Source organism: Vibrio sp. YT-15 (assembly GCF_033337445.1).
Lineage (GTDB): Bacteria > Pseudomonadota > Gammaproteobacteria > Enterobacterales > Vibrionaceae > Vibrio > Vibrio alginolyticus.
On record NZ_JAWOQR010000005.1, the window covers coordinates 173015 to 230685 of the forward strand.

Annotated in this window: 50 protein-coding genes and 2 tRNA genes (1 of these 52 cut by a window edge); 15 read left to right on the top strand and 37 right to left on the bottom strand. The window is 44.9% G+C overall.

Features of this window, described 5'->3' with window-relative positions; genetic code table 11:
* Positions 1 to 48 precede the first annotated feature (48 nt).
* Positions 49 to 1428, bottom strand: a complete 1380-nt coding sequence (radA, locus tag R7D93_RS11930) for a DNA repair protein RadA (RefSeq protein WP_005386443.1) — start codon at positions 1426 to 1428, stop codon at positions 49 to 51.
* 136 nt (positions 1429 to 1564) lie between these two features.
* On the opposite strand from radA, the gene R7D93_RS11935 reads away from it, so the two are divergent.
* Positions 1565 to 3913, top strand: coding sequence for a PilZ domain-containing protein (locus R7D93_RS11935; RefSeq protein WP_062730463.1), 2349 nt, complete (start codon positions 1565 to 1567; stop codon positions 3911 to 3913).
* A 63-nt stretch (positions 3914 to 3976) separates the two neighbouring features.
* On the opposite strand, the gene serB is transcribed toward R7D93_RS11935, so the two are convergent.
* Entirely contained in the window at positions 3977 to 4957 is a 981-nt protein-coding gene (serB, locus tag R7D93_RS11940; protein WP_005386439.1) for a phosphoserine phosphatase, read from the bottom strand.
* Positions 4958 to 5048: 91 nt separating this feature from the next.
* Between serB and R7D93_RS11945 the strand changes: the two genes are divergently transcribed.
* Positions 5049 to 5654 (top strand): YtjB family periplasmic protein, encoded by a 606-nt coding sequence (locus tag R7D93_RS11945; RefSeq protein ID WP_005391677.1) that lies wholly within the window; start codon positions 5049 to 5051, stop codon positions 5652 to 5654.
* A gap of 95 nt (positions 5655 to 5749) precedes the next feature.
* Here the strand turns inward: R7D93_RS11945 and deoD are convergent, their stop codons facing one another.
* The 4 genes from deoD to deoC all read right to left on the bottom strand — a co-directional run bounded on the left by deoD (position 5750) and on the right by deoC (position 10104).
* Positions 5750 to 6469, bottom strand: a complete 720-nt coding sequence (deoD, locus tag R7D93_RS11950; RefSeq protein WP_005380140.1) for a purine-nucleoside phosphorylase — start codon at positions 6467 to 6469, stop codon at positions 5750 to 5752.
* A 143-nt stretch (positions 6470 to 6612) separates the two neighbouring features.
* Positions 6613 to 7833: a phosphopentomutase gene (locus tag R7D93_RS11955; protein ID WP_005386434.1), complete on the bottom strand. Its 1221-nt coding sequence runs from the start codon at positions 7831 to 7833 to the stop codon at positions 6613 to 6615.
* 68 nt (positions 7834 to 7901) lie between these two features.
* Entirely contained in the window at positions 7902 to 9230 is a 1329-nt protein-coding gene (gene deoA / locus R7D93_RS11960) for a thymidine phosphorylase (protein ID WP_005380134.1), read from the bottom strand.
* A 97-nt stretch (positions 9231 to 9327) separates the two neighbouring features.
* A complete protein-coding gene (gene deoC / locus R7D93_RS11965) occupies positions 9328 to 10104 on the bottom strand; it encodes a deoxyribose-phosphate aldolase (protein WP_005380133.1) in 777 nt (258 codons plus the stop codon).
* 90 nt (positions 10105 to 10194) lie between these two features.
* On the opposite strand from deoC, the gene R7D93_RS11970 reads away from it, so the two are divergent.
* On the top strand, positions 10195 to 10329 hold the full coding sequence (locus tag R7D93_RS11970; protein WP_005391675.1) for a hypothetical protein: 135 nt from the start codon (positions 10195 to 10197) through the stop codon (positions 10327 to 10329).
* A gap of 358 nt (positions 10330 to 10687) precedes the next feature.
* Here the strand turns inward: R7D93_RS11970 and R7D93_RS11975 are convergent, their stop codons facing one another.
* From R7D93_RS11975 to R7D93_RS12000, 6 genes are all read right to left on the bottom strand, one after another.
* Positions 10688 to 11971, bottom strand: a complete 1284-nt coding sequence (locus R7D93_RS11975) for a NupC/NupG family nucleoside CNT transporter (protein ID WP_005380131.1) — start codon at positions 11969 to 11971, stop codon at positions 10688 to 10690.
* Between the two features lie 204 nt (positions 11972 to 12175).
* Positions 12176 to 12949 carry a TatD family hydrolase gene (locus tag R7D93_RS11980; protein WP_031781042.1) on the bottom strand — a complete coding sequence of 258 codons (774 nt, stop codon included), beginning with the start codon at positions 12947 to 12949 and terminating at the stop codon, positions 12176 to 12178.
* A complete protein-coding gene (locus R7D93_RS11985) occupies positions 12936 to 13133 on the bottom strand; it encodes a DUF5363 family protein (protein WP_031781041.1) in 198 nt (65 codons plus the stop codon). The genes R7D93_RS11980 and R7D93_RS11985 overlap by 14 nt, the downstream gene beginning before the upstream one ends.
* A gap of 94 nt (positions 13134 to 13227) precedes the next feature.
* Positions 13228 to 14817: a peptide chain release factor 3 gene (gene prfC, locus R7D93_RS11990; RefSeq protein WP_005380123.1), complete on the bottom strand. Its 1590-nt coding sequence runs from the start codon at positions 14815 to 14817 to the stop codon at positions 13228 to 13230.
* Positions 14818 to 15102: 285 nt separating this feature from the next.
* Complete coding sequence (gene rimI / locus R7D93_RS11995; protein WP_005386430.1) at positions 15103 to 15558, bottom strand: ribosomal protein S18-alanine N-acetyltransferase; 456 nt, start codon at positions 15556 to 15558, stop codon at positions 15103 to 15105.
* A 12-nt stretch (positions 15559 to 15570) separates the two neighbouring features.
* The gene (locus tag R7D93_RS12000; protein ID WP_005386429.1) at positions 15571 to 15969 is read right to left on the bottom strand and encodes a DNA polymerase III subunit psi; all 399 of its coding nucleotides are present in this window, start codon (positions 15967 to 15969) and stop codon (positions 15571 to 15573) included.
* 159 nt (positions 15970 to 16128) lie between these two features.
* Between R7D93_RS12000 and R7D93_RS12005 the strand changes: the two genes are divergently transcribed.
* A complete protein-coding gene (locus R7D93_RS12005) occupies positions 16129 to 16575 on the top strand; it encodes a hypothetical protein (protein WP_031781040.1) in 447 nt (148 codons plus the stop codon).
* A 62-nt stretch (positions 16576 to 16637) separates the two neighbouring features.
* Here the strand turns inward: R7D93_RS12005 and R7D93_RS12010 are convergent, their stop codons facing one another.
* A complete protein-coding gene (locus R7D93_RS12010) occupies positions 16638 to 17141 on the bottom strand; it encodes a GNAT family N-acetyltransferase (protein ID WP_115386271.1) in 504 nt (167 codons plus the stop codon).
* Positions 17125 to 17652 (bottom strand): ubiquinone anaerobic biosynthesis accessory factor UbiT, encoded by a 528-nt coding sequence (locus R7D93_RS12015; RefSeq protein ID WP_005394645.1) that lies wholly within the window; start codon positions 17650 to 17652, stop codon positions 17125 to 17127. The genes R7D93_RS12010 and R7D93_RS12015 overlap by 17 nt, the downstream gene beginning before the upstream one ends.
* Before the next feature lie 363 nt (positions 17653 to 18015).
* On the opposite strand from R7D93_RS12015, the gene R7D93_RS12020 reads away from it, so the two are divergent.
* The 3 genes from R7D93_RS12020 to R7D93_RS12030 all read left to right on the top strand — a co-directional run bounded on the left by R7D93_RS12020 (position 18016) and on the right by R7D93_RS12030 (position 22101).
* Complete coding sequence (locus R7D93_RS12020; protein ID WP_005380112.1) at positions 18016 to 20055, top strand: bifunctional diguanylate cyclase/phosphodiesterase; 2040 nt, start codon at positions 18016 to 18018, stop codon at positions 20053 to 20055.
* A 133-nt stretch (positions 20056 to 20188) separates the two neighbouring features.
* The gene (locus tag R7D93_RS12025; RefSeq protein WP_005380110.1) at positions 20189 to 21202 is read left to right on the top strand and encodes a ubiquinone anaerobic biosynthesis protein UbiU; all 1014 of its coding nucleotides are present in this window, start codon (positions 20189 to 20191) and stop codon (positions 21200 to 21202) included.
* Between the two features lie 20 nt (positions 21203 to 21222).
* Complete coding sequence (locus R7D93_RS12030; RefSeq protein ID WP_167415711.1) at positions 21223 to 22101, top strand: U32 family peptidase; 879 nt, start codon at positions 21223 to 21225, stop codon at positions 22099 to 22101.
* Between the two features lie 51 nt (positions 22102 to 22152).
* On the opposite strand, the gene R7D93_RS12035 is transcribed toward R7D93_RS12030, so the two are convergent.
* The 17 genes from R7D93_RS12035 to rlmE all read right to left on the bottom strand — a co-directional run bounded on the left by R7D93_RS12035 (position 22153) and on the right by rlmE (position 40232).
* Positions 22153 to 23499 carry an MATE family efflux transporter gene (locus R7D93_RS12035; RefSeq protein WP_213868662.1) on the bottom strand — a complete coding sequence of 449 codons (1347 nt, stop codon included), beginning with the start codon at positions 23497 to 23499 and terminating at the stop codon, positions 22153 to 22155.
* 124 nt (positions 23500 to 23623) lie between these two features.
* A complete protein-coding gene (locus R7D93_RS12040) occupies positions 23624 to 24046 on the bottom strand; it encodes a MarR family winged helix-turn-helix transcriptional regulator (RefSeq protein WP_005380103.1) in 423 nt (140 codons plus the stop codon).
* Between the two features lie 99 nt (positions 24047 to 24145).
* Positions 24146 to 25066 (bottom strand): lipoprotein NlpI, encoded by a 921-nt coding sequence (gene nlpI, locus R7D93_RS12045; protein WP_005380101.1) that lies wholly within the window; start codon positions 25064 to 25066, stop codon positions 24146 to 24148.
* 178 nt (positions 25067 to 25244) lie between these two features.
* Positions 25245 to 27380: a polyribonucleotide nucleotidyltransferase gene (gene pnp / locus R7D93_RS12050; protein ID WP_005380098.1), complete on the bottom strand. Its 2136-nt coding sequence runs from the start codon at positions 27378 to 27380 to the stop codon at positions 25245 to 25247.
* Between the two features lie 292 nt (positions 27381 to 27672).
* Positions 27673 to 27942, bottom strand: coding sequence for a 30S ribosomal protein S15 (rpsO, locus tag R7D93_RS12055; RefSeq protein ID WP_005380094.1), 270 nt, complete (start codon positions 27940 to 27942; stop codon positions 27673 to 27675).
* 141 nt (positions 27943 to 28083) lie between these two features.
* Positions 28084 to 29037: a tRNA pseudouridine(55) synthase TruB gene (gene truB, locus R7D93_RS12060; protein WP_005380088.1), complete on the bottom strand. Its 954-nt coding sequence runs from the start codon at positions 29035 to 29037 to the stop codon at positions 28084 to 28086.
* Entirely contained in the window at positions 29037 to 29432 is a 396-nt protein-coding gene (rbfA, locus tag R7D93_RS12065) for a 30S ribosome-binding factor RbfA (RefSeq protein ID WP_005380087.1), read from the bottom strand. The genes truB and rbfA overlap by 1 nt, the downstream gene beginning before the upstream one ends.
* A gap of 114 nt (positions 29433 to 29546) precedes the next feature.
* Complete coding sequence (gene infB / locus R7D93_RS12070) at positions 29547 to 32258, bottom strand: translation initiation factor IF-2 (RefSeq protein ID WP_005380086.1); 2712 nt, start codon at positions 32256 to 32258, stop codon at positions 29547 to 29549.
* A gap of 22 nt (positions 32259 to 32280) precedes the next feature.
* Positions 32281 to 33768, bottom strand: a complete 1488-nt coding sequence (gene nusA / locus R7D93_RS12075; protein ID WP_005380084.1) for a transcription termination factor NusA — start codon at positions 33766 to 33768, stop codon at positions 32281 to 32283.
* A gap of 36 nt (positions 33769 to 33804) precedes the next feature.
* A complete protein-coding gene (gene rimP, locus R7D93_RS12080) occupies positions 33805 to 34260 on the bottom strand; it encodes a ribosome maturation factor RimP (protein ID WP_005386424.1) in 456 nt (151 codons plus the stop codon).
* A gap of 225 nt (positions 34261 to 34485) precedes the next feature.
* Positions 34486 to 34562, bottom strand: a tRNA-Met gene (locus R7D93_RS12085).
* Positions 34563 to 34618: 56 nt separating this feature from the next.
* Positions 34619 to 34702, bottom strand: a tRNA-Leu gene (locus R7D93_RS12090).
* Positions 34703 to 34718: 16 nt separating this feature from the next.
* On the bottom strand, positions 34719 to 35057 hold the full coding sequence (secG, locus tag R7D93_RS12095) for a preprotein translocase subunit SecG (RefSeq protein WP_005380080.1): 339 nt from the start codon (positions 35055 to 35057) through the stop codon (positions 34719 to 34721).
* A 220-nt stretch (positions 35058 to 35277) separates the two neighbouring features.
* Complete coding sequence (gene glmM, locus R7D93_RS12100; protein WP_005388992.1) at positions 35278 to 36618, bottom strand: phosphoglucosamine mutase; 1341 nt, start codon at positions 36616 to 36618, stop codon at positions 35278 to 35280.
* A gap of 19 nt (positions 36619 to 36637) precedes the next feature.
* The gene (gene folP, locus R7D93_RS12105) at positions 36638 to 37468 is read right to left on the bottom strand and encodes a dihydropteroate synthase (protein ID WP_017820419.1); all 831 of its coding nucleotides are present in this window, start codon (positions 37466 to 37468) and stop codon (positions 36638 to 36640) included.
* A 52-nt stretch (positions 37469 to 37520) separates the two neighbouring features.
* A complete protein-coding gene (ftsH, locus tag R7D93_RS12110) occupies positions 37521 to 39494 on the bottom strand; it encodes an ATP-dependent zinc metalloprotease FtsH (protein ID WP_225496663.1) in 1974 nt (657 codons plus the stop codon).
* Positions 39495 to 39602: 108 nt separating this feature from the next.
* Positions 39603 to 40232: a 23S rRNA (uridine(2552)-2'-O)-methyltransferase RlmE gene (rlmE, locus tag R7D93_RS12115; RefSeq protein ID WP_005388985.1), complete on the bottom strand. Its 630-nt coding sequence runs from the start codon at positions 40230 to 40232 to the stop codon at positions 39603 to 39605.
* 138 nt (positions 40233 to 40370) lie between these two features.
* On the opposite strand from rlmE, the gene yhbY reads away from it, so the two are divergent.
* The gene (gene yhbY, locus R7D93_RS12120) at positions 40371 to 40667 is read left to right on the top strand and encodes a ribosome assembly RNA-binding protein YhbY (RefSeq protein ID WP_005380066.1); all 297 of its coding nucleotides are present in this window, start codon (positions 40371 to 40373) and stop codon (positions 40665 to 40667) included.
* A gap of 84 nt (positions 40668 to 40751) precedes the next feature.
* On the opposite strand, the gene greA is transcribed toward yhbY, so the two are convergent.
* Positions 40752 to 41225, bottom strand: a complete 474-nt coding sequence (gene greA / locus R7D93_RS12125; RefSeq protein WP_005380065.1) for a transcription elongation factor GreA — start codon at positions 41223 to 41225, stop codon at positions 40752 to 40754.
* A 545-nt stretch (positions 41226 to 41770) separates the two neighbouring features.
* Here greA and R7D93_RS12130 point away from each other — a divergent pair.
* Together R7D93_RS12130 and dacB are read left to right on the top strand one after the other, a co-directional pair.
* Positions 41771 to 42793, top strand: coding sequence for a porin (locus R7D93_RS12130; RefSeq protein ID WP_005380064.1), 1023 nt, complete (start codon positions 41771 to 41773; stop codon positions 42791 to 42793).
* 186 nt (positions 42794 to 42979) lie between these two features.
* On the top strand, positions 42980 to 44401 hold the full coding sequence (gene dacB, locus R7D93_RS12135; protein WP_225496665.1) for a serine-type D-Ala-D-Ala carboxypeptidase: 1422 nt from the start codon (positions 42980 to 42982) through the stop codon (positions 44399 to 44401).
* Here dacB and R7D93_RS12140 read toward each other — a convergent pair.
* Together R7D93_RS12140 and tyrS are read right to left on the bottom strand one after the other, a co-directional pair.
* Positions 44380 to 45225 carry a magnesium transporter gene (locus R7D93_RS12140; RefSeq protein WP_005380062.1) on the bottom strand — a complete coding sequence of 282 codons (846 nt, stop codon included), beginning with the start codon at positions 45223 to 45225 and terminating at the stop codon, positions 44380 to 44382. The genes dacB and R7D93_RS12140 overlap by 22 nt on opposite strands.
* Positions 45226 to 45643: 418 nt before the next feature.
* On the bottom strand, positions 45644 to 46831 hold the full coding sequence (gene tyrS, locus R7D93_RS12145) for a tyrosine--tRNA ligase (protein ID WP_017820416.1): 1188 nt from the start codon (positions 46829 to 46831) through the stop codon (positions 45644 to 45646).
* A gap of 130 nt (positions 46832 to 46961) precedes the next feature.
* On the opposite strand from tyrS, the gene R7D93_RS12150 reads away from it, so the two are divergent.
* Positions 46962 to 48254, top strand: a complete 1293-nt coding sequence (locus tag R7D93_RS12150) for a peptidoglycan DD-metalloendopeptidase family protein (protein WP_033905576.1) — start codon at positions 46962 to 46964, stop codon at positions 48252 to 48254.
* A gap of 65 nt (positions 48255 to 48319) precedes the next feature.
* Here R7D93_RS12150 and vmeK read toward each other — a convergent pair whose 3' ends face one another.
* The 3 genes from vmeK to erpA form a co-directional block, all read right to left on the bottom strand.
* Positions 48320 to 51424, bottom strand: a complete 3105-nt coding sequence (gene vmeK, locus R7D93_RS12155) for a multidrug efflux RND transporter permease subunit VmeK (RefSeq protein ID WP_213968971.1) — start codon at positions 51422 to 51424, stop codon at positions 48320 to 48322.
* A gap of 9 nt (positions 51425 to 51433) precedes the next feature.
* Positions 51434 to 52549: an efflux RND transporter periplasmic adaptor subunit gene (locus R7D93_RS12160; protein ID WP_005380030.1), complete on the bottom strand. Its 1116-nt coding sequence runs from the start codon at positions 52547 to 52549 to the stop codon at positions 51434 to 51436.
* A 105-nt stretch (positions 52550 to 52654) separates the two neighbouring features.
* Entirely contained in the window at positions 52655 to 52996 is a 342-nt protein-coding gene (erpA, locus tag R7D93_RS12165) for an iron-sulfur cluster insertion protein ErpA (RefSeq protein WP_005380031.1), read from the bottom strand.
* A 246-nt stretch (positions 52997 to 53242) separates the two neighbouring features.
* Between erpA and hemL the strand changes: the two genes are divergently transcribed.
* The 4 genes from hemL to R7D93_RS12185 all read left to right on the top strand — a co-directional run.
* Complete coding sequence (gene hemL, locus R7D93_RS12170; RefSeq protein ID WP_005380032.1) at positions 53243 to 54538, top strand: glutamate-1-semialdehyde 2,1-aminomutase; 1296 nt, start codon at positions 53243 to 53245, stop codon at positions 54536 to 54538.
* A 345-nt stretch (positions 54539 to 54883) separates the two neighbouring features.
* Positions 54884 to 55969 (top strand): AI-2E family transporter, encoded by a 1086-nt coding sequence (locus R7D93_RS12175; RefSeq protein ID WP_031779035.1) that lies wholly within the window; start codon positions 54884 to 54886, stop codon positions 55967 to 55969.
* A gap of 76 nt (positions 55970 to 56045) precedes the next feature.
* A complete protein-coding gene (gene rsmC / locus R7D93_RS12180; RefSeq protein ID WP_005380034.1) occupies positions 56046 to 57071 on the top strand; it encodes a 16S rRNA (guanine(1207)-N(2))-methyltransferase RsmC in 1026 nt (341 codons plus the stop codon).
* Positions 57072 to 57297: 226 nt separating this feature from the next.
* Positions 57298 to 57671, top strand: the 5' end (the start) of a protein-coding gene (locus tag R7D93_RS12185) for a response regulator (RefSeq protein WP_005380036.1). The gene runs 3013 nt beyond the window's last position; the window shows 374 of its 3387 coding nt (coding positions 1-374); it begins with the start codon at positions 57298 to 57300; its stop codon lies beyond the right edge, outside the window.

Genomic DNA, 57671 nt, shown 5'->3' on the forward strand with positions numbered 1-57671 from the left:
GGACGGATAGAACAGTTTGTGATTGCACAAATACCATTCTTATGAGCATTACAGCTCGTCAAAAGCCTCTATCGCTTCCGACAATTTCTTAACGCCGTGAATTTGCATGCCAGGGATGCCACCTTTCGGCATGTTGGCTGCTGGCACGATGGCTTTCTTGAAACCATGTTTGAACGCTTCATTCAAACGCTCTTGCCCACTTGGCACTGGACGGATTTCGCCCGCAAGCCCTACCTCACCAAAAATCACCACATCTTTAGGGAGTGGACGGTCACGAAAACTCGATAAAAGCGCCATAACTAAAGCAAGATCAGCGCTTGTCTCCGTCACCTTAACACCGCCAACCACATTAACAAAGACATCTTGGTCTGCCATTTGTAAGCCACCATGCTTATGCAACACAGCGAGCAAAAGTGATAGGCGGTTCTGCTCCAAGCCGACCGCAACACGACGAGGGTTGGCTAACTGCGAGTAATCCACCAGCGCTTGAATCTCTACTAGTAGAGGGCGCGTGCCTTCCCAAACCACCATGACTGAAGAGCCTGATGTTTCTTCTTCACCACGAGAAAGGAAGATCGCTGATGGGTTACTCACTTCCTTCAATCCTTGGCCTGTCATAGCAAAGACACCAAGCTCATTCACAGCACCAAAACGGTTTTTATGACTACGCAAAGTGCGGAATCGGCTATCCGTTCCACCATCGAGTAGTACCGAACAGTCGATAATGTGTTCAAGAACTTTGGGGCCCGCAAGGGTACCATCTTTTGTTACGTGACCAACAATAAATACCGCAACATTATTCTGTTTTGCGTATCGTGTCAGAGCCGTCGCAGATTCACGTACCTGAGCAACACTGCCAGGCGACGATTGAACATCAGAAACGTGCATCACCTGAATCGAGTCTATTACCATTATACGAGGCTGCTCTTTTTCGGCGATTTGGCAAATTTTGTCGACGTTCGTTTCCGATAGCATTTTTAAATGATCTTTCGGCAAGCCCAATCGGGAAGCACGCATTGCCACCTGCTGTAACGACTCTTCACCGGTTACGTAAAGCGTTGGCATTTGCGCAGATAAACTACACATGGTTTGCAACAGAAGGGTTGATTTACCTGCACCAGGGTTACCACCAATCAAAATTGCGGCACCTGGCACAACACCACCACCCAACACGCGGTCAAGCTCTTTAAACCCACTGGTGAAGCGAGGTACTTCTTGCAGATCAATTTCGGATAGCGTTTGAACCGTAGCTTCTGTTGCGGAACCAGCGTAGCCGCTTAAGCGTTCATTGCGAGCAACGGTTGGCGATGCAGCGATACGTACTTCTGTTATCGTATTCCATGCACCACATGCGTTACACTGCCCCTGCCAACGGGGAAAGTCCGCGCCACAATCATTACAAACATACGCTCGTTTTGCTTTCGCCATGATGCCTCAATTTTTTCTACAAATGTGACTAAGCACAGCCAAGTCAGACCTGAACTGAAATGAACTATTGATATACTTAAGTATTACTTCGCTTAGCCGATACAATTTAAAGTAACGACATACTCTAACAGAAATAATGCAGCAATCTGAAATTCTCTCGCTCGCAGAACGACTCATTCCCGTTTACGGTACGAATGACTTTGACTTTGTCCTTGGCCAACTGACCGAGGAAGAGCCGCCTTCGGCCAAAATTTTGGTTAAAATGGAACTTAACCGCTTAATGGCTCCATGCAAAAAAAGCATTGATTTGCGAGGTCGCGTTCAAGGCGAATGTCGCGAGTATATTTTGGATGGTATTCCACATTGGTTGGATGATGTTGCTTTCAACGCTTACCATAAAAACATCAAAAAGTTTGGCTGCTACACGGAAGGAATGTGGGAAGCATTGGTCAACACGCGAAATAACTTTCGCGTAATGAGCAAGCGCCTTACTCAGCAAAAAACGCAATCGTTAACGGATCCTAAAAGCCCGTTCTTAGCAGAACCCGTTCACCTAGGCTACGATTTAAAGCGCCAAGAAAAACGCTTGAAAGTCCAATCTCAAGTTGAAATTTGCCGTTCTAAAGGACAGCTTCTTCATGGATTAAGCATTGATTTATCTAGCTCTGGCGCAAAGTTCAAAGTCCCTAGCGCATTTAAATATAACCTTGGGGAAATTATTCAGGTCACGTTTACTGAATTTGCCAGCAAATCTAACGTTGCAGGTATAGAGAAACCGCTTGCATACCGCATACTCGCGGTTGATGACTGTTACGAAAATGATTCAGTTCGATACCTCAGAACCATACGCTTAACTGACACCAATGTCGTCACCCGAGTGATAGATGAAGCGCTCAACAGTGCTGCTAAAAGGGCTCGTCACGACAATCAAGACAAGATTATTCGAGCTCGAACTCGCGGTTATGAACATATCGCACTAAAGCACACCAGCAGCTTGCCTCTATTCTTTGATGGTAGTGACCTAAAATTAGCAATGTTAACGCCAAACAATCAAAAGCTTTGGCAATACTGGCACGATGAGAGAAACCAGCAAATGTTTGGTTCTTTATTCAACGAGCAACGCATCGCGTCACTCATTAAGCCTGGTGTTAAAGGAACAACCAATGTCCTTTATTCATTTACTCACGAGCACGAGAATCGAACCTATTTCTATTCGATGTTTCGCCCAGAAGCAACTCGCGAACAGCGCCAGCTATTTTGGCATTTAGGTGGCAAACGAGAGAGTTGGCGCGCCTTTAGAATTTCAATCTTTGAACTATCAGAGCAAGAGCAGGAAGACCTAGCAGCTTTCTCTCCAGAGTTGGCAGAAACGTCTCAATCACTGACTCATATTGGTATTTTGCAAGAAATTGCTGACGAAAAATCAGGGCAGGATTACCTGCTAACTGAAAAGCCGCGCTTACCCGCTAATACGTTAAACGCGTTTCGTCATCCGAGAAGAGTTATCGGCAATCCAAAGGGCATTTATTTTGATGCAAAGTCTCGTCGTAAAGAGCCTCGTTATCGTTTTAAAACACCTTTAGAGTTGTACTCAGGACAAACTAAAACAGGCGGCTGTACTGTTGACCTTTCCAAACGAGGACTCGGAATTAGGCTAAGTGAGCCCACGATGTTACGTTCTGGGCAAGAGGTAAGAATCAACTTTCGAGAATTACAACTCTACGATAAAAAATTGCCGTTAATGTCGGTGCCATATCGAGTAATTCGTGTAAGCCCAGATGGTTGTAGCGTGCAGCTAGTTATTGATGAAAGCAGCCAAACCATGAAGGTAATCGCTTTTTTCAACAGTATTATCGAGCACAATCAAGACAAGCTAATCCCGCAAAAAGAGACGCTACCAAGTAATGCTCTACTTGAAAGGCTGCACTGCATGTTGCTCTCGCGTACGCTGAGCACGCCCATTTTTATCAGTAAAAGTACGTCATCTTCAATAAAAACCCCCGTTATCGGGGTGAACTTGCCGCTACCTAAACACATTGAGCTTTTTGCCCGTCTTGGGCATGACCAACTGTTGTCACTTGAACCTATCTTTAAAGGCCGGACAAGCACATTAATCGCAGAGCCAATAAAACGTGTAGAAGGTGCTCAAGCCAGACATCAGGATATCTACATAAGCGCCGCAAAAGTAGGCAATAAAATTACAGGTATTGAGTCAAAGCTTCATCAAGAGTTCAACAGCGTAAAAGAGCGGATTCAATTTATAAAGAAAGCGCGAATGATGGGTGACTTTTACGTGCTTCGCCTTTCTACTGCGCCAATTTTCGATCCGATGACATCATTACTGCAACAAGATTTAAGTGACTTAACCCAATTTGGTGTACATCAAGCAAGCAAGTTAGAAAAAGAGTTGACGGCGCTCGTTGGTTACAGTGAATTTGAAGACATTACTGAAGAGGTTGTAATTAGATTGGAGTTAACCGAGTAAATTCAAAGTCATACCAAATTGAAAAAAAACACCGCCTTTCTGGCGGTGTTTTTGAATGGGTGGTTAAGGTTTAGCTTTCCAGCTGACCTTTTGCTGCTTCACCAATGCGCCAGATAAAATACAGAGCACACCGCCCAACCCTGCAAAGCGAATCGCAGATTGCGCTTGAGCTTCCACTTTTGGTTTTGCGTGATACGCAATCCCTAATCCAGCCACCGACATCATCACAAGATCATTAGCGCCATCACCGACAGCAACCGTGTTGTGCTGCTCAATTTCATATTCATCCGCCAATTCCACTAGAATGTCAGACTTCATCTGCGCCGTTACCACATCGCCAAGTACGTTACCCGTGAGTTTGCCGTCAATAATTTCTAATTGATTGGAACGAGCAAAATCTAGGTCGACTTTATCTTTGATGTAATCAGAGAAGTAAGTAAAACCACCGGAAGCAATCGCTGTTTTCCAGCCCAAGGCTTTCAACGTCGCAATTAGCGCTTCAAAGTCCGGCATGAATGGTAACTGGGAACGAACTTGTTCAAGAATTGATTCATCGGCACCTTTGAGCTTACCAACTCGCTGACGTAAACTTTGCTCAAAATCCAACTCACCTTGCATGGCACGTTCAGTGACTTCAGCGACCTCATCCCCTACTCCTGCCAGTTTCGCGATTTCATCAATACACTCTATCTGGATCGCCGTTGAATCCATATCAAATACAATCAACCCTTGGGTTGATAGATCGGGCACTTCATTAAGCGAGGCGTAATCTAGGTTGAGACTTTGTAAGATCGTTTCATGTTGAGGAGTTAATTCTCCGGCCATCAGGGCTACTTCATATTGGCCAACTTTCCACGTTTCTAGTATCGGGTTGTAAAAGCCGGTGAAGAAATCAATGTCTTCGAAGTGACTTGGCGAAAGGTACTCAGCAAATACGATCCAGTTTGCTTTTGCTTTATCTAATTGGGAGGCAAATCGAGTCTCGGGTAATCGTTTTAAAAGTGTCGTATGTTTTCTGATAGGCAAGCTTTTTGACGCGTCCATGTATATAATCCCTTATGACTTTGCTAAAACGTTACCTCAACAAACTAAAAAGGCAAGTCTTTGTTTTATTTTAAATGGATGAGTAAAGAGCATGAGTGAATCTTTGTTCTCAGTAAGGAATGCCCTAAGAATTCTGGCACTAATCCTACTGTGTGTGATGTTGTTTATCACAATAAAAAACAGTGTTGTGATCAGTAAGGGTAATGAGAAAATTCAAGCACAACAGCTTGAAACACTCACCAAAGTTTTGATTTCACAGGCGTCTCTTTCTGCCAGTGAGATGATTTTAACTAAAGATCAAGAACGATTACTTCAGCTAACAAACCAACTAGCACAAGACCGTTTAGTGTTTGATGCAACAATCTACGATGCACAGGGTGTACGTTTAGCGTCTAGTGAAGAGGCATTATCGGTACGCGAAGTTCTTGGCCTGGATACGCCTTTGGCAACAGCTTCCATTGGTCGCCAGCAGTTGGTTGAACCAGTTTTTGCAGATGGTGCGCTTATCGGTTTTGTTCGCGTGACTTTTGAGACGGGCCGGGTGACGGCTATTTCTGACCACCACTATCGCAAGAGCGATCGTTATATGTACATGATGGTCTTAATGAGCTTTGTCTGTGGCATGTTGTTCATCTTGATTTTACGTCGACAACCGATACGTCGTAAAAAAGCGCCAAACCTGCTGCTAACCAAGTAACTAGGTAGCGCTAACAACTCATATAAAAACAGCCCGCAATGTGCGGGCTGTTTTTTTAGCTCTTGAGAGCGAAAAATAGAATGACTCTTCGTCGCTTACTCTTCGTCACCAAGCAATACTGAATCTAGTGCGATTAGCATCATGTCGTTGAATGTCGTTTGACGCTCGTCAGATGTAGTCTGTTCGCCAGTCTTGATATGATCAGAAACCGTACAGATTGTCAGAGCTTTTGCACCGTATTCTGCCGCAACACCGTAAATACCAGCAGCTTCCATTTCAACACCAACAATGCCGTACTTGTCCATTACATCGAACATTTCTGGATCTGGCGTGTAGAAAAGCTCTGCTGAGAATAGGTTACCAACTTTAACGTCAATACCGCGAGCTTTTGCAGCGTCTTCTGCCGCACGAACCATGTTGTAGTCTGCGATTGCCGCGAAGTCATGACCTTTAAAGCGGATACGGTTCACTTTAGAGTCAGTACATGCACCCATGCCGATCACAACATCACGCACTTTGATGTCTTCATTCACTGCGCCACAGCTGCCAACACGGATGATTTTCTTCACGCCGAAGTCTTTGATTAGTTCAGTTGCGTAAATCGAGCATGATGGGATACCCATACCGTGGCCCATTACCGAGATCTTACGGCCTTTGTATGTGCCTGTGTAACCAAACATATTACGAACGTCACACACTTGAACGACATCTTCAAGGAAAGTCTCTGCGATGTATTTGGCACGTAGTGGATCGCCAGGCATCAGTACGACGTCTGCAAATGCACCCATTTCAGCATTGATATGTGGAGTTGCCATTTTCTTTTCCTTAACCTTTCTCTAGCGCTCCGCGCTTAAGGCGATATAAGCCAGAGTATTATCATTTCCGACAAGCAGCATTTACATACTGCAAACATAAAACTAGGAGCAATCAAGCTCCTAGTTTTCAAAAACCTAACTAATTATAGGAAGTTCTTACCGTAATCCATTGGAGAAGTACCGAAGTAACTTGCCAATGTTTGACCGATATCTGCGAATGTTTCGCGGCGGCCAAGAGAACCAGCTGGTACTTTTTGACCATAAACCAATACTGGGATGTGCTCACGAGTATGGTCAGTGCCTGGCCATGTTGGGTCACAGCCGTGGTCTGCCGTTAGGATAAGCACATCGTCTTCTTCCATAATCTCTAGCACTTCGTTGATACGACCATCGAAGTACTCAAGTGCCGCTGCGTAACCCGCTACGTCACGACGGTGACCGTAAGCTGAGTCGAAGTCTACAAAGTTAGTGAATACGATCGTGTTGTCGCCCGCTTCTTTGATTTGCTCTAGCGTTGCTTCGAACAATGCAGGGATACCTGTCGCTTTCACTTTCTTAGTGATACCGCAGTTTGCGTAGATATCAGCAATCTTACCAATAGAAACCACGTTGCCTTGCTTCTCTTCAACAAGTTTCTGTAGAACCGTTGCTGATGGTGGCTCAACAGAAAGGTCACGACGGTTACCGGTACGCTCAAATTGACCTTTACCAGCACCAACAAATGGACGCGCGATAACACGACCAATGTTGTAATCTTCTAGCTCTTCACGTGCGATTTGGCAAAGCTCTAGTAGACGGTCTAGACCGAAAGTCTCTTCGTGACATGCGATTTGGAATACAGAGTCAGCAGAAGTGTAGAAGATTGGTTTGCCAGTCTTCATGTGCTCTTCACCAAGATCGTCAAGAACTTGAGTACCAGATGCGTGGCAGTTACCCAGGAAACCGTCAAGACCTGCACGCTCAAGAATGCGGTCAGTCAATTCTTTCGGGAAGCTGTTTGCTTTGTCAGTGAAGTAACCCCAGTCAAACAGAACAGGAACACCTGCGATTTCCCAGTGACCAGACGGCGTGTCTTTACCTGAAGAAAGCTCTGCTGCATGACCGTATGCACCAATAATTTCAGCGTCTGCGTCTAGTCCAGGTGCGAAGCGACCTGTCGATTCTTTATGCGCCATTGCCAAACCAAGTTTCGATAGATTTGGAAGGCGAAGTGCACCTTGGCGATTGTCGTTATCTGCTAAGCCTTTTTCACATTGGTCAGCGATGTGACCTAGTGTGTCTGAACCTACATCACCAAATTCTTTAGCATCGGCAGTTGCACCGATACCGAATGAGTCTAGTACTAAAATAAATGCTCTTTTCATTGCTCGTTCCTTAGGCCCACTCGGCTTTTTATTATGGTTGAGTAGGCCTTGTGTAATTACTTGTTCTATTAGATATCTTCTGCACGAATTTGGCGGTAAACCTCTGGAGTTGGTGTGTATTCACCACCTACTTTGATTGCACTGCGCAGTGCTTTTGCCGCTTCTTCCCATTGCTCTTCAGTGCGAGCGTGGATGACCGCAAGAGGTTTATCACTGTCTGCGACCTCACCTAGGCGGATGAACTCGTCGAAACCAACTGCGTAGTCGATTTCATCAGTAGCAACTCGACGACCACCACCCATAGCAACCACAGCCATGCCGATAGCACGTGTATCCATTGCAGAGACAATGCCCGTTTCTGTTGCGTAAACTGGCTTGATGATTTCTGCTTTTTCTAAGTAGTTGTCGTAGTTTTCTACGAAGTCTGCTGGGCCGCCTAAGCCGGCAACCATCTTGCCGAAGCACTCAGCCGCTTTGCCGTTATCCAGCACTTCCATCAGTTTTGCGCGTGCGTCTTCTGTGTTCTCAGCAAGCTTGCCAAGTACTAACATTTCAGCACATGAAGCCATGGTCACTTCAAGTAGACGAGGGTTACGGTATTCACCCGTTAAGAAACGAACCGCTTCACGAACTTCCACTGCGTTACCCGCTGAAGACGCCAATACTTGGTTCATGTCCGTAAGAATTGCCGTAGTCTTAGTGCCAGCACCGTTTGCTACCGCAACGATTGATTTTGCTAGCTCTTCAGACGCTTCGTAAGTTGGCATAAATGCACCTGAACCCACTTTTACGTCCATCACTAGCGATTCCAGACCCGCCGCCAGTTTCTTAGAAAGGATCGACGCCGTAATCAGGGAGATATTGTCTACCGTTGCGGTAATATCACGAGTCGCGTAAACACGCTTATCCGCAGGAGCAAGGTCACCAGTTTGACCGATGATCGCCACACCAGCGTCTTTGGTTACTTGACCAAAAACATCGTTGCTCGGCGTAATGTTGTAACCAGGGATAGATTCAAGTTTATCCAGCGTACCGCCTGTATGACCAAGACCGCGGCCAGAGATCATAGGTACGAAACCGCCACACGCTGCCACCATTGGGCCAAGCATTAAAGAAGTTACGTCACCCACACCACCGGTTGAGTGTTTGTCGACAATTGGACCACCGAAGTTCATGTGGCTCCAGTCGATAACCATGCCCGAATCACGCATTGCACACGTTAAGGCGATGCGCTCATCCATGGTCATTTCATTAAAGAAAATCGTCATAGCAAACGCCGCAATCTGACCTTCAGATACCGTGTTGTTCGCTACGCCTTGAATAAAGAAGTTGATTTCGTCGGCGGTTAGGACTTCGCCGTCACGTTTTTTACGAATGATTTCTTGTGGTAAATACATTAGTGCCTCCCAAGCTCTTTTGAGCCATGGTTGTAGTAGGATAGAAGAGGTTTGGTAGCACCCGTTTAGGTGCTACCGTTCAGACGCATTATTGGAATTAGTACGCTGTTGGATCAGCGACGTCGTCCGATACTTCTAATGTATTTAGTAGGTTGGTTAGCAGGCTAGACGCACCAAAACGGTAGTGACGAGCATCAACCCAGTTGTCACCTAGGATTTCGTCAGCCATTGCTAGGTATGCTGCTGCGTCTTCAGCAGTGCGCACACCACCTGCTGGTTTGAAACCAACAGTTTCTGCAACACCCATGTCGCGAATAACTTCAAGCATCATGCGAGCGTATTCTGGTGTTGCGTTTACTGGCACTTTACCAGTTGAAGTTTTAATGAAGTCAGCACCTGCTTCAATACAGATTTGAGATGCTTTCTTGATTAGTGCTTCTTCTTTTAGTTCACCTGTTTCGATGATCACTTTAAGAAGAATGTCACCACAAGCTTCTTTACATTGCTTAACTAGTTCGAAGCCTACTTTCTCATCACCCGCCATTAGCGCGCGGTAAGGAAAAACTACGTCAACTTCGTCTGCACCGTAAGCAACCGCCGCTTTTGTTTCAGCAACTGCGATTTCAATGTCGTCGTTACCATGTGGGAAGTTCGTTACTGTTGCAATACGAACCTCTGGCGTACCTTGCTCACGAAGTGTCTTCTTAGCAATAGGAATAAAGCGAGGGTAAATACAAATTGCAGCTGTGTTGCCTACTGCTGTTTTCGCGTCATGACATAGTGAGATCACTTTTGCATCAGTGTCATCATCATTCAACGTAGTTAGGTCCATAAGTTTAAGTGCACGTAGCGCTGCTGCTTTTAAATCGCTCATTTCTATCTCCGATCAATATTCAAAAAATTCACTACTCAGCCTTACATCACGTCTTTAACTATAATCAACAAGTCGAGACAATGTGAGTAAATGGCTAAACAGTCTATTAATGAACGGACTTGGTTCCCTGAAGACTCGGCATATACAGCGAAAATTTATCATATGCCAATTGCTATCCTTGTCACCGCACAGTACCAGTTTGGCCTATGGCACAACAATCTATGATTGCGGTGTCTTTAATATCACATCACAAAGCAAAACGCCTATTAGATCTGATATTGCAGGGCAATTCATTTGCCCATCGATTATGTAATATTCATTACGTGATTAAGAATCAAGCTTAACCACTATCCTGTGATTAATACATTATAGAGTTTCACCGCAAAACTGTAGCACCAAATGGAGCGCAAACGGTTTGTATCTCAAAATTTCCTAGCCCCTATTCCATTGACTGCGTAATACCTCGACTAAGGCAAACACCCGATGAAATTTTGGAGCCCGAAAAACGAAAAATGCCCCGCAGCAATCTCTTGCTACAGGGCATGATGTAAAACGGCGTCTATATATTAAGAACCGATTCTAATTATAGTGCTGCAAGGCTTAAGCAGAAGCCTGCAATTGTCGCTGCCATAAGGTTAGACAACGTACCTGCAAGAACTGCTTTAACACCCATGCGAGCGATGTCACTACGACGGTTTGGTGCAAGGCTACCTAGACCACCAAGTAGAATCGCAATAGAAGAAAGGTTCGCGAAACCACATAGTGCGAATGAGATGATAGCTGTTGTCTTCTCAGACATTACTTCACCAGTTGCCGCGATTACTTGAGCGTTTTCACCTAGGTATGGTGTGAAGTTCAAGTAAGCAACGAATTCGTTCACTACGATTTTCTGACCAATGAATGAACCAGCTGTTACAGCTTCTGCCCATGGAACACCGATTAGGAATGCTAGTGGAGAGAACGCGTAACCTAGAATTAGCTCTAGTGTTAGTTCTGGCATGCCGAACCAACCACCGATGCCACCTAGCATACCGTTGATTAGCGCGATTAGACCAACGAATGCGATTAGCATTGCACCTACGTTAAGCGCAAGTTGTAGACCAGAAGCCGCACCGCCCGCAGCTGCGTCGATTACGTTAACTGGTTTGTCGTCACCGCCGTCCATCGCTTCTTCGATACTTTCGTGAGGCTGGTCAGTCTCAGGGTGAAGGATTTTAGCGAACAGTAGACCACCTGGTGCTGCCATGAATGATGCCGCAACTAGGTACTCTAGTGGAACACCCATAGATGCGTAACCAGCTAGTACACCACCAGCAACAGAAGCTAGACCACCACACATTACCGCGAATAGCTCTGATTGAGTCATTTTTGGAACGAATGGACGAACAACTAGAGGTGCCTCAGTTTGACCTACGAAGATGTTAGCTGCAGCTGACATTGATTCCGCACGCGAAGTGCCTAGCGCTTTTTGTAGTGCGCCACCAAGAATCTTGATAACCCATTGCATAACGCCAATGTAGTAAAGAACTGAAATCAGTGCAGAGAAGAAGATCAGTGTAGGAAGAACACGGAATGCGAAGATGAAACCGCCGCCGCCGAATACTTCGAACATCTTGTCAGAAACAAGACCACCGAACAGGAATGATGAACCATCGTTACCGTAGTTGATAACGTTAGAAACACCTGAAGAGAAACCGTTTAGTAGATCACGGCCCCAAGGTACATACAGAACAAATGCACCTAATGCGAATTGGATAGCGAATGCGCCACCCACAGTTCTAAAGTTGATAGCTTTTCGGTTGTTAGAAAATGCCACTGCAATCGCAAGAAGCACTACCATACCGATTAGGCTCATAAACAGGCTCATAGTTTATGACTTCCTTATAAGTTATTTATTGGCGTGTTACAAAATGGAGCTATAAAGCGGGGGCAATTATACTCATGCAGAATCAATTAAAGTAATGCCAGCCTCACACTTTCCTATAAGATTCATGATTGATTCAACCAGCTTTGTGAGTTAATTCACAATAAGCAGGAAAACGTTTTCGATTTCAAACCACATCTTTAGATTTTATTCACATATCGAGAAAGCAAAATTGCTATTTTTCCACAGTTGAGAGGCAATCGATTGCTTTCGGCCGTTATGCAACTCTACGAGCTCATTAAAGACGTGAATGAGTTTGGCTGGGTGATTTGACTCCCCTTGATATCCAAGTATAGGCATATCTGGTGCGTCTGTTTCGATTACTAGGTTTTCGAGTGGTAATTTTTGAATTGCGTCGCGTGTTTTCTTGGCTCTTGGGTAGGTAATCGTTCCTCCTACACCGATAAAAAAACCTAATTTGACCCACTCCATGGCTTGCTGATAACTCCCAGAAAAAGCGTGTAGCACACCACCTCTAGGAAGATTCGCCGCTTTCACCATTTGAATGAGGCGATTGTGCGCTTTTCGGCTATGTAAAATAACTGGGAGTTCGAAGCGTCTAGCCAGCTCAAATTGAACTTCAAGTATCTTTTCTTGCAACTGTGGATCAACATCAATGGCAAAATCTAAACCACACTCTCCTATTGCCACGCACTGTGGCCCTTTTTGATTTAGATAGCCTTCTAGCTCTGTAAGGTGCTGCTCAACGTTATCTTCAAGAAAATACGGATGAAAGCCGAGCGCATAATACAAATTGGCATGTTGCTCTGCCAAAGTTTGAATACGAGCCCAGTTTTGCGGACCGACGGAAGGAATCAAAATTCTTGCGACGCCTTGCGTTTGAGCAAGCTCAAGTTGATGCGCAAAGTCATCTTGAAACACATCAAAATCAAAGTGGCAGTGCGTATCAAAGAGCTTCATCTTGACGCTTTTTATCTGTATCTGCGGGCAGAAAATCAGAGGATGGTTGGGCTTCACTCTTCTCTTCAGTTTGATGGGCAGGGTCTTTTCGATATGGGACACAACTGCGTTTCTGATCGGGAGTTAACCCCATATCTTTACACCAGTTGTCGTAACGCTTTAGCCCACGTTTAAACCAATTCATATCTTATCCTTATATAAAAACGCCCTTGGCTAAGTTTATAGCCAAGGGCGTTTTAAAATCTAGTTTGCGTTAAGGCTTACCCTAACCGCGCAAATTAGTGCTCGCGCGTCGCACGGAAATCAACGTCAGGGAAACGCTCTTTCGCTAAGTTTAAGTTAACCATTGTTGGAGCGATATACGTTAGGTTATCACCACCATCCAATGCTAAGTTCGCTTGATTCTTGCGTTGGAACTCATCCAGTTTCTTCGCATCACCACACTCAACCCAACGCGCAGTTGCAACGTTAATGCCTTCATAAATCGCTTCAACGTTATACTCAGACTTCAAACGAGCCACAACAACATCAAACTGAAGTACACCAACGGCACCAACGATCAGATCGTTGTTCTGTAGAGGACGGAATACCTGTACCGCACCTTCTTCTGATAGCTGAACCAAACCTTTGAGAAGCTGCTTCTGCTTTAGTGGATCTTTCAGGCGAATACGACGGAATAGTTCCGGAGCGAAGTTCGGAATACCAGAGAACTTCAGTGATTCACCTTGAGTAAAGGTATCACCAATCTGAATAGTGCCGTGGTTATGTAGACCAATGATGTCACCGGCGTAAGCGTGTTCTGCACGTGCACGGTCACCAGCCATAAAGGTTACTGCATCAGAGATACTCACTTGCTTGCCAAGACGAACGTGGTTCATCTTCATACCTTGCGTGTAAGTGCCAGATACAATACGCATGAATGCGATACGGTCGCGGTGTTTTGGGTCCATGTTCGCTTGGATCTTAAATACGAAACCAGAGAACTTCTCTTCAGTCGCTTCAACTTCACGTTCAACCGCTTGACGAGTTTTCGGCGCTGGAGCCCATTCAGTTAGACCGTCTAGCATATGATCCACACCAAAGTTACCTAATGCAGTACCGAAGTAAACTGGCGTCAGATCACCTGTTAGGAACATTTCCAAATCAAACTCAGGGCAAGCACCCATAACAAGCTCAAGCTCTTCTCGAACACTTTCCGCAAGGCCTGCACCAACTTTTTCATCAAGCTCTGGGTTATCGAGACCTTTGATGATTCGAACTTCTTGAATCTCATGACCGTGACCTGATTCGTATAAAATCGTTTCATCACGGTGAATGTGGTACACACCTTTAAATTCTTTACCACAGCCGATTGGCCATGTAATTGGCGCACACATCATGCCCAACTCGTTTTCTACCTCGTCCAATACTTCCATTGGATCACGAACGTCACGGTCAAGTTTGTTCATGAAGGTTACGATTGGCGTGTCACGCAGACGCGTTACTTCCATCAGCTTACGTGTACGATCCTCGACACCTTTCGCCGCATCGATAACCATCAAACACGAGTCTACTGCCGTTAACGTACGGTATGTATCTTCCGAGAAGTCTTCGTGTCCAGGCGTATCAAGTAGGTTTACCAGACAGTCATTGTAAGGGAACTGCATTACAGAAGTGGTTACCGAGATACCACGTTCTTTTTCCATTTCCATCCAGTCTGATTTTGCGTGCTGTGCGTTACCACGACCTTTAACCGTACCTGCTTTTTGGATCGCGTTTCCGAATAAAAGGACTTTTTCAGTAATGGTGGTTTTACCCGCATCCGGGTGAGAAATAATAGCGAACGTTCTGCGCTTAGACACTTCGCCTAAAAAAAGGGGATTTGACATTAGTTAATCTTCTAAATTACTTTCATGCTCACAAAATAGGCAAGCATATCTACTATTCGATATTGTGCGGTATTCTCGCTTATTATCGCTGTGCTAGCAAACTGGAAAGACATGAACTGAATTTACTCGGCTCACCAGCCTTTACCTGCAACTAACAAGGGAAAGCCAGCTCCACACAAAGAGATGTAAAAATTCAAAAAATTATTATTACATATTCAAAAGCCTCGAATCCGGATACGCATTTAAAGCATAAGTGTTGATGAGGTAATTAGTAACGGCCTAAAACTAACTCAAAAATAAGTAACTCATGATAATGGCGTCTTCCTTACCATTTCCCGATTTAGCTGGGTAATAGTTGTAACGACGGTCCACTTCATTAAAACCTGCTTGCTCATAAATATGGATAGCTGGGTGATTACTTTCACGCACTTCTAACCAAGCACTCTCTGCTTTGGCTTGTTCACAGTGTTCAATAAACGCGTCCAGCAATTTTTGCCCTAGCCCTCTGCCCTGTTGAGAAGGCGCTACTGCAATATTTAATAGTGTCACTTCTCCAACAATATTCTGTCCATAGAAGTAACCAACCACTTGAGAGCCTTCCAGCATCACATGATGGCAAGCACCGCGACTGGATAAGTCACGAACCAAAGATTCGGCCCAAGGGTGAGAATGTGCTTGCTGCTCGATTTGCCAAACTTGGTCGAGGTGCTCTGCACGCATCGGCGTAATTTCAATTGTCACGCATTAGCTCCGTTAAGAGTACGAACAGATTTGTTGCCACAATGCGCGGCGCTGTTCGTTATTACCATCAATATCTTGTAATAGTGGCGAGGTCAGGTGCTTTGCCTTGATGCTTTGATCAGCCTCACAGCCTGCAAACCACACCCACTCTAGCTGATGTTCACCCAGCATGGATAAGCGCTCAGGCTCTAGGTGTAGCGCATCATCAAGCGTGAGCTTAATGCTTTTTAATACGCGCTCAAACATCAATGCCGTCTCGTTTTCTGGACATATTGGCGATACCAATAGGAGTTTACATGAACTTTGCAAATCCAATAATGGCGATTGATAGCCTTCCAGTCTTTCAGGGTGCACCAGCTCCCATGTGCTGATCCCCATTTCACGTAAATACTGTTTCTCGTTAATTGACATTTTCCGTCACCTATTTGAACGAGGGCAATCCTATCAAATTATCGCGATTATACCTAAAGGACTTCAAGGAACACCTGAACACAATGAGATGATTTGGATATTCCTGAACATAGCGTTTTGCCAACAGCCACACATTGGGTATGACATATGAGGTACATTATGAAATTCTTAAATACGCTACTACTTTGCACACTGGTAGCCGCCACCAGCATGAGTGTTTTTGCTAATAACAGCGATGAGTGGGAGCTGATTGCAACGAAAACCGTTAACTTTCATACAGAAACAGATACCGTGACACCAAATAGCCTATTCCGAAACCGAAGCTTCAGTAAAATAAAACTAAAATGTGTGCAAGGAACGGTAGACATTAATGGTTTAAAAGTCGTCATGACAGATGGTAGTGAGAAAAAGCTTTCCTCTATGGGCGTACTAACAAGCGGATTGTCGACTCGTGCCTGGAGCCTTCCAGGTACAAAAGAAGCCAAGCTAAAACAGATTGAAATGACTTACAGTAGCTGGGGAAGCACAAAACTCAGCCTGCTAGGGGTAAGTAAAAAAGCGAAAATAGAGGTCTGGGGCAAAAAGAAAAGTAACCAGTCATCCTAACCTCCCTATCTCAGTTTTCAGTGAATAAGAAAGAAGCCCACTTAGTCGTGGGCTTCTTTCATTTACAGTTCAGAGAACTCTGGCGCATAGTCTATGCATCCGGAGCGTCCAGCACATTGACCTTCGACCAACTCTGCGACTCGAAATGCACCTTTAGGGACATCCCAAGCACATTCAAAGCCCATCTCGTCGCATGATTGAAAACCCTGGCGCGCGTAATAATCAGGATCGCCCAACACCACACACACTGGGTAGCCAAAATCACGCAGTGAATCAAAACCTTCTTTGATCAACTCTGCAGCGATGCCTTGGCGACGGTAATCTTCATGAACAGCTAATGGCGCTAGCCCTTGCCATGACAAATCTTCACCATTTAAGGTCACAGGGCTAAATAAAGCATGGCCTATCACCTCTCCCTCATCTGTACACGCGACTAAGGAAAGCGTGAATTTGCTGTTTTCGCGCAAACGCATCACAAGCTCAGCTTCAGCTTCCGTCGGGAAGGCGTGTTTCAATAAGCGGTCAATGGTAAGAATGTCCGCTGGGGCTTCAGTTCGAATAAGCATTCGCTACTCCGGTTGGTTGTGCAGGCGCTTGAACTCCTTTCTGAACAAAATCAGCCAATTGATTCAAAGCGACTTGCATTGCTTTCGGTAACTGCTCTAAGTCGACACTGTCCATTAAGTTTTTCACTTCTAAGCCAAGCTCAGTATCACCTTCAATTGAAAGGCGACGTTGGAAGAACAGTGTGTCAGGGTCTTCTTTACGACCAGCAATCAGTACTAGGTCGTTTAGATTACCACTAAAACTCACATCTTCCTGAACTGGTTTTTCAGCTACCACCAATTTTTCGTCTTGATAGCTGATGTACCATGCTAAGTTCAAGTCTTTAATCGCAACTTTTAACCACTTGTCTTCAAGGAACTCAAAGTCACCATCTTCCAAGGCTTCTTTAAACACCATTTTTAGCCCTTCCAGCAACGCTTTTTGCTGAATTGGCTGTGGTAATAACTGGACTGGAGAACGCAAAATATTAGCTGCGTTCTTTACTAGTTGACTGCGAATCTTGTTTAACACGTTCATTATCCGTTACTTTGTCATTAGGTTGCTTATATTAAGCAATCGTGGCGATGAGATTACTGTTATGTATCAATAAAGTGCTTATTTTAGATTGGTGGTTTATTGCTCACTAACGCTTCTTTTTTTGAACTTACGTGTATTATTGATGCGAACAGGTGGATAAACACTTTTACAACCGTATTTTCAAAGTTATAGTTATCTGAGCGTATCCATGTGATTGTCGACTGCACAGCTAAAACCGCGAGCCCTTTAATGGCAAGTAACACTTTAGCTTGGTGGTAGACCGCCGCAGGCTTATCAGGGTGTCGCTTTTTATACACGGACGAATAATCTGGCTCATTGGAGATCGGTAATACCCTAATGCCTTCCCAGCAATTAAAACATTGGTTTGCCACGCTAACCTCAAATAGCCCTTTCTTCTTTGCCATTCTTGATAAAAAACACAATTATCGAATGGTAAGTGACCGTTACTGCGATATCGCAGGTTTAAGTCATGAGGAAATCGTCGGCTTAAACGATTGCCAAGTGCTGGGTGAGCAGTTTTATAAGAAGCTTGCACCATACTATCAGCGCGCGTTCAAAGGGGCACATGTCGAAGCCGAAATCACGCTCGATGAAACCGACCTTGAAACCAGTCTTCACTTTAGTCTTTCGCCAGTTTTTGAAGGTAACGACATTCGCTTTGTTGTTTTTCACGCTGTCGATACTTCAGAAAAGCAGATACTCGTTCGCTCCTTAGAAGAGTCCGAAAGTAAGTTTGCGAAGTTAACACAACTGCTACCAGACGGCTTACTGCTTATCGAAGATGATATTGTCATCTCTGCGAACCCCGCATCAGCGCGCCTTCTCGGACTTAACTCTCCTCATGAATTGTTGGGCGAAGAGCTAAGTCGTTTATTCATCGATGAAAACAGTAAAAAGGTATTTAGTCATCGATTGAGTACATTAATTTCTGACAAACCTTTTGTCTGCTTAACCAGCGCAAGATGCGGCTTTGAACGGAAAGTTCAGCTACACGCGGATTCCACGGCGATATTAGGTAGCGAATCTCAAATTATCCTAATCCAAGATGCTGATGATGCGCCCAAAAACCTGTCTTCTGCATCGAATGAAGACATACACATTGACTCGCTCACCAAACTCTACAACCGCTTTGGCTTCACCAAACGTTTGGAACAGCTGATCAAAAAGCAAACACCGCTTCTGGTGTTCTATTTGGATATCGATAACTTCAAAAACATTAATGACTCACTTGGTCACCATATTGGCGATAAAGTGATTCAAGAGGTGTCGGCCCGTCTTAAACGGTTACTACCAAACCAAGCGATTATTGGTCATTTGGGTGGCGATGAGTTTGGCGTCATTCTGCCGGAGCCAGAAAATACCCGCATGGCTGAAATTTTGTCCGATCGCATTATCTCGTTGATCAACCAACCTTTCGACTTGCACCACTTCAGCAAACGCCTTGCCTGTTCAATTGGTAGCGTTCGATACCCTGAAGACGGACAAGATGCGCGAATCCTACTACAAAATGCCGATACTGCGATGTATGAAGCCAAAGATCGTGGTAGAAATCGTCTGATCAAATTTAACGATCAAATGAACAAAGAAGCGCGTATGCGTTTGTGGCTTGAAATCGAACTGCAAAAAGCATTGCAGCAGAACGGTTTGGAAGTGTGGTATCAACCTAAGGTTAACGCGCGAGACTTCAGTATCAACGGCGCAGAAGCGCTCGTTCGTTGGAAGCATCCAGTTGAAGGGTACATTAGTCCTGGCTCATTCATTCCTGTCGCCGAGCGCGCTGGGTTAATCGAACACCTTGGACGTGTCGTGATGCGTGATGTTTTCAATACGGTAAAACGTTGGAAACAACAGGGCATACTGCCAGGCCGTGTCGCCATTAACCTCTCTCCCGAGCAATTTGGCAACCCACAGCTGATCGACTTTATGGAAAAGTTGCTTCGCACTACCGAGCTTGATCCAAGCTGCATTACCTTCGAGCTAACCGAAAGTGCCGTGATGAGTGATAGCGAACATACACTGCAAATGTTGAATGCGATTAAAAAGCTTGGCTTCGCTCTCTCTATCGATGACTTTGGTACCGGCTACTCTTCTCTTTCCTACTTAGCGCGTTTCCCTATTGACGAGCTAAAAATCGACCGCGCTTTTATTAATGATATCGACACACTACCGAAACAAGTCACTGTGATTGAAAACATCATTAATCTGGGTAAGTCGCTCGACTTAACTGTCGTTGCCGAGGGGGTGGAAACCCACCAGCAAGCTACTTTGCTCTCTAACCTTCAATGTAATGCGATTCAAGGATTCCATTTTTATCGCCCGCAGCCAAAACATGAAATTGAAGAGCTGTTTGTACAGAATCGTCGTCACAAGAACTAACCCCGACCCGATACCCTTACTCGCAAGGGGTAAATATCGACTTTATTGAGCTAAACCTAACTTAGGTCAATTTCGCTATTCATAATTCTTCATAAAATGCGGACACCTTTTTATTCTCAATGATTGTGAGCATATGGAACTCTTGTGTCCCGCGGGTAACCTGCCTGCGTTAAAAACTGCGATTGATTGCGGTGCCGATGCCGTCTACATTGGTTTCAAAGATGATACCAACGCCCGTCACTTTGCTGGCCTCAACTTTAACGGCAAAAAGTTAGAAAAAGCGGTGCAATACGTTCATGACCGCAATAAAAAAATTCATGTCGCGTTGAATACCTTCGCTCATCCCAATGGCTTCGAGCGCTGGACGAACGCAGTAGACAATGCAGCGGCACTGGGTGTAGACGCGCTGATTGTTGCAGACATTGCAGTGCTGGAGTACGCGGCTCGCAAATATCCCGATCTAGAACTACACCTTTCAGTGCAAGCATCAGCGACCAACGTCGCAGCCATTGATTTTTACAAACAAAACTTCAACGTAAAACGGGTAGTGCTACCCCGCGTTTTATCGATTCATCAGGTCAAACAGCTCTCACGCAACATCACTAGCGATGTCGAGTTAGAAGTCTTTGCTTTTGGTAGCCTTTGCATCATGTCTGAAGGTCGCTGCTACCTATCGTCATACATGACAGGCGAGTCTCCAAACACTGTGGGAGCATGCTCTCCAGCTAAGTACGTTCGCTGGCAAGAAACAGAAAATGGTCTGGAATCCCGCCTTAACGACATTTTGATCGATCGCTACAGCACCGGTGAAAATGCGGGCTACCCTACCTTGTGTAAAGGCCGTTTCGAAGCAGAAATCGAAGGCGAGAAAAAACGCTACCACGCACTGGAAGAACCAACCAGTTTGAACACCCTCTCTATGCTGCCAGAACTATTTGCTGCAAATGTGGCGTCTGTAAAAATTGAAGGTCGCCAACGTAGCCCAGCTTACGTAGAACAAGTCACTCGAACATGGCGAGCCGCGATTGACCGTTACCAAGCAAACCCAGAAGCTTATCAAGTCGAAGCGGCTTGGGATGCCGCATTGGCAAACGTGTCTGAAGGTACGCAGACCACACTTGGTGCTTATCACCGCAAATGGCAGTAGAGGTTAAGATGGATAATTCAATGAAATACGCGCTTGGCCCGCTGTTGTACTTCTGGCCAAAACAAGACATCGAAGCGTTTTATGAACAAGCGAAATCAAGCTCCGCGGACATCATCTATCTTGGGGAAACCGTATGCTCAAAACGTCGAGAAATGAAGCCTTCGCATTGGCTTGAAATAGCAAAAGAGCTGTCTGCAGCTGGCAAGCAAGTGGTGCTATCAACAATGGCACTACTAGAAGCTCCGAGTGAAGTAAACATAATGAAGAAGTACATCGACAACGGTGACTTCGCGATTGAAGCAAATGACGTATCTGCTGTTCAATTGGCATCAGAGCATAAAGTGCCTTTCGTCGTTGGTCCTGCAATCAATACTTATAACGCACACACGCTCAACTTATTTTTGAAGCAAGGTATGATGCGTTGGTGCATGCCTGTCGAGCTCTCTCGCGAATGGTTAAACGATACTTTAGTTCAGTGTGACGAGCTTGGTATTCGTAACAAGTTTGAAGTTGAGGTATTTAGCCACGGTTATTTGCCTTTAGCGTATTCCGCTCGCTGTTTCACAGCCCGAGCTGAAAACCGAGCGAAAGACGATTGCGAAACCTGCTGTATCAAATACCCTACGGGTATCCAGGTCAGCAGCCAAGAAGGGCAAGAAGTCTTTAACCTTAACGGCATTCAAACACAGTCAGGGTATTGCTACAACCTCATCAATGACTTACCAAGTATGAAAGGGCTGGTTGATGTGGTCCGGTTAAGCCCTCTTGGTATGGACATTTTTTCAGAGTTAGAGCGTTTTCGCTCAAACGAATACGGCGATAATCCTGAAAAGCTCGAAAGCCGCCAATGCAATGGCTATTGGCATCAACTAGCGGGCTTAGAAGTAAAAACCATTTAATCCTTAAAGATAAAAGCGAGGCCTAGCCTCGCTTTTATCTGTTAGCTTTTGTTAGCAGGCTTGCACCCTTGGTTCGACAGAACTATCATTAAGCAGCTTTTTCACATCTCGCCACAACATACTGATCACGACCAAACTCAATGCAATGTTAGACAATGGGAAAGCTAACCAAATACCTGTCACGCCGAAAAGTTTCGGCATAATGAATAAGAATGGCAACTGGACCAGCATGTTGCCTAGTGTTACAAACATAGCTTTGCTGCCTTTGTTTACTGATTGATAGTACGCGGCCGCCACAACTAAAAAACCATCTAAGAACAACGCAAACATGTGTAAACGAATCCCGATCACGGTGCTATCAATCAACTGTTGGTCAGCATTATTAAACACCGCAACCAGTTCGTACGGGAAAAGGTTCATCAAAACAACGAACGCCACCCCACCAAGCACAGATGTCCCCATCGCGACCTTTAATAACTTTCTGATGTTCTCCTGATTACGTGCACCGTGGTTGAAGCTCACTAAAGGCTGCATACCATTCGCAATTCCTTCGGCTATCAGATAGTAAACCGTCACGATGTACCCCAAAATGGCGTACGCTCCGATCAACATTGCACTTCCGTATTGAGCAAATAACGCGTTGTGCAGTGCCACCATCACAGAGCCGTAGGCGTACATAAAGAAACTTGATGTACCTATCATGATAATCTTTGGTGCAGCATCAACCTGAACTTTGAAGTCGCGGATACGAAGGCGTAATGTTGCTTTTGAAGTAAAGAAGTAACCAATACCGAGCACAGTGACCACTAATTGTGCAAGTGCAGTGGCAATAGCGGCTCCGGTTAACTCCCACTCCAACCAAGCAATAAATACGTAGTCTAATACAATGTTAATAACGGCACCGATGACCATCAAAATCGTTGCTAAGTTCGGGCTGTCGTCATTGCGTAATAAAAACGGAACTGCGATAGAACCCAACGTGAATACGCACGCGACTATCAGAATATGCAAATATTGCAGCGCAAGTTCAAACACTCGCCCTTCCGCACCTTGCCAGCGAATAAATTCATCCGAAAACAAGAACAATATTGTAGCAACGACCGGCATCAATGCCGCTAACAACGTCAATCCGGTCGTTAGTATTCGCTTAGCGCCTTCATGATCGTTCTCTCCTTGCTTGATCGAAGTCAGCGCGCCAGTCCCCACCCCAATCATCATTCCTATACCGAGGATCGAACCGATAATAGGCCACGCAACATTGATCCCAGCTAATCCGTCAGCGCCAACATAACGGCCAATAAAAATGCCATCAACTATTTGATACAAACCGTTTACGAGCATTGCTGCGACGGTTGGAATCGTATATTTCCAAAACTGTCTATAAATTGAGTTTTGCATGACTGTCACCAGTAGTTAGCAAAGCTAACCATTTAATTAGCAAGACTAACTAAATGGTTAAATTAAATAAAAGAAAGATGAAACAACAAAAACTAAACCATACAGCTGAGGCCTTTGGTTTAGTTTAAAATGACTTATTACTCAATGCTTTATTCAATAAAGCTTGTAACTGTTCAGCTTCTTGCTGATTTAATTGTTGCATCATTTGGTCAGAGATATCTTTGTACACTACCTGCTCCAAAGACATTTTTTCTGCGACTTCTTCCGTAAGCAACACACGCTTAGCACGAGCATCCTCATTACATGCGATGCGTTTCACCAAACCCTTTTTTTCCAAACGCACAACCATTGTCGATGCGGAAGGCTTAGTCACTTGCAGCTCTTCAGCAAGATCGGTTATTCGCACACCCTCAGGGTAAACCTGAATCACACGTAAATAATCGAACTCATTAAAGCTTAGATGTGATAATGGATCTTCTTTGGCATAGACACGCCAAGCTTTGGCGCAAAAACGCTCTAAATCAATCAAGCTTTCTTCTAATGCCATAAAAGCCACCACCACTTAGTTAGCAAGACTAACTATTTTAAATGAGTCACTCATCAAGTTCAATCATAAAAAAAGCCGCTCTCATCGAGCGGCTCTAAATCATTCAATTTCCAGCTTCTTGGCAGCCTTTAACTTGGCCAATCTATCTTGCTGTAATTGATCGTAAATTTGCGCCAACTCCAAGAAAGAATAGCGATGCTCAACATAATCGTAAACGTTGAACGAAATCGCGAGCTTATAAAGTGAGATGGCACTTGCGATATCACCTTCAAGCTGATTACGCTTTCCAAGGTAGAAATACGTTTCCGTCAATCGTTCAGCTAGGCGATAGTTCTCTCTCGTTCCATCCATAATTGCTTTAAGCGCGTCTTCGTCCGAGACGTCTCGTAGCATGATGGCAACAAGAACCCATCCCCACTCTTCACTACGATCTCGTAAATAACGCTGTTGAAGATTGGCTTTTGCTTGCTCTGGATTTTGCTCAGCTTCGATGATGTACAGCCATAATGAACGAAAAGGATCCGTTGGCATTTCTTGATAGTGCTTGGTCATATCTTCTAAAGCGAGATCGATTCGACCACCATAATACAGTGCAATCGCACGGTTGCGCTCAGCATAGGTATTATCAGGAGCCAACTCTATGGTTGAGTCAAACGCTTCATATGCCGCATCAAACTCTCCTACTTGGGTAAAGTATACCCCCAAGAGATTGAAGATGTCCGGCTGAGCGGGATTCAACTGCAAAGACTGGTTAAAGTCCAAACGGGCAAGATCACGCAAACCAACGCTGTCGTAGTAGCTACCGCGCTCATAATGCATTTTAGCGCGCACTTCATCACTAAGGTCGGGACGTTGTAGCAACTGCGATAGACGCGCGATTTGTACTTCTTGTTGAACACTAGGCTGAAGTGGCACCGCCATCGGTGGATATAACCACTTTTGTGCTGATTGTTGAGAAGTATTTGCACAACCGGTCAGCGCGATAGCAACACATAAAATTGCGGTTTGAAACCATTTCACTAATTGATACTCCTGTTTGGACCGCTCAAGATTTGTTTCTCTTAATGCAATATAGGCGATAACCTCGTTTGAGGTTAATACATCGAAACAAACCAAAAAAGGGGAGCGAAAATGCTCCCCTTTTATAACATGCTTTCAGGCCCTTAATCTAATAAAAGGCTGAAAGTCTCATTTTGTCTTACTCGTCTTTAGCAGCCGGTGCTTCAGCAGCAGCTTCTTCAGCTGGCTTTTCTACCGCTTCTTTCATGCTTAGACGTACACGGCCTTGGCGGTCGATTTCAAGAACTTTAACTTGAACTTCTTGACCTTCAGCTAGGTAGTCAGACACTTTCTCTACGCGTTTTTCTGCGATTTGAGAAATGTGTACAAGACCATCTTTGCCTGGAAGAACCGTTACGAATGCACCGAAGTCAGCTAGACGTGCAACTTTACCTGTGTAGATACGGCCCACTTCCACTTCAGCAGTGATCTCTTCGATACGGCGGATAGCTTCTTTCGCAGCAGTGCCTTCAGTTGCCGCAATCTTGATAGTACCGTCGTCTTCGATTTCGATAGTTGTACCAGTCTCTTCAGTTAGAGCACGGATAACTGCACCACCTTTACCGATAACGTCTTTGATCTTCTCAGCGCTGATCTTCATCGTGTGAATACGCGGAGCAAATTCAGAGATGTCTTCACGAGCACCAGAGATTGCTTCATCCATTACAGATAGGATGTGCTTACGTGCGCCTTGAGCTTGGTTAAGCGCAATTTGCATGATTTCTTTAGTGATGCCTTCGATCTTGATGTCCATTTGAAGTGCAGTGATACCAGTGTTAGTACCTGCTACTTTAAAGTCCATGTCACCTAGATGGTCTTCATCGCCAAGGATGTCAGAAAGTACAACGAAATCGTCACCTTCTTTAACAAGACCCATTGCGATACCAGCAACAGATGCTTTGATTGGTACACCTGCGTCCATAAGCGCAAGAGAAGTACCACATACTGAAGCCATTGAAGATGAACCGTTAGATTCAGTGATTTCCGATACAACACGTACTGTGTATGGGAACTCATCAACAGAAGGCATTACTGCAGCAATACCACGCTTCGCCAGTTTACCGTGGCCGATTTCACGACGCTTAGGAGAACCTACAAAACCAGTTTCACCTACACAGTATGGAGGGAAGTTGTAGTGCAGTAGGAAGTGATCTTTACGCTCACCAGTTAGCTCATCGATGATTTGAGCATCACGCTGAGTACCTAGCGTTGCCGTAACGATCGCCTGAGTTTCACCACGAGTGAATAGCGCGCTACCGTGAGTACGAGGAAGAACACCAGTACGTACATCTAGTGCACGAACCATGTCTTTTTCACGGCCATCGATACGAGGGTTACCTGCAATAATACGGCTACGTACTACTGTCTTCTCTAGATCATGGAAGATAGTGTGGATTTCTTTTGTGTCTGCTTCAGGATCTTCAGCAAGAAGAACTTCATTTACTTCCGCAGCGATCTCATGGATGCGGTCGTAACGAGCCATTTTCTCAGTAATTTGGTAAGCTTCAACAAGTTTAGCTTCTGCTAGATCAGCAATCTTATTTTTAAGCGCTGTGTTCTCTTCAGGAGCAACCCAATCCCAAGCAGGAGTTGCAACTTCTGCTTTGAATTCGTTGATAGCTTGAATAGCAACTTGTTGTTGGTCATGACCATAAACAACCGCCGCTAGCATTTCTTCTTCAGTTAGGTTGTCCGCTTCTGACTCAACCATCAGTACTGCTGACTCTGTACCTGCAACAACAAGGTCAAGCTTAGAAGTTTCTAGTTCAGTTTGGCTAGGGTTAAGTACAAGCTGACCATCGATATGACCAACACGCGCCGCACCGATAGGGCCGTTGAATGGAATGCCAGAGATAGCAAGAGCAGCAGAAGTACCGATCATTGTAACGATATCTGGCTGAACATCTGGGTTTACAGACATTACTGTCGCGATAACCTGAACTTCGTTTTTAAACGCGTCTGGGAATAGCGGACGGATTGGACGGTCGATTAGACGAGCTGTTAGCGTTTCGCCTTCAGAAGGACGACCTTCACGTTTGAAGAAGCCGCCTGGGATTTTACCCGCAGCGTAAGTACGCTCTTGGTAGTTAACCGTTAGTGGGAAGAAGTCTTGACCTGCAACGGCTTCTTTTTTACCTACAACAGATACGAATACAGACGTATCATCCATTGTGACCATAACTGCTGCTGTAGCTTGACGTGCAATAACGCCAGTTTCTAAAGTAACTGTGTGGTTGCCGTACTGGAACGTTTTAACAACTGGTTTTTCGAACATTGTTATTCCTTGTTTCTAATCTTCCTTTAGTGCTTAAAGAAATCTTAGATGTGTTAATTGACACTCAAGGCATTACGAATCGCGACTAGTAAAAAGAAACTCGGAAATTCCTTTTGAATAGTCGCGACCTTTTGGTCGACGTGGTTGACTGTAATGCTATGAGCTTTTGAGAAAACCTCTTACAAGGTTTAGCCGCCAGTATTATAACGGCATAAGTCTAATTTGGCTAAATTTAGGCAACAAAAAAGGGGCATAAAGCCCCTTTTTAGACAAACTGCTATGCAGTCGCTGATTAGCGACGTAGGCCTAGACGTTTGATTAGGTCTTGGTAGCGAGCTAGGTTTTTACCTTTTAGGTAATCTAGAAGCTTACGACGACGAGAAACCATGCGTAGAAGACCACGACGGCTGTGGTGATCGCCTTTGTGCGCTTTGAAGTGACCTTGTAGGTGGTTGATAGAAGCTGTAAGTAGAGCTACTTGAACTTCTGGTGAACCAGTGTCGCCTTCGCCTTGTGCGTATTCTGCAACGATTGCTGCTTTAGTTTCTGCATTCAGAGACATAATTCTCTCCTAATAAGAGTAGGTTTAAAGTTGTAGCAGCCAATCTCTGATTCAGCCGCTACGCGAAGCGCGGATTATAGGGAAATTTCCTATCTCGTGCAATATAAAAATACCGACACTCAGGTCGGTATTTTCAATCATTTACTTGGATGCAACGTCATCTCGGAACACGACCAATCGCTTAGGAGCGATTTTGCCATCTTCGTTCATTTCGCCAACGCCAATAAACAAGCGTTCTTCACCCATAGTAAGGCGAAGTGAGCCCTCAGTCGGAGCACCAAATACTTGAACGGGCTGCCCATGTTGGACCATATTCGCCAGTTCAGGCACCAAGTTGACTTCTGGTAAGTCTTCTACCGCTGTATCCATTGGCAAAAGCAGTGGGTCCAGTAGCTCTCGAGGCGCTCGTTCCTCGCGGTGAGCTTGCTCTAGCAACTCATTTAGTTGCTCAAGTGTTACCATATTCTCGTAAGGGTATTTAGCAACACCAGTACGACGAAGCATAGTTACGTGCGCACCACAACCTAACATTTCGCCCAGATCATCAACGATAGTACGAATATAGGTACCTTTAGAGCAGTGCACTTCCATCTCTACTTCATCGCCTTCAAAACGGTGAAGAACAATCTCATATACCGTGATCTTACGAGATTCACGCGGAACTTCGATGCCTTTACGAGCGTATTCATACAAGGGTTTACCTTGATACTTCAACGCAGAGAACATGGAAGGCACTTGATCAGATTCACCACGGAACTGATCGATGCACGCTTCTAGCTTGTCTAACGTAACATCGACTGGACGCGTCTCTACAACTTCACCATCCGAGTCAGACGTATTGGTACGTTCACCCAGCTTTGCGATCACACGGTAGCGTTTATCAGAATCAAGAAGAAACTGAGAAAATTTTGTCGCTTCACCCAAGCAAATTGGCAGCATGCCTGTCGCTAATGGGTCCAAGGCTCCAGTGTGGCCTGCTTTCTCGGCAAAGTAGATTCGCTTTACTTTTTGCAGTGCATCATTGGAAGAGATACCTGTTGGTTTGTCCAACAGTATAACGCCATTAATTGGACGACCTTTACGACGACGAGCCATTATTCTTCGTCCTCACGACCAGAATCTTTTTGCTTTTGTTTGTCTGAACTAACGACTTCAGACACTAGGTTAGACATACGCATACCTTCAACAAGCGTATTGTCATAGTGGAAGCGGATTTCTGGCGTTAAACGTAGACGAATACGCTTACCTAACATCATGCGAATGTGCACTTCGTGCTCACGTAGCGCTGCTAGACATGATTCTGGTGTTTGCTCACCCACACACAGGAAGGTCACAAATACTTTTGCGTAAGCTAGGTCACGAGAGACTTCTACGTCTGAGATCGTCACCATGCCAAGGCGAGAGTCACGAACTTCACGTTGAAGGATCATCGCTAGTTCTTTTTGCAGCTGCTGTGCAACGCGCTGCGTGCGGCTAAATTCTTTTGACATATCTTTACTCTTATATAGAAAGAATGGGGGGTTGGTCAAAGCCAGCCCCCCATGGTGTATTCAACAACCAATTACTACTTATCTTTCAAAGACAATATTAGTAATTTTAGTCAATTAGTCTAGAGTACGTTTAATTTCAACGATTTCGAAGACTTCGATTTGGTCACCAACGCGAACATCATTGTAGTTCTTAACGCCGATACCACATTCGTAGCCATTCTTAACTTCTTGAACGTCATCTTTGAAACGACGTAGTGACTCTAGTTCACCTTCGTAAATAACAACGTTATCACGTAGTACACGGATTGGGTTGTTACGCTTGATCACACCTTCTGTAACCATACAACCAGCGATAGCGCCCAGTTTCGGTGACTTAAACACGTCACGAACTTCAGCAAGACCAATGATCTCTTGCTTGAATTCTGGAGCAAGCATACCGCCCATTGCTTGTTTCACTTCGTCAATCAATTGGTAAATGATTGAGTAGTAACGTAAGTCAACAGCTGCGGCTTCAACAGCACGGCGAGCAGAAGCATCTGCACGAACGTTAAAGCCAAGGATGATTGCGTTTGAAGCTTCCGCTAGTACTACGTCAGTTTCCGTAATACCACCAACACCAGAACCAACGATGTTCACTTTAACTTCGTCAGTAGATAGCTTAACTAATGAGTCAGCGATTGCTTCTACAGAACCTTGAACGTCTGCTTTAAGTACAACGTTAAGTTCAGCAACTTCACCAGCAGTCATGTTAGAGAACATGTTCTCTAGTTTAGATTTCTGCTGACGAGCAAGTTTCACTTCACGGAACTTACCAGCACGGTAGTTAGCTACTTCACGCGCTTTACGCTCGTCACGAACGACTGTTGCTTCATCACCTGAAGATGGTACACCTGAAAGACCTAGGATCTCTACAGGGATAGATGGGCCAGCCGAAGTAATTTCTTTACCTAGCTCATCACGCATTGCACGAACACGGCCGTATTCTTGACCACAAAGAACGATGTCGCCTTTGTTTAGTGTACCTGATTGAACAAGTACTGTTGCAACTGGACCACGACCTTTATCTAGGCGAGATTCAACAACAACACCAGATGCCATGCCTTCAGCTACAGCTGTAAGTTCAAGAACTTCAGACTGAAGAAGGATTGCTTCTAGAAGACCATCGATGTTTGTACCCTGTTTAGCAGAGATGTGAACGAACATGTTCTCACCGCCCCACTCTTCAGGAATAACGTCGTATTGAGCAAGCTCGTTCTTAACGTTATCTGGGTTCGCATCTTCTTTATCGATCTTGTTCACAGCAACAATTAGAGGAACGCCTGCCGCTTTCGCGTGCTGAATCGCTTCTACTGTTTGTGGCATTACGCCATCGTCTGCTGCAACTACAAGAACAACGATATCTGTCGCTTGAGCACCACGAGCACGCATTGCAGTAAACGCTGCGTGTCCAGGAGTATCAAGGAACGTGATCATGCCGTTGTCTGTTTCAACGTGGTACGCACCAATGTGCTGAGTAATACCACCCGCTTCGCCAGAAGCAACGTGTGTGCGACGGATGTAGTCAAGTGTTGACGTTTTACCGTGGTCAACGTGACCCATGATAGTAACAACTGGAGCACGTGGAACTGCTTCCGCGTTAGTGTCACGGTCAGATAGTACCGCTTCTTCCAGTTCGTTCTCTTTACGAAGAACTACTTTATGGCCCATTTCTTCAGCAACAAGTTGTGCTGTTTCTTGGTCGATCACTTGGTTGATAGTCGCCATAGCGCCCATCTTCATCATTACTTTGATAACTTCTGTCGCTTTAACCGACATCTTGTTAGCAAGTTCTGATAGAACGATCGTTTCGCCAATTACAACGTCTTGCTTAGCAACCGTTGCTGACTTATCAAACCCGTGCTGCATTGAAGTCGGCTTAGCAAGTTTGCCCTTACGACCTCTACCGCCACGTTGGTTGTTACGGCCACCGCGAGCTTGGTCGTCTTTACCCGAAGCTGCTTTTTTCTTCTTACGACGACCGCCTTCTACTTTGCGATCTGCTTCATCTTCGGCTTCACGTGCGTATTGTGAAGTCGTTACATGGTAATCTGTATCTTCCATATCACCCTTTTTCTCTTCTGCAGCAGACCAACGCTCTTTATTCTTTTCAGCCAATTCGCGAGCTTCTTCAAGCTTGCGCTGACTTTCCTCTTCAGCCTTACGCTTAGCTTCTTCTTCCTGACGACGTTTAAGCTCGTCGGCCTCTTTTCGCGCTGCTTCTTGCTTAATTTTCTCTTCAGCATCACGCTTTGCTTTTTCTTCAGCATTACGTTGTGCATTCGTATCTACGTCTCGCTTCGCTTTTTCTTCAGCTTCACGTTTCGCTTTTTCTTCCGCTTCACGTTTTGCAGCTTCTTCAGCTTCACGTTTCGCAGCTTCTTCAGCTTCACGTTTTGCAGCTTCTTCTGCTGCACGTTTTGCTGCTTCTTCTGCTTCACGTTGTGCTGCTTCTTCAGCTTCACGTTTCGCTTCATCTTCAATTGTGCTGCGCTTCACGTATGTACGTTTTTTGCGCACCTCAACCTGAACATTCTTACTCTTACCACCACCCGCGTTCACACTAAGTGTACTACGAGTTTTACGCTGAAGCGTAAGGCGAGTCGGCTCTGAATCACCTGATTTATCACCGTGTTCTTTCTTTAAATGAGAGAGAAGCTTCTGCTTCTCTTCATCAGTAACATTGTCAGAGCTCGCCTTTTTAATGCCAGCGTCAGCAAGTTGTTCAATCAAGCGGTCGACTGGCGTACCAATCTCATCACTCAGTGCTTTAACTGTTAATTGTGTCATGCCGCTTCCTCCTTGCCGAAAATTATGCTTCTTCGCCGAACCAACAGATGTTACGTGCGGCCATAATTAGCTCACCTGCACGTTCTTCGGTCAGGCCTTCGATACCTTCTAAATCGTCAATACCTTGGTCAGCAAGATCTTCCAGTGTCGCTACACCTTTCGCTGCCAATTTAAATGCCATCTCACGCTCAAGACCTTCAAGTGCAAGTAGGTCCTCAGCTGGTTCTAGACCTTCAAAAGACTCTTCTTGTGCTAGTGCGATCGTCGTTAGTGCATCTTTTGCACGTCCACGAAGCTCTTCGATTAGTTCTTCATTCAAACCATCGATTTCTAGTAGCTCGTTAACTGGCACGTATGCGATTTCTTCTAGCGTTGAGAAACCTTCTTCAACAAGAAGTTGAGCGAAGTCTTCTTCAATATCTAGGTACTTCATGAAGTTTTCAATAGATGCTTGTGATTCTTCAGCGTGTTTCTTCTGAAGATCAGCAACTGTCATAACATTCAGTTCCCAACCGGTTAGTTGAGATGCTAGACGCACGTTTTGACCGTTACGACCGATAGCTTGCGCTAGGTTGTCAGCTTCAACTGCGATGTCCATTGAGTGTGCATCCTCATCAACGATGATAGAAGCAACATCAGCTGGCGCCATTGCGTTGATAACGAATTGAGCTGGGTTATCATCCCAAAGCACAATATCGATACGCTCCCCACCAAGTTCGCCAGAAACAGCTTGTACACGTGCACCACGCATACCAACACACGCACCTACAGGGTCGATACGTTTGTCATTTGTTTTGACAGCGATCTTAGCGCGAGAACCAGGATCACGTGCCGCGCCTTTCAACTCGATAATATCTTCTGCGATTTCAGGCACTTCAACACGGAACAGTTCTGCCAACATTTCTGGCTTAGAACGAGTGATGAACAATTGGAAACCACGTGCTTCAGGCGCGACTTTGTAAAGAAGGCCACGTACACGGTCGCCTGGACGGAAGTTTTCACGAGGAAGTTGGTCATCACGCAGGATTACCGCTTCAGCGTTATTACCAAGATCAAGCACGATTGTGTCACGGTTTACTTTTTTCACGACACCAGTGATTAGATCACCTTCATTGTCGATGAACTGTTCAACGATTTGTGCGCGCTCAGCTTCACGAACTTTTTGTACGATAACTTGCTTAGCAGTTTGAGTCGTAATACGGTCAAACGTTACTGATTCGATTTCGTCTTCTACGTAGTCGCCAAGCTCGATTGAGTCATCTTCGTATTGCGCTGCTTCTAGTGAGATCTCTTTTGTAGGGTTCTCAACGTCATCAACAACTAACCAACGGCGGTAAGTTACAAACTCACCGGTTTTACGGTCAATGGCAACACGTACGTCGATTTCGATTTCGTATTTCTTCTTTGTAGAAGTTGCTAGAGCAATCTCAAGAGCCTCAAAGATACGCTCACGAGGTACCGCTTTTTCGTTCGATACCGCTTCTGCTACCGCTAAAATTTCTTTACTCATTGTATTTAGCCTCTAAGCTTAAACTTTTTTAGGGAACTAAAATTTAGGGATCAGGTTAGCTTTGGAAATGTTACTTAGAGCAAACTCTTCTTGCTGACCGTCTACAGTAATTGTCACTGTTTCGCCATCAACACCGTGGATAATACCTTTCCACTTACGACGGTTTGCTACAGCCATTTTCAATACGATGCTGACCTCGTGACCAATAAATTGCTCGTAATGTGCTGCTTTAAAAAGTGGTCTTTCTAAACCTGGAGAAGACACTTCTAGGCTGTAAGCAACAGAAATTGGATCTTCAACGTCTAAAACTGCACTAACTTGGTGGCTAACTTCTGCACAGTCGTCTACGTTAATACCATTTTCATGGTCAATGTAGATACGTAACGTTGAGTGCGCGCCTGCACGAATGAATTCTAATCCAACTAACTCATAACCTGATGCCGCTACTGGCGCGTCAAGCATTTCAGTAAGTTGTCTTTCTAAACCAGTCATTTAACCACTCCAGAAACAAAAAAAGGGCTCAGAGCCCAATCAAAAAACCAAGCAGTATCTGAGCTATTTCAAAAAGCTCAGATAACAAAAAACCCCGATAGTCGGGGTTTTATGCTGCTGGACCCTGATACGTTAAGAATAGCCAACAATTGCTTTTCTTAACTCGTAGTGTGGTTAGCACTACGCAAACTTGCCAATCTACGATTTCCTTTTAAAGAAAGAGATTGGTTGCGGGGGCCGGATTTGAACCGACGACCTTCGGGTTATGAGCCCGACGAGCTACCAAGCTGCTCCACCCCGCGTCCGACTTGCTGAGCATTATACTCGCAAACAAGTGATTTACAAGTTTGTAAATACATGGTGCCGAGAGAGGGACTCGAACCCTCACACCTAAGGCACTAGCACCTCATGCTAGCGTGTCTACCAATTTCACCATCTCGGCATCAAAACCTTACAGCTTATTGAGGAATTTCATCACCCGCAGGGGCAGGAACTTCACTCGCTGCGTCCTTAACTTGTTCAACAACTGGTTGACCTAACGTTGGGTCTACCCATTGTGATTCAGTCTGGTGCGTAGACATACGACCAAGTAACAAGCTAACGATAAAGAATACGGTTGCTAAAATAGCAGTTGTTCGGGTTAAGAAATTACCTGAGCCGCCAGCACCAAACACTGTGTTTGAAGCACCAGCACCGAACGAGGCTCCCATATCTGCGCCTTTACCTTGTTGAATCAACACAAGGCCAATCACACCAAGCGCTGCCAACAGGTAAATCACAAGTAGAACTGAAAACATTTTTTCCACCTATGTTCCAAATTGTTGAGCCAGCGCCGTTCAAAAGAACAAATCATAATGAACAAGGCTAGCGACCTCCTAACGGGAGGCGGAGCAATACTAGCGAAAGCCAGTAACGCTGACAAGGGAAAATTAGTAAAAAATCAATGCCAATGCGTTAAGCGCTCAAAAAAAGGGCAAAAGATGCCCTTTTCATTCAAGACATGCTTTAACGCAATGATTAACAACTTGCTTTAACAGCCTCAGCGATTTTCAATGCTGAGTGTTGAACTAGTTCACCATCTTCGCCTTCCACCATAACGCGGATCAAAGGCTCAGTGCCAGACTTACGCAGCAGTACACGCCCTTTATCACCAAGTGTCGCCTCTACTTCAGCGACAGCGTTTAATACAGCTGTAGCTTCAAGAGGGTTACTTTCTCCTGAGAAACGGACATTTTCTAAAACCTGAGGATATAATGTCATTCCTTGCGATAGTTCATATAAAGACATATCGCTGCCAATTACAGAAGCAAGTACTTGAAGTGCAGCAACAATCGCATCGCCGGTTGTGACTTTATCTAATAAGATCACATGGCCTGAGTTTTCAGCACCAATTTTCCAACCTTTTTCTAGCAGTTGCTCCATGACATAACGGTCACCAACAGCAGCACGTACAAACGGAATGCCTAGCTGCTTTAAACCATTTTCCATACCCAAGTTAGTCATTAGTGTACCAACAACACCACCCTTTAGCTCACCACGACGAAGTGCATCACGAGCGATGATATAAGCAATTTGGTCACCATCAACTTTGTTACCTAGGTGGTCGACCATAATGATGCGGTCACCATCACCATCAAATGCGAGACCAAGATGCGCTTGCTCTTCAACAACACGCTGTTGAAGAGCTCGTACGTCTGTTGCGCCCACTTTTTCATTAATGTTGATGCCGTTAGGCTCTACGCCCATAGCGATAACTTCTGCCCCAAGTTCTTTGAAAACATTTGGAGCGATGTGGTACGTTGCACCGTGCGCACAGTCTACTACGATCTTAAAGTTCGCAAGGCTCAACTCAGATGGGAAAGTACTCTTACAGAATTCGATGTAACGACCAGCTGCATCATTTAGGCGGGTTGCTTTACCAAGCTCAGCAGACTCCACACATTCAATTTCTTTATCTAACTCAGCTTCGATCGCCAATTCGATATCGTCAGGTAGCTTAGTACCCTCAGAAGAAAAGAATTTAATGCCGTTGTCGTAATATGGGTTATGTGATGCAGAAATCACAATACCAGCCTCGGCACGGAAAGTCTGAGTTAAATATGCCACAGCTGGAGTTGGCATGGGACCAGTAAATGTTGCTTTAAGTCCCGCAGCTGCAAGGCCAGCCTCTAGTGCAGATTCAAGCATATAACCTGAAATACGTGTATCTTTACCTATAATAACTTTCTTTGTGCCTTGTTTCGCTAGTACACGACCAGCAGCCCAGCCAAGCTTAAGTACGAAGTCTGGAGTGATTGGGTATTGTCCTACTTTACCGCGCACACCGTCAGTACCAAAGTAACGTCTTTCATTCGACATAAACTTTCCTTTATTATTTTTAAATATTGTTTTTCGTCATCTCAACAACTTTCATCGCTTCGATTGTCTCTTCAAAGTCATGCACGCGAATGATCTGCGCGCCTTTCATCGCGGCAATCGTAGCACAAACGACACTTGCGTTCGTACACTCTGCCGCTGGCTTGTCTAACAGTTTGAAGATCATGGATTTACGAGACATGCCAGCCAAAATAGGCAGGCCGAATTCATGAAACTTTTCAAGATGAGCAAGCATATGATAATTGTGTTCGATTGTTTTGCCAAAGCCAAACCCAGGATCGAGAATCAGTTGAGATTTATCAATCCCTGCTGCTTCACACGCCGCGATACGTTCTTCTAGAAAAGCCGACACGTCCCCCATTAAATCATCATAATGAGGGTCAACTTGCATGGTCCTAGGCTGACCTTTCATATGCATCAGACAAATTGGAAGGTTTGCTTCTGCTGCGACTTCCAGAGCACCTGGCTCTTGCAGCGAGCGGATGTCATTGATCAAATCAGCCCCAGCATCAATTGCTTGACGCATCACTTCTGCTTTACTGGTGTCAACGGAAATCCATACATCATATTTTTCACGAATGGCTTTGATTACTGGGACAACACGCCTAAGCTCTTCTTCCAAAGACACATCCGGTGCACCAGGTCTTGTTGATTCACCACCAACATCAACAATACTTACACCAGCCTTTATCATTTTATCAACTTGAGCAAGAGCAAGTTCAATTGAGTTGTATTTACCGCCATCCGAAAAGGAATCCGGTGTCACATTTAGAATGGCCATGACATGTGGACGCGAAAGGTCCAAAGATTTGTTATTTGCTGTAATCATCATCATAAACACAAAAACCCCGAGATAACTCGGGGTTTAATATTATCGATACTCTTTATTCAGAGTCTTTCTTTTCAGGCTCTTCGTTAGAAGTTGTTTCAGAAGAGCTAGGCTGTTCTGCATCTTTCGCAGTCTCCGTTGCTTCTTCTTTAACTTCTTGCTTTGCTTGAGGCTTGTCGCTGTCTTCTGGTTTGCTTGCTGAGTTATCACTCCAGCCCGCAGGCTCACGAATTTCAGCTTTGCGCTCCATTAAGTCATCAATCTGGCGAGCATCAATGGTTTCATACTTCATCAGCGCATCTTTCATCGCATGCATGATATCCATGTTCTCTTGAAGAATCTTCTTCGCACGATCGTAGTTGCGGTCAATGATCTGACGAACTTCGTCATCAATCAACTTCGCTGTATCGTCAGACACATGTTTAGTCTGAGTTACACTACGCCCTAAGAACACTTCGCCTTCATCTTCTGCATACAGCAGAGGGCCAAGCTTTTCAGAGAAACCCCATTGAGTAACCATCTTACGAGCAATATCTGTTGCGCGCTCGATATCATTAGAAGCACCGGTTGATACTTTGTCAGCACCGTAGATAAGTTCTTCTGCTAAACGACCACCGTACAAGCTAGAAATCATTGATTCTAGGTGTTGGCGAGACATACTCACGCGGTCCTGCTCTGGAAGGTACATTGTTACACCCAACGCACGACCACGTGGAATGATAGACACTTTGTACACTGGATCGTGTTCAGGAACCAAGCGACCAACAATCGCGTGACCCGCTTCGTGGTATGCGGTTGACTCTTTCACTTCCTCAGACATCACCATTGAACGGCGCTCAGCACCCATCATGATTTTGTCTTTCGCCAGTTCAAACTCAACCATAGAAACGTTGCGCTTGTTACCGCGCGCAGCAAACAGGGCTGCTTCGTTAACTAAGTTTGCTAGGTCAGCACCAGAGAAGCCTGGAGTACCACGTGCGATGAGAGAAGGCTCTACATCACCCGCTAGAGGGACCTTACGCATGTGAACTTTTAGGATCTGTTCACGGCCACGTACATCTGGAAGACCAACTACCACTTGACGGTCAAAACGACCAGGACGCAGTAGCGCAGGGTCTAGCACGTCCGGACGGTTAGTCGCAGCGATAACGATAATACCTTCGTTACCTTCGAAACCATCCATCTCAACGAGCATTTGGTTTAGTGTTTGTTCACGTTCATCATGACCACCACCAACACCTGCGCCACGTTGACGACCTACCGCATCGATCTCATCGATAAAGATGATACAAGGTGCAGCTTTCTTTGCTTGTTCAAACATGTCACGCACACGAGATGCACCAACACCAACGAACATTTCTACGAAATCAGAACCAGAGATAGTAAAGAATGGTACTTTCGCCTCACCGGCAATGGCTTTCGCTAGAAGCGTTTTACCCGTACCAGGAGGACCAACCATTAGAACACCCGTTGGAATCTTACCGCCCAGTTTTTGGAAGCGGCTTGGATCGCGTAGGTAGTCCACCAGCTCTTTCACGTCTTCTTTTGCTTCGTCACAACCAGCAACGTCAGCAAAAGTTGTCTTGATTTGTTCTTCGCTCATCATTCGAGCTTTGCTCTTACCAAAAGACATGGCGCCTTTACCACCGCCGCCTTGCATTTGACGCATGAAGAAAATCCATACACCAATTAGTAAGATCATTGGGAACCAAGAGATGAAGATAGTACCAAGCAAGCTTTGCTCTTCTGGAGGCGTGCCTTGTACTTTCACGTTTTGGTTAATTAGGTCATCTAGAAGCTTTTGGTCATACACTGGCATGTAAGTGACCATTTTGGCACCGCCGCCACGACGAACAAAGCTAATTTCACCGTCTTTAAAAGTTGCTTCTTGAATCTGGCCTTGGCCAACTTCCTGTACAAACGTGGTGTAATCCACGGTTCTGCCATTGCTTTCTCCAGGGCCAAAGCTCTGGAATACCGACATCAATACGACGGCGATAACAAGCCACAGAATTAAATTTTTTGCCATGTCACTCAAGGTGTAAGCCTCTCGATAACTAATTGTAATTAAAGGTAGGGTACTACAGTTCATTAACTGTAGCTATAGTGTTAACACGCTCTCAAGAGAGCAAAATGGTTAACCTTTGTAACCAGTGGCTACGACGAAGACCTCTCGAGAGCGAGCTCGCGATGAGTCTGGTTTTCTAATTTTTACGGCTTTAAACATGTCTCGGACTTCTTTCACATACTGATCGAAGCCTTCCCCTTGGAAAACCTTTACGACAAAGCTACCATTAGGCGCTAGAACTTGTCGACACATATCTAAAGCTAATTCAACTAAATACATAGCGCGAGGTTGATCAACAGAATTGTTTCCCGCGATGTTAGGCGCCATATCAGACATTACTACGTCTACCATGGAAGGTTGGATCCTTTCTAGCAAAGCTTCCAATACTGCATCATCACGAAAGTCGCCTTGTAAAAAGCTAACGCCAGCAATCGGGTCCATAGGAAGCAAGTCACACGCGATGATCTGACCACTGTCCCCTACTATCTTAGCAGCATATTGAGACCATCCGCCCGGCGCAGCCCCCAAGTCGACGACTGTCATTCCAGGCTTTAACAATTTATCTTTCGTTTGAATCTCATCGATCTTGAAATAAGCACGTGAGCGGTAGCCTTTTTTTCGGGCTTCATTCGCGTATTTATCATCAAAGTGTTCTTTCAACCAACGACCAGAACTAGCCGAATGTTTTTGTTTACTCATTTTAATCCCAACAAGGCACAAATTGGAGCTATTGTTTTAATAGGCGCTACCTATTACTCAATAAATTATAGTCTTCAGCAATAGATGGCGTTAAAATAGCTTTTTTCAACCCTTATTTTAAAGAAAATTGGCCGCGTAATGAACCTAAGCACCAAACAAAAGCAGCACCTTAAAGGCCTAGCTCACAGTTTAAAACCTGTTGTGCTAATGGGCGCAAATGGACTTACAGAAGCCGTGCTAGCAGAAATTGAAATCGCTCTTAACCATCACGAACTTATCAAAGTAAAAGTTGCTTCGGAAGATCGTGAAACAAAACAGCTAATCATCGACGCTATCGTACGTGAGACGGGCGCTGAAAAAGTTCAGACTATTGGTAAAGTGCTAGTGCTATACCGCCAGTCTGAAGAGCGTAAAATCGAAATCCCTCGTAAGTAACTCTACTTACGTTGCTGAAGAAAAAAGGTCGCCTGAGGCGACCTTTTTGCGTTTTATCAGGGCAGTAATGCTACTCCAAACGACCTAGATATATTCTACTCGGTCAATTTCGAAGTCTTTCGCGCCACCCGGAGTTTGAATAGCAACTTCATCGCCTTCCATCTTGCCAATCAGGCCACGAGCAATAGGTGAGCTCACTGAAATGCGACCTGCTTTGATATCGGCTTCGTCATCACCAACGATTTGGTACGTTTTTTCTTCTTCGGTGTCGATATCAATCAAGGTTACGGTTGAACCAAAAATAACTTTACCCGTGTTCTCCATCTTCGTTACATCAATAACTTGAGCAACTGACAGTTTGTATTCAATGTCACGGATTTGTGCTTCACAAATGCCCTGCTCTTCACGAGCGGCGTGATATTCAGCATTCTCTTTTAAATCACCTAGCTCACGAGCTTCAGCAATTGCCTCTGAGATCTGAGGACGTAGTTTAAGTAGACGATCGAGTTCTGCACGTAGCTTTTGCTCGCCACGTAGTGTCATTGGAACTTTTTCCATTTTATAACCTCAAGCCCAAATGGGTCTTTGGACAAAAAAAGCCCACCCTGTCATAGGACTGGGTAGTGCGCTTAAAGATGTATTTCGTTTAGTGTAAACAAACTCCCGGACGAAATCATCTTAATTCGAAAGACAGCAAGACTATGCCTTTTCGGCATAATGATATAACTCACTTTTAGAGCGGTTCTAGGGCGAATCACCTTCTCAATTTATTGAAAAACAACACTGTTCATTACACCAAAAACCTCAAAAAAGATAAAAACTAATCAATGTCAGGCCAATGTCATTGCCAATAATTTCAATCAAAAACAGTAATTTAAATAAAAACAACGCACAATTGAACAGTGTTCATCAGTGGGATTTATATCATTTTACTAACTCATACGGAAACTTTAGCAGTAAAACATGTCCAGCGAGTTGTTAGATCAATGGCTTACAAGTGCGAACTATATCGCTCAATTAGCCAATTTTGGACCAACAACTTGTGAGAGATCACCTCTCCCCCATACAACAATGATTATGGACAGCTAACTAGGACAAATAAGATGAAAAAGACTCTAATTGCTCTTTCTGTATCTGCAGCAGCTATGGCAACTGGCGTAAACGCAGCTGAACTTTACAACCAAGACGGTACTTCTCTAGAAATGGGCGGCCGTGCTGAAGCACGTCTATCTATGAAAGATGGCGACGCTCAAGACAAATCTCGCATCCGTCTAAACTTCCTTGGTAAACAAGAAATCAATGACAACCTATACGGTGTTGGTTTCTGGGAAGGTGAATTTGAGACTGCTCAAAACGGTACTGTAGACGGCGACGACAAGAGCGATCTAGAAACTCGTCTTGCTTACGCTGGTCTTGGCGGTGCTTACGGTGAGTTCGCATACGGTAAAACTGAAGGTGCACTAGGCGTTATCACTGACTTCACAGATATCATGGCTTACCACGGTAACTCTGCAGCAGACAAACTAGCTGTATCAGACCGTACAGACAACATGATGGCTTACAAAGGCCAGTTTGAAAACCTAAGCGTAAAAGCAAGCTACCGCTTCGCTGATCGTATGGAAAACAAAAACACTGGTGAGTACTACGACAACAAACAAGACGGTTACTCTCTATCTGCAATCTACGCTCTAGCTGACACTGGTCTTGAGCTAGGTGCTGGTTACGCAGATCAAGACAAAGCTAACGAGTACATGCTAGCTGCATCTTACACAATGTCTGATCTTTACTTCGCTGGTGTATTCACTGACGGCGAGAAAATGGAAGATTCAAACAACAGTAACACAGTTGATTACACTGGTTACGAGCTAGCGGGTGCTTACACTCTAGGCCAAACAGTATTTACAACATCATACAACAATGCAGAAACTAACAACGAAACTTCTGCAAACAACTTCGCTGTTGATGCTTCTTACTACTTCAAGCCTAACTTCCGTGGTTACATTTCTTACAACTTCAACCTGATTGATGCAGGTGACAAGTTTGGTTCAACTGACACTAGCAAAACAGTTGCAACTAAGATCGATGCTGAAGACGAGCTAGCTCTAGGTCTACGTTACGACTTCTAATTCCGGTCTTTGACTAGAATATCGAATGCCCGCTTTAAGCGGGCATTTTTTATACTTCATTTTAAGCAGCGCGCCTTTCTCTCGTGTCTCATTCATGAAGACATTTGAAGCATTTCTTTAGTTACCTAGCATATTGAAAGGACTTGCGTATACTCAATCACATAACTCACCTTAGAAAGTATCATTATGCGTTTACGTTGGCTCTTGCTCATATTCTCTTCATTACTTTCTGCTTTTTCACAAGCGTACCCTCATCAAGAGGTGTTGCCTGAAGGCGCCCGCATCAGTTTAGTTGCGGAAAAACTCAGTGAAAATGCTGAGCTTGACGGTGTTCATCCTACCGAACAACTGTTCCCACCAGCGAGTACATTAAAAATCGTCACCGCATTAGCCGCAAAGCTAGAACTGGGTGATAATTTCCGGTTTCGAACCAAGCTGGAAACGTCGAACTCAGATGCAGTGATTTACTTTGTCGGCGACCCAACACTCCAAACCAACGACTTAAAATCACTTCTCACTCTAGCTAAGAAAAATGGCTTAAAACGGATTAACGGTGACCTATGGCTCGATAACAGCGCATTCACTGGTTATAACCGTGCGGTGGGCTGGCCGTGGGATATCTTGGGAGTTTGCTACAGCGCTCCGGCATCGACCATCACACTCAATAACAACTGTGTACAAGCCTCTATCTATACACAAAAAGATGGTGGAACGCGGGTCTACGTACCAGAGCATCAACCTATTCGTGTCACAAGTACCGTAGAAACAGTTTCTAAAACCATTAAGAAAAGTCGTCATTGTGACTTAGGTTTAGTTGCAAATCCCGATAACAACTACAAGCTAACAGGGTGCTTGGTTGAAAGAGACAAACCATTGCCACTGAAATTTGCGGTTCAAGACCCTGAGCGTTACACCAGTCAAAGGTTGGCGACTTTGCTCAAGGAGCTCAACATTGGGGTATCAGGAAAGATTAGGGTCGGTACGGCGCCAGAAAAGCAGCGAAAGCTCATCGCAATGCATCAATCAAAAGCCTTACCAGACATTCTCGAAGATATGCTCAAAAACTCTGACAACTTAATTGCCGACACATTAACCAAAACACTTGGCGCTAAATTTTTCGTTCAGCCAGGCAGTTTTACTAACGGGACAGAAGCGATCAAGCAGATCATTTTCGCCAACACTGGTATTGATATTCGTAATGCGCGCCTAGAAGACGGCTCAGGACTTTCGCGAAATAACCGGATCTCCGCGACCAAGATGGCTGAAATGCTGCGCTATATTTGGAAGCATGAAAACGAACTCAAATTGATTGCCATCATGCCGAAATCAGGTGAATCCGGCACATTAAAGTACCGACAAAGTATGCGAAAACTTCCAATTAAAGGACAGCTGATCGCGAAAAGTGGCTCTATCTACGGGACTTACAATATGGCTGGATACGGCTTGGATAAAAATGGTCAACCTAACACCATTTTTGTTCAGTTTGTTTCAGACTACTTCCCAGAAAAACGGGACGACAACACACTTGTCATCGCCCCGATTACACATTTTGAGCAGCTTTTTTACAATGACATTGTGAACTTTAGTCAGGCAATACCTAAGAAATAGTTCACCACGTTAAAGTAAATCCACATTCCTGAAATATCGACGATAGACGCAAGAACTGGACTCACCAATACGGCTGGGTCCAACTTGCAAGCTCGTGCAATAATTGGCAACAGCCCGCCCAATGTTGTAGAAATGGTGACTTGAATGAACAGCGCAACTGCTATTGCCAGTGCGATATCGGTCAGTTCAAAGCCTCCTGTTGATTGTCCTGCACTAAATAACATAATGCGTCCAATCATCACGATAGCGATCGCTAGCGCAATAAATAGAGCGACTCGGCTCTCTTTCCACAAAACTTCTAACCATTGGCGTTTTTTTAACTCTCCAGTAGCAAGAGCACGAATCACCAAAGTTGCTGCTTGTGTTCCTGTGTTACCACCAGCAGCTGCAATCACTGGCATGTACACTGCAAGTAAAACAAGCTGACTAAGGGTGTCCTCATACTGAGCGATGATCAAGCCTGACACTATCCCTAAAAGAGCCAGCGCAATGATCCATCCAATACGCTGTTTTACATGCCCTAAAACACTAGTTGATAAATAACCATCGGGTGTATCAACTTCAGACATATGCAGACCCAGTTGGTGAGCATAATGACGTGCGCGTTTGTCATGACCTGCTTGCTCAAGTTGAGCAATAAGACTATTCACATAGCCGACAGAGCAATGCTGTAAAATACCTACAGCCTCATCAATCGGCATAACCGTAAGCAAATGGACTTGTTGCTCTTGCTCGTACTGCAAGAATGCATTGCGAGCTGCACCAATTTCTACTTCAGAAAAGTTTGGTGTTGTTTCAATAAAAGTGTTGTTCATTACCGTCATGGCGAATCTCCCGATTGGCATTGGTAACGACCATCGACAAAGCATGAAAAGCCACTCTTGCACGCTAAAAGTCAGACAACAATTAAGATGCACAGAGAAAACCAATGCGAATGCACTGTCTATTCAGAATGTATGAAGGAAACAACGAGAAGAAAATTAGAAAAGATGCCTCACCACTTAGGTAAGGCGGAGATCGCCAATACCGAAGCGGGTTATTTCGCTCCCTTAATCTTACTCACCCAACGACTGGGAGGATGGTCGGTATTGTTCATGTAAATCTCCGATAGCGCTGCCATTATTGGCAGCGCAAGTATAGTAGCAAAGTTCATCAGGTATGGAAGTTTTACTTTGCCGTTTTTGCTAAATTTTCATACAAAAAAAGCGCCCTTCGGACGCTTTCATTTGCAGTCATTATGAATTACTGAATAGTAATACGAGCAAATTTACGTTTGCCTACTTGGAACACGTAAGTACCCGCTTCTGGAGCAAATTTGCTGTCCGCAATTTTTTCACCATCAATCTTCACAGCGCCCTGCTTAACCATGCGCATCGCATCTGACGATGATGGACATAATCCTGCTTCTTTCAACAGATTACTCACTGGGCGACCTGCGTCAAAGTCAAACTCTGGCATTTCATCAGGAATTTGGTTCTTCGCAAAACGGTTTACGAATTCTTGCTCTGCTGCATCGGCATCGGCTTCACTGTGGAAACGAGCAATAATTTCTTTTGCTAGCAATACTTTGATGTCACGAGGGTTTTTGCCCGCTTCTACATCAGCTTTGAATTGAGCAATCTCTTCCAGAGGACGGAAAGAGAGCAGCTCGTAGTAGCTCCACATTAGGTCATCAGAAATAGACATGATTTTACCAAACATTTCGCTTGGCGCTTCGCTGATACCGATGTAGTTGTTTGCTGACTTAGACATCTTCTTCTCGCCATCAAGGCCCACTAGAAGCGGCATCATCAGTACAACCTGAGGTTTTTGACCGTGAGACTTTTGCAGTTCACGACCCATTAGAAGGTTGAACTTCTGGTCTGTACCACCTAATTCAACATCCGTTTCCATTGCTACTGAGTCCCAACCTTGTAGAAGTGGGTACATGAACTCATGAATAGCAATTGGCTGACCACCCGCGTAACGCTTTTTAAAGTCGTCACGCTCTAGCATACGAGCAACGGTTTGGTTTGCCGCAAGGCGAATCATACCTTCTGCGCCCAGTTCAGACAGCCACTCAGAGTTAAACTGAATTTTAGTCTTTGCAGGATCGAGAATTTTGAACACTTGCTCTTTGTACGTTTCAGCGTTACGCAATACGTCTTCACGACTTAGCGGTGGACGAGTTGTGTTTTTACCTGTTGGGTCACCAACCATTGCAGTGAAGTCACCGATTAGGAACGTCACTTCATGACCTAGTTCTTGGAACAAGCGAAGCTTATTGAAAATAACCGTATGGCCTAGGTGAATGTCAGGTGCTGTTGGATCAGCGCCCAATTTAATACGTAGAGGACGGTCTTCTTTTAGTTTTGCGATTAGCTCTTCTTCTGGAATCAGCTCTTCAACACCGCGCTTAATCTCGGCTAGTGCAGCTTCAATGCTCGCCATTCTTGTTCACTCCCACAGATTTGGCAAAAATATAATAGCTGAACATATTACTTGAATAGCGATGCATTTTGAAACACGTTAGACTAGGTAGTTGTCACTTTTTCCGTTTAATTTAGCAATCAAGTACCTCATGCATTCGATTTTTGTCCGACTTCCACTCTTGCACAAAGTATTGATCGGTTTTTTTAGTGCGCTGATTATCTTCGCGCTCTTCTTTTTACCTGATCCGCAAGACCTAGACCCGCAGCAGAGCCGATTAAAAGTTGGTCAACATTATCCTGTGCCAGTTTCCCTCGAACTCAGTGCACTAAATAGTTCATCGCCTGCGGTTCCCGCCGTGCTGCGCTGGGAGACATACAAGGTAAAAAATGGCGAGAGTGCTGCCATCTTATTTAGTCGCGTAGGGCTTTCCGCTCGTCTATTACATGAACTGGTGTCATCAGACAAAGAAGTGGAAAAACAGTTAACTCGGCTTCGACCTGGTGACCGATTGCAATTTGGTTTTGACGAAAATAACGACTTGGTGCAGCTAAGAAGAACACTAAGCGCGTTCGAGACTTTTCGTATCACATTAAAAGACGGCAAGTACGTTTCTGAAGTTGATAAGAAAGAAGTCGACTTCCAGTACAACTACGCAGAAGCCACCATCAAATCAAACTTTTGGAATGCAGGAATATCTTCTGGATTAAATGGTAACCAAATCATGGAACTGGCTGGCATATTTGGTTGGGACATCGACTTTGCTTTAGATATTCGTAAAAACGATAGCTTCCGAGTACTTTACCAAGAGGAAGTGGTAGAAGGAGAAGTAATCGGCCGTGGAAAAATCATTGCTGCGATCTTTAAAAACCAAGGCGATACCTTTACCGCAATATTGGATCAGAAAAGTGGCAAGTATTACGACGAAAATGGGCGTGCAATGAAAAAAGCATTCTTACGCGCGCCGTTGGATTTCCGTCGAGTTTCGTCTAACTTCAACCCACGCCGCTTACATCCAGTGACGGGACGCGTTCGTCCTCATAGAGGCACGGACTATGCAGCACCAGTGGGCACCCCGATTTGGGCGGCTGGTGATGGTGTCGTTCAAAAATCGTCTTACAACAAATTTAATGGTAACTACGTTTTCATTAAACATAGTAATACTTACATTACCAAGTACCTGCACTTAACCAAACGTACTGTACGAGCTGGTCAACGCGTTAAGCAAGGCCAAACCATCGGTACGCTTGGCGGAACTGGCCGTGTAACTGGCCCTCACCTGCACTATGAGTTCCTTGTGAATGGTGTCCATAAAAACCCGCGCACGGTGAATTTGCCACAATCTAAATCCCTGACAGGAAAAGCGAGACAAACTTTCATGGCAAACGCGAAAGTTAGCATGGACAAGCTTGAACGCTACAGCAAACTGTTAGCAATGAAGTAAGGCAAGGTATTGAAAAGGGCAGCTTCGCTGCCCTTTTTGTTTTGTCGATATCATCACGATAAAGCTTACTGCTCGGGGTGATGCTCTCTCCCGAGCATAAGCAAACACGGGGTCAGAACCAACGTTAGCAAAGTCGCAAACGCCAAACCACCCGCGACAGCGGTCGCAAGCTGAGACCACCATTGAGTGCTTGGTGCGCCAAACTCCACTTTCTGATTAACTAAGTCGATGTTCATTTCTAACACCATTGGCAATAAGCCTAATATGGTGGTCACCGTCGTGAGTAAAACGGGTCTTAAACGCTGCACACCCGTACGCAAAATAGCCTCAGGTTTTTCTAAACCACGTTTACGCATCTGATTATAAGTATCGATTAAAACAATATTGTTGTTTACCACGATACCAGCCAACGCAATCACTCCAATTCCCGACATAATGATGCCAAATGGCTTTTGGAAAATAAGTAACCCAGCGAAGACACCAACAGTAGAAAACAGCACTGCACTAAGGATTAAGAAAGCTTGATAAAAGCTATTAAACTGCGTAATTAAAATCAAAGCCATCACACCAAGCGCGACAATAAAAGCATTTTGCAAGAATGCTGATGAGTTTTCCTGCTCTTCATTTTGACCCCGAATTTTATATTCAATGCCTTCCGGTAAGTCGAGCTGTTCCATTCCAGCGGCAATCTTAGGTAACTCAAGCGCCAAATTGTAACCTTCCACCATATCCGCTTTAATATTGATAACTCGATGACCGTCGACCCGACGAATAGTGTCTTGCTTATGATCTGGTTTGATTTGAGCAAAATTCGTAATCGGCACCAGACCAGCTGCCGTTTTCACTCTCAGTTGATCAAATCGACCTATGTCGCGCTTATCTTGCGGATAGCGCACCAAAATATCGACTTCTTCATCCGCATCATCGGGCAAATAATCGCCTATTTTCAAACCGTTCGTAACAAACTGGACGGTATTCCCGACTAAAGTAGCATCCGCTGCAAAGCGAGAGGCGTCATCTCGCTGGATATCAATTTGCCAATCAATCCCTTCCTTATTAGTGGTATCACTCAAGTTGGCCAGTGCAGGATTACCATCAGCCCAATGTCGTACTTTTTTGGCTGCTTCATCTAACACACTAACACTCAAATTTCGTGATGACACTTCAATCACAAGATCATGCTCGACAGGCGGACCTGCGTCCGGGAATTTATACTCAAGTTCAACACCATAAAAGCGGTCTGTCGTCTCTTTTAGTTCCTCAATAATGGTTTTCACTTTGCGTCGATACTGCCAATCCACAGGCGTTATTTGAATCTGGCCAATCTCGTCCCCATTATCGCTCGATCCTGTGCGCGTGTAGACACTTTCAAACTCGTCATGACCGAGCATCACCTTCTCGATTTCGCGCATAACAACATCTTTTTCGTAAATAGACAGGTCACCATAAGAACGAACTTTAACGGTAAAAAAGGCAGGGTCCACCTCAGGGAAAAACTCTGCACCCAAGCCAGCTTTGTTGTAAGTGAAGCCGACACCTGCCGCTAGCAGTATCGCGCTGAGTAAGACCTTCCATGGATGACGAATCGCTACCGACAGAGTCTGGTAATAAAGCTTGGTAATGCCAGTCGCTTTTTCAAAGTTGCCGTTATGCAGCTCCACCATTTCTCGCTGAGCTTTCTGATTGACTACTTGAGGCTTGCCAATGATCCCACCGATGACAGGAACGAACAATAAAGCCATCATCAGCGAAGCGGCCAAGGTAGCAATTAAAGTAAGTGGTAAGTACTTCATGAACTCACCAGTGATGTCTGGCCAGAAAAGTAACGGAGCAAACGCAGCCAATGTGGTTGCTGTGGATGCGGTAATAGGCCAGGCCATTCGCTTTGCTGCATCTCGATAGGCTTCTTTACGTGGCGTTCCTTCTTGCATGCGCCGATCTGCAAACTCTGTCACCACAATGGCACCATCCACCAACATGCCTACCGCCATAATTAAAGCAAACAGTACGACGATATTGACCGTCAGCCCAAATACCGATAACACCAACAACCCAGTCAAGAACGATCCTGGAATAGAAATCCCCACGAGAAGCGCGGTCCTAACCCCCAATATGGCAATAATGACGATAACTACGAGGATAATTGCGGATAAGATATTGTTTTGTAGATCACTGAGCATCAATTTGACATCGTCGGATTGATCCCAAGTGTATTTAACTTGCAAATTGTCGGGCCACTCGGCGCGCTTCTGTCCCTGATCCAGTACTTCTTTTACCAGCTCAACCGTTTCAATGATGTTTTCCCCTGCCCGTTTTTTTACGTCCAAAACGATGGCAGATTCGCCATCTAAACGAGCAAAACTTTCAGGATCGCGAAATGCACGTCGTACTGTCGCCACATCGCCAAAAGTGATCACCTCTTTGCCATTCACCTTGATCGGTAGTTCAAGCACATCTTTCAGTGAATCAAAAACCGATGGGACTTTTACCGAAAAGCGTCCATACCCAGTATCGACAAACCCCGCTGCCACAACTCGGTTATTCAAGGCGATTAAATTATAGATATCCGCTTGATCGAGACCGTAGCTTTCCATCAATAGCGGATCGACAACTATCTCCACGATGTCTTCGCGATCTCCTGCGATTTCAACCTCAAGAATCTGACGGAAACTTTCCAAACGATCACGTAACGTTCTGGCAATCTGAACAATGGTTCGCTCTGGTACGGTGCCATAGAGCACAACGGTCAAAACAGGCTCTTCAGATGCAAACGTGACTTCGTTTACCGTCGGCTCATCACTGTCCTCTGGTAACTTTGGCTTCGCAAGATCAACCGCATCACGCACATCTGCCATCGCTTTATCAAGATCCACTCCGACACTAAATTCCAGCGTCACCGAAGCATGACCTTCTGATGCCACAGAGGTCATCTCTTTTACGCCTTCAATTGAACGCAGCTCTTGCTCTATTGGCCGAACTAATAAACGTTCGGCATCGACAGGAGAAATGCCTTGATGTCCAACAGAAACATAAATGATCGGAATGGTAATATCAGGGCTCGATTCCTTGGGGATTGTGACGTAAGTAATGACACCAGCAATTAATATCATCACCAACAATGTCAGCATAGTGCGAGCGCGAGATAACGCAGCATCAATCAGAGTGTACATAGGTGCTCCTTACTGCTCATTAGCCGCTTCAATAACTACGTCATCAACTTTATTGGCCAGTACTTGATCACCATCTCGCACAAAACCTTGTCCCAGCACGATAATGTCTACACGCTCTCCTAACCCAGAGAGCCACACACCATCATCCTCGGCCTTAACGAGTTGAATTGGAACAAACTCAACATGCTCATTACGCAGTGTCTTGACACCTAAGTTACCTTCTTCATCTAGTGCTAACATGGCAGCCGTAATCTTTACCGCCAACACTTCACTCAAAGGCAGCTGTACTTCTGCGCTCATACCAGCAGGAATTCTTGCGTCTTGATTATCAATTTCGATTTCAATTGGAAACGTATTAGTAGAAGCAGAAGAAACACGTCCAATGTAGCGTACACGACCTTGATGATGCTGTTGGTTAATGGTTCTTACGTCGGCTTCTAGGCCTTCCTTAAGATATTGTATATGCCGTTCACTGACATCGGCTTCAATCACTAAAGTATCCAAATCAATGACCGTCGCAATAGGATCGCCAATCCCGACAAAATCACCTAACTCAACAAAGTGATGATCTACGATGCCATCAAATGGCGCTTTAACCTCAGTATTTCTTAAAGCCGTTTGCACGTTACTCAAATTCGCACGTGCATCTACCAACGCTGCTTGCGCTGTCGCAAATGCAACCTCACCTTGCAGTCCGCGACTTTTTAGCGATTTAGCTGCATTAAACTCTTTCTCTTTAACCAACAGCATCGCCTGGGCCCGTTTAAGTTGAATGCCAAGGTCGCGCTTATCGATGTTTGCGATCACTTGTCCCTGTTTGACCGCTTGGCCTTTCTTTATGTTAAGACTGACTATTTTACCGGCAACTTCGGCGCCAAGACGCGCTTGACGATTGGGCGCTGTTCGTCCATACAATTCAATGGTTTTACTGGTAGGTTCGGCAAGAAAAGTATCAAACATCACCTTTGCAAGTGGTGTCGTGTTCGTGGATGTTGAAGAGTTAGGATGATCATCTTGTGCTTTGAGTTGGCCGATGGTTAGCCATGCAACAAGAAGTAAGACGAGGATAAGAGATACTAGCCAAGGGCGCTCGACAATTCGGCGTCCAAAAGAAAGTCCAGACATATAAAGTCCTTTTTATTATTTCTCTGCATATCTGCGAGCGTGCGCTTTACGTGACATCCTTCTACATAAAGCACAGGCAGCCATTAGCTGCCTGTTAGGTGTTAATTACACACTGAACGATGCACCACAACCACATGTTGTCGTTGCATTGGGGTTATTTACGAAGAAGCGCGCTCCTTCCAACCCTTCTGTGTAGTCAACAATACCGCCAACGAGATATTGCAGACTCATCGGGTCTACAACCAGTGTTACACCACTGTTTACGATTGTCGTATCGCCTTCGTTTACATTTTCATCAAAAGTAAAGCCGTATTGGAAGCCGCTGCAGCCGCCGCCAGTAATGTATACGCGCAGTTTCAATGCTGGGTTTTCTTCTTCAGCAATCAATGCTTTAACGCGAGATGCTGCTGCGTCAGAAAAAGATAATGGTACGTTTACTTCGCTCACGAAGACCTCTCTCACTCGTGTAATGCGTCAAGCCTGAAGCAAGACGTCAAATTTGTGCTAATTGAGACGATTATCCAATACCTGACAAACTCGTTCAAGTATTCGCCGCCGATTCTTTATAACAGATGCGGATATATAAGATTACACTGCGAAACAACACATAAATTAAGCAAAACGTTTCTAACTTGATTATAGCTAGGTACAATGCGCTCCACTTGGTCCGAGCAATCAAAAGAGGATAACCCCATGACCAAATCATCAGAGCTGTATCAAAAAGCTCAGCAAACCATCCCTGGCGGTGTCAATTCACCAGTTCGTGCATTCAACGGCGTTGGCGGCTCTCCGCTATTTATCGAACGAGCAGACGGTCCACTGATTTTTGATGCCGATGGTAAAGCGTATATTGATTACGTTGGCTCTTGGGGTCCAATGATTCTTGGCCACAACCACGCGGTTATCCGCGAAGCAGTAATTGATGCAGCGCAACGCGGTCTTAGCTTCGGTGCGCCAACAGAGCTTGAAATCGCGATGGCAGAATTAGTTTCTGAGCTTGTTCCATCAATGGAGCAAATCCGCATGGTAAGTTCTGGTACTGAAGCTACTATGAGCGCGATTCGCCTTGCACGTGGCTTCACCGGTCGCGACAAGATCATGAAATTTGAAGGTTGTTACCACGGCCACGCTGACAGCTTGCTAGTAAAAGCAGGTTCTGGAGCACTAACTCTAGGCCAACCAAGCTCTCCTGGCGTTCCTGCAGATTTTGCTAAGCACACGCTAACAGCAACATTCAACGACCTAGATTCTGTACGCGAGCTATTTGCTGCTAACAAAGGCGAAATTGCTTGTATCATCGTTGAGCCAGTAGCAGGCAACATGAACTGTATTCCACCAGTGGAAGGCTTCCACGAAGGGCTACGTGAAATCTGTGATCAAGAAGGCGCGCTACTAATTTTTGATGAAGTAATGACAGGCTTCCGTGTTGCTCTAGGCGGCGCGCAAGCACACTACAACATCAAACCCGACCTAACGACACTGGGTAAAGTGATTGGTGGCGGTATGCCAGTAGGTGCTTTCGGTGGCCGTAAAGAAGTGATGCAATACGTTGCACCTACAGGCCCAGTTTACCAAGCTGGTACCCTTTCCGGTAACCCTGTCGCAATGGCAGCAGGCTACGCATGTTTGAACCTTCTAAAAGAAGAAGGCAACGAAAAGCGCCTAGCTTCTAAAACGAAACAACTTGCTGAAGGCTTTAAGTCTCTAGCAGAAAAACACGGTATTCCGCTAGTTGTTAACCAAGTGGGCGGTATGTTCGGCTTCTTCTTCACTGACCAGGAAAAAGTAACTTGCTACGAAGACGTAACGAAGTGCGATGTAGAACGCTTCAAGCGTTTCTTCCACTTAATGCTAAAACACGGTGTCTACCTTGCGCCATCTGCGTTTGAAGCGAGCTTTACTTCACTCGCTCATGGTTCAAAAGAGATTGATGCCACACTAGAAGCGGCTGACCGCTGTTTTGCTGTTCTTGCAGAAGAAGCGAAATAATCGCTAAAAACGGCGATAACGCATTTAGAAAAGGACCGTAACGGTCCTTTTTTATTGCCAATTCAAAATAACCAATATCGCTAATACCCCAACGACAATGCCAAACCACGGTATTCGCTTAGCTTTTTTCTCAGTTTGACACTTTTTATCACCGTTGCAACAACCCATAGCTCATCTCTTGATTGATAACCGACTGATTTGTAGTCATTATAGCAAGGTACATCGCCCTGCTCTAATTCGGCATTGTCATAAGCTTGAAAGAGTTAAGAGTGCAAAGTAATAAAGGTTACACGCCATCATTGAAGGCATAAACCGTAAACGTCACCTGTAAGTTGGACTAATACCATGCCAAATAATGTAAAAATAACGTCGAGTCACCGAGTACTAATGGTTGCTTTACTCGCCGCTGCTTTTGCTTGCTACTTATTGGTTGAGCCATATATCAATTCCATTGTGATGGCTTTTATCATTTCTTTGCTCATGTTTCCGATACACGAATGGTTTGAGCAGAAAATTCCCAAGCACCCCAATATGGCGGCACTGCTGTCATGTGTCGTCTTGACGTTTATTATTGTTATCCCGCTTTTATTTGTGTTTGCCGCCATTGTTCAGCAAGGCTCTGTTTTCTCACAAAATACATATAATTGGGTTACCAATGGTGGTATCCAAGATATATTCCAACATCCTTTCGTTATCAAAGGCTTAGCGATTGTTAATGAGTACTTACCTTTTGATAAAATCGAGCCCAAAGCCATCGCTGAGAAAATTGGGCAATTTGCCACATCGTTTGGCTCTAACTTAGTTGCTATTAGCGCAAAGATTTTAGGAGACGCAACCAACTTCCTAATGAACTTCTTCCTAATGCTGTTTGTGTTGTTTTTTCTGCTTCGTGACCACGACAAAATTATCTCTGCGATTCGTCATATTCTGCCACTTTCACGTAGCCAAGAAGACCGAATATTGACAGAGATAGAGCAAGTTTCTAAATCAGCCGTAATGGGCTCATTCATGACAGCGATTGCTCAAGGTTTGGCTGGCGGTATCGGTATGTGGCTCGCCGGTTTCCCTGGGTTATTTTGGGGAACAATGATGGGCTTTGCATCATTCATTCCAGTGGTAGGAACCGCGCTAATCTGGATTCCTGCAGCAGCGTACTTGTTCTTAACAGGCGATATGACTTGGGCTATCTTCTTGACGGTGTGGAGTGTAGTTATCGTTGGCTCTATAGATAACCTATTACGTCCGTTGCTAATGCAAGGCAGCGCCGGCATGAATACCCTTATGATTTTCTTCTCATTACTGGGTGGTCTGCATCTGTTTGGTTTGATTGGTCTTATCTACGGCCCACTTATTTTTGCCGTGACCATGGTACTGTTTAATATCTACGAGGAAGAATTCAAAGACTTCCTTAACCAACAAGACAACAGCTAGTCACCGCTTAATCACTTCAAGCTTGGGGCAGATTGTGCGAAAATCTGCCCCAAATTATTTCTGATGAACCAAATTTATGTCTGCTTATATCGCTCCTAGCCAAATAGCTCAGCGCCAACTTGAATACTTCAACGGAAAACACGTTTTAGTCGCTGGTGAAGTTGAAGACCTATTTCCTCTTGAGTTAGTGGCTCATTGTGAGTCTGTTGAAGTGTTTACTTCCAACTATAGCTACTACCGCCAAATTCAAACCTCTGACAAAGTGAAAAGTCATTTTGGCTCTGTGTTTGATGTTGAAACAAAAGCAGACATGGTCCTTTTATACTGGCCAAAAGCAAAAGCTGAAGCAGAATACTTGCTGGCGATGTTGATGGCGAAACTGGGCATTAACACTGAAATCGTCATCGTTGGTGAAAACCGCTCCGGCATCAAGAGCATCGAGAAGATGTTCCAAGAATACGGCCCTGTGAACAAGTACGACTCTGCTCGTCGCTGCTCATTTTACTGGGGTAATTGCCTCAATGAGCCAAAACCTTTCAACCAAGCAGATTGGTTTAAGTCTTACACTGTTACACTCGGTGAGCAGTCGCTAGCGGTTAAGAGCCTACCTGGCGTATTCAGCCATGGCGAGTTCGACTTAGGTAGCCGATTGCTGCTTGAAACCTTACCTAAGCTGTCGGGCAAAGTGCTCGACTTTGGTTGTGGTGCAGGTGTACTCGGTGCGTTTATGGCGAAAGCGAATCCAGAGATCGCGATTGAGATGTGTGACATTAATGCTTATGCGATCACTTCTAGCCAAGCCACATTAGAAGCGAATGGTTTATCCGGACGCGTATTTGCATCAGATATATACTCGGATACCGAAAAAGACTACCGCTTTATCGTCAGCAACCCGCCATTCCACAGTGGTCTAGACACAAATTACAACGCAGCGGAAACCTTGTTGGGTCAGGCGCCACAATACCTAACCAAAGACGGCGAAATGGTGATTGTCGCGAATAGCTTCTTAAAATACCCACCAATTATCGAGCGGGCGTTTAATAATTGCGAGACGCTAAATAAGACCAATAAATTTTCTATCTACTACGCGAAAAAATCATAACTTCCCTCCGCGCAGGCACAAACCTGCGCGATTTTTTCTCATAAATTCAACACTCATAAGAAAAACTGCGTCACCCTGCACGCTTTACAACTAACTTTCTTGTCAAAGAAAAAAAACTCGTTAATTTTGTTAATTCTATCTAGTTGAACATCTTATCCGTTTTTAACGAGAACCTCGGCAGCGAATTATGTTTTAGAACTGCCCATTATGAGTTGTAATCTTATCCATGTTTAAATTCTACAAAAAACAGAAATTTAAGCGCCTTCAGAGTACACTGATGACCGCATTTCTGGTGCTCAGTATCACACCTCTTACCATTACTGCGATCTTTTTCTTGCAGTCCCACAGTAAAGATCTGCAAGAACAAAGCACCTCGCACTTACTGTCTGTTCGAGATACAAAACAGCAGCAAATCATCGACTACTTTGAGGCACGAGAAACCGAAGTCATGGGCTTTGTGCGCTCAGAGTTGGCTTACGCCAGTGGTGGCCGATTCTACGGTCTCGTCAATGCTTTTAGTCGTTTAGGCAATGATATTGAAGAGTCTCGTAAAAACGCCCAACAGCGCTACATCGAGGGCAGCGGAGACCAAATCAAAAC

What these genes read in the sequence shown, in the direction of transcription:
- vmeK (WP_213968971.1), bottom strand. Translation starts at nt 51,424, where the DNA reads ATGTACACTCTGATTGATGCTGCGTTATCTCGCGCTCGCACTATGCTG.
- R7D93_RS12035 (WP_213868662.1), bottom strand. Translation starts at nt 23,499, where the DNA reads ATGCAAAACTCAATTTATAGACAGTTTTGGAAATATACGATTCCAACC.
- R7D93_RS11935 (WP_062730463.1), top strand. Translation starts at nt 1,565, where the DNA reads ATGCAGCAATCTGAAATTCTCTCGCTCGCAGAACGACTCATTCCCGTT.
- tyrS (WP_017820416.1), bottom strand. Translation starts at nt 46,831, where the DNA reads ATGGCGAGCATTGAAGCTGCACTAGCCGAGATTAAGCGCGGTGTTGAA.
- R7D93_RS11975 (WP_005380131.1), bottom strand. Translation starts at nt 11,971, where the DNA reads ATGAGCCTGTTTATGAGCCTAATCGGTATGGTAGTGCTTCTTGCGATT.
- deoA (WP_005380134.1), bottom strand. Translation starts at nt 9,230, where the DNA reads ATGTATTTACCACAAGAAATCATTCGTAAAAAACGTGACGGCGAAGTC.
- nusA (WP_005380084.1), bottom strand. Translation starts at nt 33,768, where the DNA reads ATGAGTAAAGAAATTTTAGCGGTAGCAGAAGCGGTATCGAACGAAAAA.
- R7D93_RS11970 (WP_005391675.1), top strand. Translation starts at nt 10,195, where the DNA reads ATGGCTAAACAGTCTATTAATGAACGGACTTGGTTCCCTGAAGACTCG.
- hemL (WP_005380032.1), top strand. Translation starts at nt 53,243, where the DNA reads ATGACCAAATCATCAGAGCTGTATCAAAAAGCTCAGCAAACCATCCCT.
- prfC (WP_005380123.1), bottom strand. Translation starts at nt 14,817, where the DNA reads ATGTCAAATCCCCTTTTTTTAGGCGAAGTGTCTAAGCGCAGAACGTTC.
- yhbY (WP_005380066.1), top strand. Translation starts at nt 40,371, where the DNA reads ATGAACCTAAGCACCAAACAAAAGCAGCACCTTAAAGGCCTAGCTCAC.
- deoC (WP_005380133.1), bottom strand. Translation starts at nt 10,104, where the DNA reads ATGAGCGATTTAAAAGCAGCAGCGCTACGTGCACTTAAACTTATGGAC.
- infB (WP_005380086.1), bottom strand. Translation starts at nt 32,258, where the DNA reads ATGACACAATTAACAGTTAAAGCACTGAGTGATGAGATTGGTACGCCA.
- dacB (WP_225496665.1), top strand. Translation starts at nt 42,980, where the DNA reads ATGCGTTTACGTTGGCTCTTGCTCATATTCTCTTCATTACTTTCTGCT.
- R7D93_RS12020 (WP_005380112.1), top strand. Translation starts at nt 18,016, where the DNA reads ATGCCTTCCCAGCAATTAAAACATTGGTTTGCCACGCTAACCTCAAAT.
- greA (WP_005380065.1), bottom strand. Translation starts at nt 41,225, where the DNA reads ATGGAAAAAGTTCCAATGACACTACGTGGCGAGCAAAAGCTACGTGCA.
- secG (WP_005380080.1), bottom strand. Translation starts at nt 35,057, where the DNA reads ATGTTTTCAGTTCTACTTGTGATTTACCTGTTGGCAGCGCTTGGTGTG.
- rimP (WP_005386424.1), bottom strand. Translation starts at nt 34,260, where the DNA reads ATGACTGGTTTAGAAAGACAACTTACTGAAATGCTTGACGCGCCAGTA.
- rsmC (WP_005380034.1), top strand. Translation starts at nt 56,046, where the DNA reads ATGTCTGCTTATATCGCTCCTAGCCAAATAGCTCAGCGCCAACTTGAA.
- R7D93_RS12010 (WP_115386271.1), bottom strand. Translation starts at nt 17,141, where the DNA reads ATGCTTATTCGAACTGAAGCCCCAGCGGACATTCTTACCATTGACCGC.
- radA (WP_005386443.1), bottom strand. Translation starts at nt 1,428, where the DNA reads ATGGCGAAAGCAAAACGAGCGTATGTTTGTAATGATTGTGGCGCGGAC.
- R7D93_RS12140 (WP_005380062.1), bottom strand. Translation starts at nt 45,225, where the DNA reads ATGACGGTAATGAACAACACTTTTATTGAAACAACACCAAACTTTTCT.
- R7D93_RS11980 (WP_031781042.1), bottom strand. Translation starts at nt 12,949, where the DNA reads ATGAAGCTCTTTGATACGCACTGCCACTTTGATTTTGATGTGTTTCAA.
- R7D93_RS11955 (WP_005386434.1), bottom strand. Translation starts at nt 7,833, where the DNA reads ATGAAAAGAGCATTTATTTTAGTACTAGACTCATTCGGTATCGGTGCA.
- R7D93_RS12150 (WP_033905576.1), top strand. Translation starts at nt 46,962, where the DNA reads ATGCATTCGATTTTTGTCCGACTTCCACTCTTGCACAAAGTATTGATC.
- serB (WP_005386439.1), bottom strand. Translation starts at nt 4,957, where the DNA reads ATGGACGCGTCAAAAAGCTTGCCTATCAGAAAACATACGACACTTTTA.
- R7D93_RS12025 (WP_005380110.1), top strand. Translation starts at nt 20,189, where the DNA reads ATGGAACTCTTGTGTCCCGCGGGTAACCTGCCTGCGTTAAAAACTGCG.
- R7D93_RS12130 (WP_005380064.1), top strand. Translation starts at nt 41,771, where the DNA reads ATGAAAAAGACTCTAATTGCTCTTTCTGTATCTGCAGCAGCTATGGCA.
- glmM (WP_005388992.1), bottom strand. Translation starts at nt 36,618, where the DNA reads ATGTCGAATGAAAGACGTTACTTTGGTACTGACGGTGTGCGCGGTAAA.
- rpsO (WP_005380094.1), bottom strand. Translation starts at nt 27,942, where the DNA reads ATGTCTCTGAATGCAGAAACTAAAGCAGCAATCGTTGCAGAATACGCA.
- R7D93_RS11945 (WP_005391677.1), top strand. Translation starts at nt 5,049, where the DNA reads ATGAGTGAATCTTTGTTCTCAGTAAGGAATGCCCTAAGAATTCTGGCA.
- rlmE (WP_005388985.1), bottom strand. Translation starts at nt 40,232, where the DNA reads ATGAGTAAACAAAAACATTCGGCTAGTTCTGGTCGTTGGTTGAAAGAA.
- R7D93_RS12030 (WP_167415711.1), top strand. Translation starts at nt 21,223, where the DNA reads ATGAAATACGCGCTTGGCCCGCTGTTGTACTTCTGGCCAAAACAAGAC.
- ftsH (WP_225496663.1), bottom strand. Translation starts at nt 39,494, where the DNA reads ATGGCAAAAAATTTAATTCTGTGGCTTGTTATCGCCGTCGTATTGATG.
- R7D93_RS12175 (WP_031779035.1), top strand. Translation starts at nt 54,884, where the DNA reads ATGCCAAATAATGTAAAAATAACGTCGAGTCACCGAGTACTAATGGTT.
- R7D93_RS12160 (WP_005380030.1), bottom strand. Translation starts at nt 52,549, where the DNA reads ATGTCTGGACTTTCTTTTGGACGCCGAATTGTCGAGCGCCCTTGGCTA.
- pnp (WP_005380098.1), bottom strand. Translation starts at nt 27,380, where the DNA reads ATGTTCGAAAAACCAGTTGTTAAAACGTTCCAGTACGGCAACCACACA.
- rbfA (WP_005380087.1), bottom strand. Translation starts at nt 29,432, where the DNA reads ATGTCAAAAGAATTTAGCCGCACGCAGCGCGTTGCACAGCAGCTGCAA.
- R7D93_RS11985 (WP_031781041.1), bottom strand. Translation starts at nt 13,133, where the DNA reads ATGAATTGGTTTAAACGTGGGCTAAAGCGTTACGACAACTGGTGTAAA.
- R7D93_RS12000 (WP_005386429.1), bottom strand. Translation starts at nt 15,969, where the DNA reads ATGTCAATTAACGAGAAACAGTATTTACGTGAAATGGGGATCAGCACA.
- R7D93_RS12005 (WP_031781040.1), top strand. Translation starts at nt 16,129, where the DNA reads ATGAAATTCTTAAATACGCTACTACTTTGCACACTGGTAGCCGCCACC.
- deoD (WP_005380140.1), bottom strand. Translation starts at nt 6,469, where the DNA reads ATGGCAACTCCACATATCAATGCTGAAATGGGTGCATTTGCAGACGTC.
- folP (WP_017820419.1), bottom strand. Translation starts at nt 37,468, where the DNA reads ATGATGATTACAGCAAATAACAAATCTTTGGACCTTTCGCGTCCACAT.
- truB (WP_005380088.1), bottom strand. Translation starts at nt 29,037, where the DNA reads ATGGCTCGTCGTCGTAAAGGTCGTCCAATTAATGGCGTTATACTGTTG.
- R7D93_RS12040 (WP_005380103.1), bottom strand. Translation starts at nt 24,046, where the DNA reads ATGGCATTAGAAGAAAGCTTGATTGATTTAGAGCGTTTTTGCGCCAAA.